This window comes from Streptomyces sp. NPDC046349 (genome assembly GCF_055587885.1).
In genome coordinates this window covers 1-57,168 of record NZ_JBVJFK010000007.1, presented here as the reverse complement: position 1 = coordinate 57,168, position 57,168 = coordinate 1, and the positions used below count along the sequence as shown (strand labels likewise).

Sequence of the window (57,168 nt, the reverse complement as noted above, 5' to 3'; positions counted from 1 at the left end):
GCGCTGCTCGTCCTGCACCTGGCCACCCGCTACGTGGACCGGGTGGTCGACGAGCTGCTGCCGCACTACGGGGCCGAGTGCCCGGTCGCGGTGGTGGCGATGGCCAGCCGCCCCGACGAGCTGATCCTGCGCGGCACCCTCGCCGACATCGCCGGCCAGGTGAAGGGGGCCGGGCTGGTCCGCACCGCCGTCATCGTGGTCGGACGTACGCTCGGCGCGGAGCAGTTCCGCGACAGCCACCTGTACTCCCCCGAGCGCGACCGGCATGTCTGCTGACGGGGCTGCGCCCCACGTCCTGATCCTGGGCGGCACCACGGAGGCCCGCCGCCTGGCGGAGGAGCTGGCGCGGGACCCCTCCTACCGGGTGACGACCTCCCTGGCGGGGCGGGTCACCTCGCCCGTGCTGCCGCCCGGCGAGACGCGGATCGGCGGCTTCGGCGGGCCCGGCGGACTGGCGGCATGGATCGGCGCGCACGGCGTCACCCGGGTCGTGGACGCCACCCATCCCTTCGCGGAGCGCATGAGTTTCAACGCGGCCGCGGCGGCGGCGCTTTCGGGCGTACCGCTGCTCGCGCTGCGCCGCCCCGGCTGGCAGCCCGGCCCCGGTGACGCGTGGACGTTCGCAGACTCCCTGGCCGGGGCCGCCGGCCTGCTGCCGGGCCTCGGCAGCCGGGTGTTCCTGACCACCGGCCGGATGGGCCTGCACACCTTCGCGGGTCTCGACGGCCTCTGGTTCCTGGTGCGTTCGGTGGACCCGCCGGCCGGGCCGGTCCCCACGCGACTCGAAGTCCTGCTGGCACGGGGCCCGTTCACGCTGGATGACGAACGGGAGCTGCTGGCCCGCCACCGCATCGACGTCCTGGTGACGAAGGACAGCGGCGGCTCGGCCACGGCCCCCAAACTGGCAGCCGCCCGCGAGGCCGGCATCCCGGTCCTCGTGGTGCGCCGCCCCCCGGTCCCGGAGGGCGTGGCGGAGGCGGAATCGGTGGCCGCGGTACTCGGCCTGCTGCGCCAGCAGGCGTGAAGGGGCCGGGCCCGGGGTGGGGAAAGCACCCCGGGCCGAGCCACCGGTCGGGCTGCCCGGTCACGGGTAGCGGCGCGGCGTCCACGTGATCCGCGACCCGTCGGACCGCTCGGTGACCTGCGTCTGCGAGGAGCCGATCAGCAGGATCGTGCGCATGTCGACCTCGGACGGCTGCAGTTCGGCGAGCGTGACGATCCGCACCGACTGCTCGGGGCCGCCCACGTCCCGGGCGACGACCACCGGGGTCTGCGGCGAGCGCAGTTCCAGCAGCAGTGCGCGGGCCTGGGCCACCTGCCAGGTCCGGCTGCGCGAGCCGGGGTTGTAGAGGGCGAGCACCAGGTCGGCCGCGGCGGCGGCGCGCAGCCGCTCCGCGATGACCTCCCACGGCTTGAGCCGGTCGGACAGCGAGATCGTCGCGTAGTCGTGGCCGAGGGGGGCGCCGGCCGCGGCGGCCGCCGCGTTGGCTGCGGTCACGCCCGGCAGGACCCGTACGGGCACGTCCTTGTACTCCGGCTGCCCGGCGACCTCCAGGACTGCCGTCGCCATGGCGAAGACGCCCGGGTCGCCGCCGGAGACCACGGCCACCCGCTTGCCGCGGCGGGCCAGGTCGAGGGCGAACTCGGCGCGCTCCGACTCCACCTTGTTGTCGGAACCGTGCCGGACCTGGCCCGGCTTGACGGGCACCCGGTCCAGGTACGTCGTGTACCCGACCAGCACCTCGGCGTCCGCGAGGGCACGCCGGGTCTGCGGGGTGAGCCACAGCGGTCCGGCCGGGCCGGTGCCGACGACGACGACCTCCCCGGGGCCGGACGGCACGCTGCCCGGGTTGCCGATCCGGCTGGGCACCACGGCGACGGCGAAGTACGGCACGCTGGCGGCGTCGGTGTCGGCGAGGACGCCGGTGCGCTCGCCCTCCATGGTGGCGCGTTCGACGTAGCGGGCCTCGGCGAGCCGGCCGCTGTTCTCCATCGCGCCGCGCACGGCGGGGAAGGTCCGGCCGAGCTTCATCACGACCGCCGAGTCGGTGGCGGCCAGACGGGCGGTCAGCTCCTCCTCGGGCAGTGTGCCGGGGAGGATGGTCAGGACCTCCTCGCCCTCCACGAGCGGGGTGCCGAGCCGGGCGGCGGCGGCGCTGACCGAGGTGACACCGGGAACGACCTCGGTGTCGTACCGGTCGGCGAGCCGCTTGTGCATGTGCATGTACGAGCTGTAGAAGAGCGGGTCGCCCTCCGCGAGCACGGCGACGGTGCGGCCGGCGTCCAGGTGGGCTGCCAGCCGGGCGGCGGCGGCCTCGTAGAACTCCTCCATCGCGCCCTGGTAGCCACCGGGGTGGTCGGTGGTCTCGGTGGTGACCGGGTAGACCAGCGGCTCCTCGATGTGGGTGTCACGCAGGTGCTTCGCGGCGATCGAGCGGGCGATGGACCGGCCGTGGCGGGCGCTGTGGTAGGCCACGACGTCCGCCTCGCCGATCACCTCGACGGCCCGCAGGGTCATCAGATTCGGGTCGCCGGGGCCGAGCCCGACCCCGTAGAGGCGGCCCTTGGGCTGGGCGTCGCTCATTCGGCCACGCTCGCAATGGCGTTGAGGGCGGCCGCGGCGATGGCGCTGCCGCCCCGGCGGCCGCGCACGACGAGGTGGTCGAGGCCGGACGGGTGGGCGGCGAGGGCGTCCTTGGACTCGGCGGCGCCGATGAAGCCGACGGGCACGCCGATGACGGCGGCCGGGCGCGGCGCACCCTCCTCGATCATCTCCAGCAGCCGGAACAGCGCGGTCGGCGCGTTGCCGACAGCGACCACCGAGCCCTCCAACAGGCCCCGATCGCGCCACACTTCGAGGGCGGCGGCGCTGCGCGTGGTGCCCATCCTCGCGGCGAGCTCCGGGACCGCCGGGTCGGAGAGCGTGCAGATCACGTCGTTGTCGGCGGGCAGCCGCTTGCGGGTGACACCGCTGGCGACCATCTGGACGTCGCACAGGATGGGTGCGCCCGCCTCCAGCGCGGCGCGGGCGCGCAGCACCACCTCGGGGGTGTACCCCAGGTCCTGCGGGAGGTCGGTCATCCCGCAGGCGTGAATCATGCGCACCGCGACCTGGGCGACCGAGGCGGGCAGCCCGGAGAGATCCGCCTCGGCGCGGATCGTGGCAAAGGACTGGCGGTAGATCGCGGCGCCGTCCTTCTCGTACTCAAACACGGTGTACTCGCTCATTTCTTCACTGCGTCTTCGGACTCTGGGGTGATGAGGTGGTCTCGCGTGCGGCCGTGAGGGCGGCCGCCAGGTCCGGCCGGTGCGGCAGGCTGCGTCCGCCCACGGAGAGCCGGTATCCGTCCTGGGTGGCGAGGGCGTCCACCCACTGCGTTCCCCGCGGGTGGCCGCACCGGCGCTCGCAGCCGGACCAGTGCACGGGCAGCGGCCCCCGCGCCCGTTCCACGAGGGCGCGCGCGTCGGCGCGTACGTCCGCGAGGGACTTCGCGCAACCGGGGCGCCCGGTACAGGCGGTGACGGACCGCCAGGGGCTGTCCGCGGAGACGACGAGTCCCGCGGCCGCCAGGGGGGCCGGGTCCGGGGCGCCCGGGAGGACGACGGTGCGCCACGGGGTGATCCGCATGCCGTCGCCGCTCTCCGCTGCCCGTACCAGGACCCTCCACTGGTCGCTGCTCAGCCGGCCGAACGGGGGCAGGACGCAGAGGGGATCGTGCGGGCCGGGCGGCGGCGGGGCGGTGTACGGCCAGTCCACCTCGGGGGCGCGGGCCGTGTCGATGCCCGCGGCGGCCAGGCGGACGGCGAACTCCCGCTCCTCCAGGGTGTGTCCGGGAGGCAGCTCGGCCACGCGCCAGGCTCGGGTACCGGCCGCGTCCGCGGCGTCGAGGAAGTACTCGGCGGCGAGCAGCGCGGCCCGCGGGGCGTCCCGCGCGGCGACGGCCACGGCGCCGGCGGCCGCCCCGAGGCGTACCAGTGCCCGGTCGCCGGGCCGCCCGAGCACGGTGATGTCGGGTTCCAGGGCGGCCACGTCCCCGCGCCCGTCGTCGACGGCGAACAGGAACCGGCCGGACAGTGCGGTGACGCGGGCGTTCGCGCACAGCAGCCGGTCGAGCTCGCGCACCTGGGGCAGGACGTCCTGCGATGCCGGGGTGGCCACGATGTTGCGTACGCGTTCGTGCCCGGGCGCGGGCAGCAGACCGGCGGCGTCCAGCAGCGCGGCGAGGCCGGCGCCGCAGCCGTCGGAGAGGCCTCGCAACTGCACGTTGCCGCGGGAGGTGAGTTCGAGGTGCCCGTCGCCGAACCGGTCGGCGGCCGACGCGAGGAGCGAGGCCTGGTGGGCGGTCAGCGCCCCGCCGGGGATCCGGACGCGCGCGAGGTGCCCGTCGTCCGCCGGGTGGAGCCTGAGCGCGCCGGGGCAGGCGTCACCACGGTCCCGTATGACGGGTTCGTCCCGCGATACGGCGGAGGGCGGCTGGGGCATGGCGGCGAGCATACCCACGTTTCCCCTCACCGGAACTGTGTCCGCCGCCACCCTCCGTCACGCGCCGCCCGCTCTCAACCCCATCCCCCCGCCCCGCCGCTCGGTCCACCCCCCACCGCCCGGACCCGCCCGCCGGCCACTTCGGCCCCTCCGGCCCCGTCGCCCCCTCAGCCCCCTGTGAAGCCCGCCGGCCCTGCCGGTCCCGATGGCACCTTCCCGCCGCCCCGCCCCCTTCCGGTCCCGCCGGCACCTTCCAGCCCCGCCGGCGTCTCAGGCGCGGGGGTCCGGGGGCAGAGCCCCCGCGACGGCGCCGCACCCGTCCACCGCACCCGCCCACCGCACCCCGCCCCACCGGCGGAGCCACCCCCACTCCCGACCACCACGAACGCCACCTAGGATGACCCTCCGGCGGCCCATACGGTCCGCCGTCGCCGAGGACGGCGACATGGGAGGAAGCCCGGTGCGAATCCGGCGCGGTCCCGCCACTGTGAACCCGGCAGCGCCACTGGGCCGGGTGAGTCAGGAACTCCCGCTGTCCTCACTGCCCGGGGCGCGGAAACCCCGAGGAAGGCCTGCCGCCGCATGATCCTGCTGCTGTCGACGTCCGACACCGATCTGCTCAGCGCTCGCGCAGCGAACACGGCGGACGCCCCCGTCCCGTACCGGTTCGCGAACCCCTCCCGCCTTCCCCTCGACGACCTCCCCGGCCTCCTCGAGGGTGCCGACCTGGTCGTCGTACGCCTCCTCGGCGGCCTGCGGGCCTGGCAGGACGGCCTGGACCTGCTGCTGGCCCCCGGCCAGACCCGCCCGGTCGTGGTCCTCACCGGCGAACAGGCGCCGGACGCCCAGCTGATGGAGGCCTCGACGGTTCCGATCGGCATCGCGGCAGAGGCGCACGCCTACCTCGCGCACGGCGGCCCCGCCAACCTCGAGCAGCTGGCCCGGTTCCTCTCCGACACCGTCCTGCTCACCGGCCACGGCTTCGAGCCGCCCGCCGCCGCCCCCACCTGGGGCCCGCTGGAGCGCACCGCACAGCGGACGGACGGCCCCGAGGTCGCCGTGCTCTACTACCGCGCCCACCAGATGAGCGGCAACACCGGTTTCGTGCACGCGCTCTGCGAGGCCGTCGAGGCCCACGGCGCCCGGCCGGTCCCGCTCTACGTCTCCTCCCTGCGCAGCCCGGAGCCGGAGCTCGTCGCGGCCCTGGGCTCCGCGGACGCGGTCGTCACCACCGTCCTCGCGGCCGGCGGCACCAAGCCCGCCACCGCCTCGGCGGGCGGCGACGACGAGTCCTGGGACGCGGGCGCGCTCGCCGGTCTCGGCGTGCCGATCCTGCAGGCCCTGTGCCTGACGGGCTCCCGAGCCGCCTGGGAGGAGAACGACGAGGGCCTCTCCCCGCTCGACGCGGCGACGCAGGTGGCCGTGCCCGAGTTCGACGGGCGTCTGATCACCGTCCCGTTCTCCTTCAAGGAGTTCGACGAGGACGGCCTGCCCGCGTACGTGGCAGACCCCGAGCGGGCCGCCCGGGTCGCCGGGATCGCCGTGCGCCACGCCCGGCTGCGCCACATCGAGCGCCGCGACAAGAAGATCGCCCTGGTCCTCTCCGCGTACCCGACCAAGCACTCCCGCATCGGCAACGCGGTCGGCCTGGACACCCCGGCCAGCGCGGTGGAGCTGCTGCGCACCCTCATCGCCGAGGGCTACGACTTCGGCCCGGTCACCGAGATCCCCGGTCTGGTCTCGGGCGACGGCGACGAGCTGATCCGTGCCCTGATCGAGGCCGGCGGCCACGACCAGGACTGGCTGACCGAGGAGCAGCTGGCCCGCAACCCGGTCCGCATCCCCGCCGCCGACTACAAGCGCTGGTTCGCCGAGCTCCCCGCCGAGCTGCGGGGCAGCGTGGAGGAGCACTGGGGCGAGGCCCCGGGCAGCATGTTCGTGGACCGCTCGGCGAACCCCGAGGGCGACATCGTCCTGGCCGCCCTGCGCCGCGGGAACCTCCTGATCCTCATCCAGCCGCCGCGCGGCTTCGGCGAGAACCCGATCGCGATCTACCACGACCCCGACCTGCCGCCCTCGCACCATTACCTGGCCGCGTACCGCTGGATCCAGGCGCGCGCGGAGGACGGCGGCTTCGGCGCCGACGCGATGATCCACCTGGGCAAGCACGGCAACCTGGAGTGGCTGCCGGGCAAGAACGCGGGCCTGTCCGCGGCGTGCGCACCCGACGCCGCCCTCGGCGACCTGCCGCTGGTCTACCCGTTCCTGGTCAACGACCCGGGTGAGGGCACCCAGGCCAAGCGCCGTGTGCACGCCACCCTGGTCGACCACCTGGTGCCGCCGATGGCGCGCGCGGAGTCGTACGGCGACATCGCGCGCCTGGAGCAGCACCTGGACGAGTACGCCCAGATCTCCGCGATGGACCCGGCGAAGCTGCCGGCGATCCGCGCCCAGATCTGGACGCTGATCCAGGCGGCGAAGCTCGACCACGACCTGGGTCTGGAGGAGCGGCCGGACGACGACGGCTTCGACGACTTCCTGCTGCACGTCGACGGCTGGCTGTGCGAGGTCAAGGACGCCCAGATCCGCGACGGTCTGCACGTCCTGGGCGGTGCCCCGACGGGCGAGGCCCGGGTCAACCTCGTCCTCGCGATCCTGCGCGCCCGCCAGATCTGGGGCGGTACGACGGCCCTGCCCGGGCTGCGCGAGGCCCTCGGCCTCGACGAGTCGAAGGCCACCCGTACGTCCGCGGACGACATCGAGGAGCAGGCCCGCGCCCTGGTCCAGGCGATGGAGGACGCCGACTGGGCGCCGGACGCCGTCGCCTCGGTCGCGGCGGACCAGCCGGCGGACGTCGCGGAGGTGCTGTCCTTCGCGGCCCGCGAGGTGGTCCCGCGCCTGGCCGGCACGACGGACGAGATCGCGCACGTGGTCGCGGCCCTGGACGGCCGGTTCGTCCCGGCCGGCCCCTCGGGATCGCCGCTGCGCGGCCTGGTCAACGTCCTGCCGACGGGCCGCAACTTCTACTCGGTCGACCCCAAGGCCGTCCCGTCCCGCCTGGCGTGGGAGACGGGCCAGGCCCTGGCGGACTCCCTGCTCACGCGCTACCGCACCGACAACGGCGAGTGGCCGGCCTCGGTCGGCCTGTCCCTGTGGGGCACGAGCGCGATGCGCACGGCGGGCGACGACGTCGCGGAGGCCCTGGCGCTGCTCGGCGTCCGGCCGGTCTGGGACGAGGCCTCGCGCCGCGTGACCGGGCTGGAGGCGATCCCGCTCGTGGAGCTGGGCCGGCCCCGCATCGACGTGACGCTGCGCATCTCGGGCTTCTTCCGCGACGCGTTCCCGCACGTGATCGGGCTGCTGGACGACGCGGTCCGGCTCGCCGCCTCGCTGGAGGAGCCGGAGTCCGAGAACTACGTCCGCGCGCACGCCCTGGCGGACCTGGCCCTGCACGGGGACGAGCGCCGCGCGACGACCCGCATCTTCGGCTCGCGCCCGGGCACGTACGGGGCGGGCATCCTCCAGCTGATCGACTCCCGCGACTGGCGTACGGACGCCGACCTGGCGGAGGTCTACACGGTGTGGGGCGGCTACGCCTACGGCCGAGGCCTCGAAGGACGGCCCGCCCGGGACGAGATGGAGACGGCCTACAAGCGGATCACGGTCGCGGCGAAGAACACGGACACCCGCGAGCACGACATCGCGGACTCGGACGACTACTTCCAGTACCACGGCGGCATGGTGGCCACGGTCCGCGCCCTGCGCGGCACTGCCCCCGAGGCGTACATCGGCGACTCCACCCGCCCGGAGACGGTCAAGACCCGCACCCTGGTCGAGGAGACCTCACGCGTCTTCCGCGCCCGCGTCGTGAACCCGAAGTGGATCGAGGCGATGCGCCGCCACGGCTACAAGGGCGCCTTCGAGCTCGCGGCCACGGTCGACTACCTCTTCGGATACGACGCCACGACGGGCGTGGTCGCGGACTGGATGTACGACAAGCTCACCGAGACGTACGTCCTGGACCCCGTCAACCGCGCCTTCCTGGAGGAGGCCAACCCGTGGGCCCTGCACGGCATCGCGGAGCGCCTGCTGGAGGCGGAGTCCCGCGGCATGTGGGAGAAGCCGGACCCGCAGGTCCTGGAGTCCCTGCGCCAGGTGTACCTGGACACCGAGGGCAACCTGGAGGGTGAGGCGGAGTAGCCCGCCGGCTGTCCCCGTCGACGGCGAAGGCCGTCCTTCCTCCGCTTCAGCGGGTGGGGAGGACGGCCTTCTCACGTGCGGCCTTCTCCGGTCGGATCCGCGTACCCCGAGTACCCGCACCGCCGGAGGGCGACTACACCTTGACGGTCTGGTTCAGCGCGACGAGCGCCTGCGCCCACCGTACGTACTTCAGCTGCCCGAAGTCGGCGACGGTCCTGACGCCGAACGCCTCGTGCAGCAGCTCGCCGTCCTTCTCGCTGACGCCCTTCAGCGCGGCCACGGGAGCGGCCAGCACGTCGGCCAGCGGCTTGTCGGCCCACGCCTTGTCGAGCACCTTGTCCAGATCGATCGCCATGAGTGTCCCTCCGGGAACATCGACACCACATACGCGGGCAAACCTAACCCAATCGGACAATCAGCTCGGGCTGCGGCACGCCGCCGGTGCGTCAGGAGATGTCCTCGACCCTCTTGCCGTCGACGAGGTACCTGGGCAGGTACGGCAGCCGCTCCAGGTCGAGCGGAAAGCCCTGATCGTGGGCGAGGCAGGCCATGGCGAGCGGTCCGAGCGCCACTCGGGCGCGCGGCGCCCCGGACTCCCCCCAGTAGCCGCCGTGTTCGGCGAGGGCCTCGGTGAGCGCCTCGCCGAAGGCCTGGTGGTCCCGGGTGAAGAGGCGGTGGAAGAGCGCGACGGGCTGGTAATCGACGCGGTTGACGAACTCGTCCGGAGAGTGGGTCAGCGCCTCGGGCAGGGACGCCTGCATGGTGGCGAGCAGCTTCTCGACGACCGCGTCGCCAGGGCCGCCGGAGAGGTAGGTCTGCAGGGTGTCGATCCAGTGCAGGACGTAGGCGTCGACGGTGTCGTCCTGCCGCAGCGTCTCCAGCGGGACCCTGCACAGCCGGGCCACCCGGTCGTGCGCGCGGCAGGCGAGCGCGAGGTGGAGGGCGTCGAGCCAGGCGCGGGCGTCGGCGGGCGGGGCCGCCGGCGTGGCGGGCAGCCGCAGGGTGTTCGCCTCGCCCAGGTACCACTGCTCCGGCCCGGAGCCGGTGAACAGCGCCGTGCCGAGCCGCACGGCCGTCTCCCACGCGTCCCACGTGTCGAGTTCGGACACTACGGGATCGGTGATGCAGCGCACATGGGCCAGCGCCAGGGCCGACGCGAAGGCGTCACCCAGCCCCGACGGGTCCTCCGCGAGCCGTGCCACGGACTCGATGGTCGTACGGGTCAGGTGGGCCGGATCCGGCGCGGGCCGGTCAGCGGCGATCCGGCCGGCACGGTCGAGCCGTACCAGGCCCTTCATCAGAGCGACCAGCTCCTGCGGCGGCTCGAGCGACAGCGTGCGCGTGTCCTCGTCGACGACCGTGAGCGAGGTCAGACCGCCCCGGTGCCACCAGTACACGCGCGGCGACAGGCGCCCGGGCCCGTCCTCGTAGGCACCCAGGGCGTACATCGCCAGGTCGTTGACGGCTTCCGCCACCGAGCCGTCGGCTATCGGGTGGAAGGCCAGCAGGTGCCGGGTGGGGACGACGACGAGGGCGCCGGCGGACGGCAGCGGCTCACCGGTGACCTGCCGCGCGAGTTCCCCGAGGTACAGCGCCTTGGAGGCCACGAAGTGCGAGTCGCCGTAGACGGACTGCAGCGTGGCATGTCCCTCGAGGGATATCTCCTCGTGTGTGACGGGCACCCGCATCAGGTTGTCGTACGCCGCCTGCCCCAACTCCTCGATCCCGACGCGCTCCACGTCGCCGTCGGTGAGGGAGCGCACGCTGGTGGGCCCGTCGAGGGCGTAGGCGAAGACCAGCTCGTCGGCCACGACCCGGGCGTACCGCATGCCGCCGGCGGCCTCCGGCGTGATCAGCCCCACGGGCAACAACCGCGCGTGCACCCCGCGCAGCAGCTCCTCGACGCTCTCGCCGCCGTGACCGGCGCTGGATTCGGATGAGTTGTCTCGATTCACCCCCGAACCCTATGAGAAACCCTCCACCTTCAGCCCACTGACCCCGACCCCTGCCCCACGCCGGTCCCCCTCCCGCTCGGCCGCCACGAGCACCGGATCGACCGCCTCGAACGACTCCCCCGCGTCTACGGAGGCCGTCTCCCCCACCCGGGAGGCGCCCTCCGCCGTGTTCGACTGCGGCCCGGTCCCGCGCGGCGGGCGCAATCCCTCGAAGGGGGGCATCGACACCTCCGGGTGGTTCGAACGCCCGGTCACCGCGCGGCGCCTGGGGTCGGGGCGGGCGTCGCAACTGTGTGCGGGCGTTCGTTCCCCACGGGCCGTGACGCCGCTCTGAACAGCCACGTTCTTCCGGCGTCAGTTCGCAGCCGCAGCGCCTCGGGAGGAATCTTGCGATCCGTGCACGTTCATGTGGTGTTCGACCCGGCACCGGGCGGAGGTGGCCGCGCATGAGGCTCCTCAAGCGGCCCACGGCCCTCCAGCCCGCCGTCTCGGCGAGCGAGCGGCGGCTCTTCGGCGGGCCCCTGCGCTACGACGCCGGCTGGTCCAACCACGACTACGCCCGCCTGGAAGGCCGGCTCCTGTCCACCCTGCGCTCCATGCCCCGCATGGTCGCCGGGACCCTCCGGCTGGCGTGGGACACCGACCGTCCCGCCCTGCTCACCGTCGCCGCCGCCGAGGCCGGGCAGGGCGTCACCTCCGCCGTCGGGCTGCTCGTCCTCAGCGAGGTGCTCCGTACGCTCCTCGGCGCGGGCACGCCCGCCGAGCGGCTGCACGCCGCCGCGCCGGCCCTGGCCGCGGGGGCGCTGGTCGCCGTACTGGGCGCCGTGCTGGCCTCCCGGTCCACGGCGGCCGCCGGCCGGCTGGAGCCGAAGGTCGAACGCGCGGCGCACGAGCAGTACCTGAAGGCCGCCGTCGAGGTGGAGCTCGAGGCCATCGAGGACGGCGAGTTCAGGCGGCTGCTGGACAGCGCCCAGTGGGGCCCGCCCTCGGCCCGCCGTACCGTCGGCGCCTGCGTGAGCACCCTCGGGGGGATCATCTCCCTCGTCGCCACCGCCGGGGTGCTGACCGTGCTGCACCCGCTGCTCCTGCCCATGCTGCTGCTGATCGCCGCCCCACGCGGCTGGGGCGCGATGCGCGTGGCGCAGCGCCGCTACCTGTCCGTCATCACCTGGGTCGAACACGTACGGGCCGCCCGGCTCATCGGCCAGCTTCTGATCTCCCGTACGTCGGCCCCCGAGGTACGCGTCCACGGCGTCGGCCGCTACCTGCTGGGCCACTACCGCAACATGGCCGAGGTCGCCGAGACCGAGGCCACCCGCCTGGCCAAGGACAAGGCGGCCACCGAGCTGCTCGCCGCCGCGCTGTCCGGCGCCGCGGCGCTGGTCACCTACGGGGCGATGGTCGCGCTCATCGTCACCGGTCGGATGGACCTCGCCGTCGCCGGTACCGCCGTGATCGCGGTGCGCACCGGGTCGGCGAGCCTGGGCGCGCTCGTGGCCACCACCAACACCCTGCACGAGGAGTCTCTCTACGTACGGGACCTGGAACGCTTCGTCGCCGAGGCCGCACGGCGGGCCATCCCGGACGGCGGGCTGCCGCTGCCCGAGCGGCTGGGGACGGTACGGCTGGAGGACGTCCGCTTCAGCTATCCGGACCGGGACGAGCCCGCGCTCGACGGGATCTCCCTCACCGTCGAGGCGGGCACGGTGGTGGCGCTGGTCGGCGAGAACGGCTCCGGCAAGAGCACGCTGGTCAAACTGCTCGCCGGACTGCACCTGCCCGACTCCGGTTCGCTGACCTGGGACGGGGTCGAGGTGCGGGACGCCGACCGGGAGCAGGTCTTCGACCGGGTCGCGCTCCTCACCCAGGACTTCGAGCGGTGGCCGGTGACCGCCCGTACCAACATCGCCATCGGCCGGCCCGGGGCGGAGGGGTCCGAGGAGGCGGTCGAGCGGGCGGCGGAGGTGGTCGCCGCGGCCCGGTACGCGGGGGCCGACCGGGTCGTGGAGAAGCTCCCGCACGGCTACGAGACCCTGCTGGCACGGGTGTTCAGGGGCGCCTCGGAGCTCTCCGGGGGCCAGTGGCAGAAGTTCGGGCTGGCCAGGACGCGCTTCCGGGACGCCCGCGTCATCGTCGTCGACGAGCCCACCTCGGCCCTGGACCCGGAGGCGGAGATCGCCGCCTTCGACAGCATCCGGGGGCTCACGGGGCCGCAGCGCGCCGTCGTCCTCGTCACGCACCGGATGTCCGGGGTGCGGTACGCCGACGTCATCTACGTGCTCCACGAGGGGCGGCTCGTCGAACAGGGCTGCCACGAGGAGCTGTTGGCGCTCGGCGGCCGGTACGCGTCGATGTTCCGGATGCAGGCCGAGCAGTTCGCCCAGCACCCCGTGACGGAGCGGCCGCCCCGTCCCGGGGCCGCCCCTATCCCCCGGCAGGCGGGCGCGTCGCCCAATGACACGTCCGTCACCTGATGCGGTGAACTCCGCCTTGGCCCGCGGACGCCACGGGTAGGGCACTGCTGATCTCTTGTGGGGGCCGGGCCACCGGCCCCCACACCTTTGGACGAAGGGCCCACCACGCCGTGACGCAGCCGTTCCGACTGCCGGATTTCTACGTGCCCTATCCGGCGCGACTCAACCCCCACCTGGAGGAGGCGCGGGTCCACACCAAGCAGTGGGCGCGCGACTTCGCGATGCTGGAGGGTTCCGGCGTCTGGGAGGAGAGCGACCTCGACTCGCACGACTACGCCCTGCTCTGCTCCTACACCCATCCCGACTGCGACGCCGAGGCGCTGTCGCTGGTCACCGACTGGTACGTGTGGGTCTTCTTCTTCGACGACCACTTCCTGAAGACCTTCAAACGCTCGCAGGACCGCGCCGGCGCCAAGGCGTACCTCGACCGGCTGGCCGCCTTCATGCCGATGGACCTGGCCCAGGGCTTCCCCGAGCCCACCAACCCCGTCGAGGCGGGCCTCGCCGACTTGTGGCGGCGAACCGTTCCCTCGATGTCGGCGGACTGGCGGGAACGGTTCTCCCTGTCCACGAAGAACCTCCTCGACGAGTCGATGTGGGAGCTCGCCAACATCCACATCGGGCGTGTGGCCAACCCCCTCGAATACATCGAGATGCGCCGCAAGGTGGGCGGGGCCCCCTGGTCGGCCGGCCTGGTCGAGTACGTCGCCGCCGAGGTTCCGGCGCGCGTCGCGCACTCGCGGCCGCTCGGCGTGCTGCGGGACGCCTTCTCGGACGCGGTCCACATCAGGAACGACCTCTTCTCCTACGAGCGCGAGGTCGCCGAGGAGGGCGAACTCTCCAATGCCGTCCTGGTCCTGGAGACGTTTCTCGGCTGCACCACCCAGGAGGCCGCGGAGGTCTCGGGCGACCTGCTCACCTCCCGCCTCCAGCAGTTCGAGCAGACCGCTCTGCACGAACTGCCGCAGCTTTTCGCCGACTTCGCCCTGGAACCGGCGGAGATCGCGGCCGTCCTCGCCTACACCAAGGGCCTGCAGGACTGGCAGTCCGGCGGCCACGAGTGGCACATGGTCTCCAGCCGCTACATGAACAAGGAGGCCAGGGCGTCCGCCCCGGTCGCCCTTCCCTTCATGCCGTCCGGGCTCGGCACCAGCGCCCTCGATCTGCGGTCGGTCTTCAACCGGCGCTCGATGGAGCTGCGCCGCCGCTCCTTCACCCACGTCCCCTTCGAACGTACCGGGCCCTCCGTGATCCCCGAGATCTACATGCCCCACCGGCTCAGCCTGAGCCCCCATCTGGCGCACGCGCGCGAGGAGTCGGTGGCCTGGGCGCGGCGGACGGGCCTGCTGGATCCGCAGCCGGGCGATCCCGGTTCGGTGATCTGGAGCGAGGAGAAGCTGCGCGGCTACGACTTCGCGGTCTGCTCGGCCGGACTCGACCCGGACGCCACACCGGACGAACTGGCGCTCAACGCCTGCTGGCTGACCTGGGGCACGTACGGGGACGACTACTACCCGGTGGTGTTCGCGCAGACCAGGGACCTGGCGGCGGCCAAGGCGACCACGGCCCGGCTGATCTCCATGCTCCCCGTCGACCACGCCCAGCAGCCGCAGCCGTCGACCGCGCTGGAGCGCGGACTCGCCGACCTGTGGGTGCGCACCAGCGCCGGCATGCCGGTGCGGCAGCGCGCCGAGTTCCGGGCGACGCTGGTGGAGATGCTGGAGAGCTGGCTCTGGGAGGTGGACAACACGGTCCACCACCGCATCCCGGACCCGGTGGACTACGCGGAGATGCGACGGCGCACCTTCGGCAGCCGTCTCACGATGTACCTGTGCCGGCTCGGCCACCAGGGCCGGGGCATTCCCGAGGAGATCTACGCCACGGGGACGATCCGCTCGTTGGAGAACGCCGTCGCCGACGCGGCCTGCATGATCAACGACATCTACTCCTACCAGAAGGAGGTGGAGTTCGAGGGCGAGGTGCACAACCACATCCTGGTCACACGGAACTTCTTCGACATCGGCTACCCGGAGGCCCTGCACATCTGCCACGCGCTGATGACCCAGCGCACCGAGGAGTTCGAGCACATCGTGGCCGCCCAGTTGCCGGTGCTCTACGACGACTGGCAGCTCGGCGCGGGGGCCCGGGCCGCCCTGGACGCGTACGTGCAGGAGCTCGCGGACTGGCACGCCGGCATCCTCAACTGGCATGCGACGATCCGGCGTTACCGGCCCGAGGACCTGACCCGGCCCGACTGCGGCCTGGCCGGCGCGGTCCTCGGTTCCGGCTTCGGCATGGCCGCCGCCAGGGTCTCCCTGCCCGCGTGAGTCCGGTCCGGCGGTGGGGCCGCGCCCGGCCCCACCGCCGGCGCCCTCAGAACTCGTCGCCCGTGTGCGGCAGTACGGGCGTGCGCAGGGCGTCGTCCAGCGCCGCCGCCGCTCCGGGCGTGCGCTCCTGCACCAGCCCGGCCGCCACGAGCTCGGCGACCCGGGTCCCGCCCAGGTAGCAGGCGGCCAGCTCGCGCACGTCGAGGGCCAGGTCGGCGGGGCCGTCCGCGTGGCCGTACGTCGCCCCGTGCGGCCCGGCCTTGAGCCGGTAGCGCCCGGCGTTGTCGGGCAGCCGCGCGTCGTGCACCTCCAGCACCAGCTCCACCGGCGCGGCCCAGGACCGCGCGGTCAGCGCGGCGCGTACGTCGAGCAGGCGCAGCCAGAGCGCCGGGAACTGGGCGGTGACCCTCACCTGGTCCCGGTCTGCGGCGAAGTGCAGCAGGGGGTCGTCGGCCGGGCGGCCCCACGCGCAGACCTTGCCCGTGAGGTCCAGGGCGGCCACGCACTCCCAGAGGGCGGCGGCCACCGCCGGGGTGTCCGCCTCCAGCTCGTCGACGCGTACCAGGCCGGGGGTGCGGGCCGCACCACCGTCGGCCTCCGGCTTGGTGCGGTAGATCACGTAACCGGCGATGGGCTCGCCCGGGTCGCCCAGGACGATGATCCGGGGCGGGCTCAGCTCCTCGTCCTCCTCGTCCTGTTCGGTGAGCCACTCGTCGCGCCAGCGCTCGGGGCTGCGGGCGGGGCGGCCGGGCCGGCCGGCGCGGGCGGCCTCGTGGAAGGGGCCGATCACGTCGACGGCGTCCTCGGGGTCGACGAGGCGCAGCGGGCGCCGGTCCGGGTCGATGCGCAGGGCGAGCGGCCGGGTGGAGTCGATCTCGACGGTGGCGCCGGTGGTGGCCCCGCCGTAGCCGAAGCGGCCGTAGATCGCGGCCTCGGAGGCCCAGAGGGCGGCGATCGGGCGGCCGGCGTCGGCGGCGCGCCGCATCATCCGCGTCATCAGCCCGGTGAGCACACCGCGGCGCCGGTGAGTGGGGGCGACGCAGACGAAGGTGAGCCCGGGGCAGGGCAGGTCCGCCCCGGGCACCGAGAGCCGGAAGTCGTGCGCGGCCATGAAGCCGACCAGGACGTCCCCGTCGTAGGCACCGATCCGGTCGCAGCGTGCGAGCAGCGCGTGGTGCCGCTCGCGGGCCTCCTTCTCGGGCCGGTCGTGGAAGACCAGGTAGGCGAGCTCCAGGGCCCGGTCGATGTCGGCCTCGGGTACCTCACGGATGTCCACCATGATCGCGAGACTAATCGGTCATCGAGGACCAGTCATGCCATAGTGGCTTGATCTGCGGGTTCGGCCGGTTCCTGCCCCTTCGTCCGCCGGTCCGGACGTCCCGCTCAGCGGCCGGCCGGACCGGTCCAGGCGGCCGGGACACGCCCGAGGCGGATGCGCTGGGGGTGGTCGCCCACGGGGACGGAGACCCGCTTGGCGCCGGTGGCGAAGTCGATGGCCGTCACCTGGTCGGTGCCGCTCTCGGATATCACGCAGGCCGTCCCGTCACCGGAGACCGTGGCCCAGTACGGCTTGGAGGCGGGCACGAGCGGCCCCTCGGCGAGGGTGGCGCGGTCCACGACGGTCGCGTAGTCGTCCATCGTGCCCGCGATGCAGAGCTTCGTCCCGTCGGGGCTCATCGACATGCCGTGGTGGCGGGAGTCGTTGACCCAGCCGGTGCGGTCGGTGCTGGTGGCCGGGCCGGCGGGGAGGTCCTTGAGGCGGGTGATCCGGTCGGTGGCCACGTCGTACTCCAGGAAGCCGCCGAAGAACGAGACCTGGAAGTAGAGCTTCGACTCGTCGGGGCTGAAGGACACGGGGCGCACGGAGTCGGACAGGTCCCTGCGGCCGAAGGCGTCCAGCCGCTCCCGCATGTCGATCACCCGGACGGTGCGGAAGGTCTGCGCGTCGACCACGGTGATCTTCCGGTCGCCCTTCGTCCAGTCCAGCCAGGGCGCGTCGAGGGCCGTGTTCACCTCCCCGATGGAACTGTTCCACAGGTGGCGGCCGTCGCGGGTGAAGGTGTTCTCGTGGGGCTTGTCACCGGTGCGGAAGGAGCCTGTCTCGCGCCCGGTGGCGATGTCCAGGACGTGCACGGTGTTGGAGGTGGAGGCCGAGACGGCGATGCGGGTCCCGTCCGGGGAGACCGCCATGTGGTCGGAGCGGTAACCGGAGACCGGGAAGCGCCAGTTGATCCGACCGGAGGCCAGGTCGATGGAGACGACGTCGGCGAAGCTCGGGCGGGAGGCGACGACCGCTGATCCGTCCGGGGTGGTGAACATGTCGTCGACGAACTGGTCGTGGCCCTCGCCGGCGCTCTCGCGGATGCCGAGGAAGAAGGCGAGCTTCACGGGATTGAGGTAGATCTCGCGGAGCCGCTCCGACTTGTCGGGGATCATGTTGATGCGGCCGACCTTGGCGAGATCGCCGGTGGAGGCGAGGACGTCGGCCGTCCCCTCCCAGTTGTTCCCCACGAAGAGCACCTCGCGCAGGCCGCCGGCCGGAGCGGGCGGGGCCGCCGGGGCGGGCGTGAAGGCGGTCAGCAGGGTGGCCGCGGCCAGCACGCCAAGGGTTCGCACGGTACGCAACATCCGCTCAACTCCGTTGTGAGGAAGGGCAGGAGAGGGATCCTCCGATTACCGGCGGGTAAAATAGGGGGAACACCGGAAGGGCGCAACCCCCACGGGGTGCGCCCTTTCCTCACCTTTCGCCGTCACCTCTTCAAGCGACGGAGCCGATCCTGTCGATCACGGTGTTCGCGACGTCCGGGTGGATCGGGATGTGCGCGCCGGTCAGGGCCGCGCCGCTGCCGCCGCGGCGGTTCGCGACGATCTCCGCGGCGATGGACAGCGCGGTCTCCTCCGGGGAGCGGGCACCGAGGTCCAGCCCGATCGGGGAGCGCAGCCTGGCCAGCTCGAGCTCGGTGACGCCGACGTCGCGCAGCCGCTTGTTGCGATCCTCGTGGGTGCGGCGGGAGCCCATGGCGCCGACGTAGGCGACGGGCAGCTTGAGGGCCAGCTCCAGCAGCGGGACGTCGAACTTGGCATCGTGGGTGAGCACGCACAGGACGGTCCGGCCGTCCACCTCGGTCCTCTCCAGGTAGCGGTGCGGCCAGTCCACGACGATCTCGTCGGCCTCGGGGAAGCGGTTCTCCGTCGCGAAGACGGGCCGCGCGTCGCAGACGGTCACCCGGTAGCCGAGGAACTTGCCGATCCGCACGAGTGCGGAGGCGAAGTCGATGGCGCCGAAGACGATCATCCGCGGCGGCGGGACGCTGGACTCGACGAGCACCTTCAGCGGCTCTCCGCAGAGCCTGCCGTCGACGCCGATCTCCACCACGCCGGTCCGGCCGGCGTCCAGCATGGCGCGGGCCTCCTCGGCGATGGTGCGGTCCAGCTCCGGATGTCCGCCGAGGCCGCCCTGGAAGGGCCCCTCGGTACCGACGAGGACGGCGCGGCCCATCAGCTCGGCCGGCCCCTCGGCGATCCGGGCCAGCGCGGCGGCCTCGCCGCGGGAAGCGGCGGCCAGCGCGGCCTCGAACACCGCTCGTGCGGGCGAGCCCACGGGAACCGGGGTGACGAGGATGTCGATGATCCCGCCGCAGGTCAGACCCACCGCGAAGGCATCGTCGTCGCTGTAGCCGAAGCGCTCCTGCACGGTCTCGCCGTCCTCCAGCGCCTGCTGGCACAGCTCGTAGACCGCACCCTCCACGCATCCGCCGGAGACCGAGCCGATGGCCGTGCCCTCGCCGTCGACGGCGAGGGCCGCGCCGGGCTGCCGGGGTGCGCTGCCGCCCACCGCCACGACCGTGGCGACGGCGAAGTCACGTCCCTGCTGTACCCACCGGTTCAGCTCTTCGGCGATGTCCAGCATGTGCGGCCTCCTCGGAGGATTCGGTTCCAGTATCGGGTACGCGCAGGTGCGGTTCGGGTGCTGGCCGGCCGGTCCGGGTCGGGCGACCCGGACCGGCCGTGCTCCGGGTCAGCCGACCCCGAGCCAGCCCTCGATCGGGTGCAGGGCGAAGAAGACCACGAAGATCCCGGCCAGTGCCCACATGAAGGCGCCGATCTCCCGGGCCTTGCCCTGAGCGATCTTGATGGCGACGTAGGAGAGCACGCCGGCGGCGACGCCTGCCGTGATCGAGTACGTGAACGGCATGATCACGACGGTCAGGAAGACCGGGATGGCCGTCGCGCTGTCGGCCCAGTCCACGTGGCGGGCGTTCTGCATCATCATCGCGCCGATGACCACCAGGGCCGCGGAGGCGACCTCACCCGGGACGATCTGGGTGATCGGGGTGAAGAAGAGGCAGGCCGCGAAGAACAGGCCGGTCACGACGGATGCGAGGCCCGTGCGGGCACCCTCGCCGACGCCGGTCGCGGACTCGACGAACACGGTCTGGCCGGAACCGCCCGAGATGCCGCCGATGGCGCCGCCGGCGCCGTCGATGAAGAGCGCCTTGGACAGGCCCGGCATGCGGCCCTTGTCGTCGGCCAGCTTGGCCTCGGTGCCGACACCGATGATGGTGGCCATGGCGTCGAAGAAGCCGGCCAGCACCAGGGTGAAGACGATCATGCCGACCGTCATGTAGCCGACGTCGCCCCAGCCGCCGAACGAGACGTCGCCGAAGAGCGAGAAGTCGGGCATCGAGACCGCGGAGCCGGAGAGCTCCGGCGGGCCGCTGCGCCAGGCCTTGGGGTCGATGTTCGCGACGGCGTTCACGATGGCCGCGACGACGGTGCCGCCGACGATGCCGATCAGGATGGCGCCGGGGACCTTGCGGGCCTGCAGCATGAAGATCGCGAGCAGGGTGAGGCAGAAGATCAGGACGGGCCAGCCGGCGAGCTCACCGACGGAGCCGAGCTGGAGCGGCGGCCCCTGCTCGGGGCCGCGGCCGACGAAGCCGGCCTTCACGAGACCGATGAGGGCGACGAACATGCCGATGCCCATGGTGATCGCGTGCTTGAGCGCGAGGGGGATCGCGTTCATGATCATCTCTCGGAGGCCGGTGACGACCAGGAGACAGATCACGACGCCGTAGACCACGCACATGCCCATGGCCTGCGGCCAGGTCATCTGGGGCGCCACCTGCGAGGCGAGCACACCGGAAACGGAGAGTCCGGCGGCCAGAGCCAGCGGTACCTTGCCGACGAAGCCCATGAGGAGCGTCGTGACGGCTGCCGCGAACGCCGTGGCGGTGATGATGGCCGAGGCCTCCATCGTCGTGCCGGCGACGTCCTTGCCCGAGAGGAGCAGCGGGTTGAGCAGGAGGATGTAGGCCATGGCCATGAAGGTCGTGATACCGCCACGAACCTCGTTGCCGACCTTGGATCCTCTATGGGTTATATGAAAGTAGCGGTCGAGCCAAGAGCTGGCCGGCGGAGTGGGAGAGCCGTCTCCGGCCTCCTCCGCGGTGGTCTTGGACTCCACTGACGACTGGGTCATGGTGCCTAACTCCCAAGGTTCAAAGGGGCACCCGCTTGGGGATTGGAGATTGCGGGATTTGGGATGCTGCGTTTGGCTGCACGACCCGGGGTGACGGCCCGAGGCGACGCGAATGTTCACTGCGTGTACTGCGGGTAGTGCGGGGTGACCGCTGGTACTACGTGGGGGTTTTCGCAGGGGTACTGCCGGCTGAAGGGACCGCGAGCGGTGCGGTGCTTCGTATGTGCTCCGGGCGGTGCGGCGGTGAAGTGTGACGTTCCCGAGTCACACCGCCCGGAGAGTCCGAGGGGGTCCGGGGGCCGCGAGGCCCCCGGACCGGGTCCGTCCTAGAGGGTCCCGGTGAGGGCTTCCGGACGGATCGGGGTCTTGTTGAGCTCCAGCCCGGTCGCCTGGCGGATCGCCGCGAGGACGGCGGGGGTGGACGACAGGGTCGGGGCCTCGCCCAGACCGCGAAGGCCGTACGGCGCGTTCGGGTCGGCGAGCTCCAGGACGTCGACCGGGATGGTCGGGGTGTCGAGGATGGTCGGGATCAGGTAGTCCGTGAAGGAGGGGTTGCGCACCTTCGCGGTCTTCGGGTCCACGATGATCTCCTCCATGACCGCCACGCCGAGGCCCTGGGTGGTACCACCCTGGATCTGGCCGACCACGGAGAGCATGTTGAGGGCCTTGCCCACGTCCTGGGCGGTCGCGAGCTCGACGACCTTGACCAGGCCGAGCTCGGTGTCCACCTCGACGACCGCGCGGTGCGCGGCGAAGGTGTACTGGACGTGGCCGTCGCCCTGGCCGGTCTTCAGGTCGAAGGCGACCGTCGGACGGTGGCGGAACTCGAGCTCGAGGTCGATCGCCTCGTTCTCCAGGATGTCGGCGATGTCCGCGAGGACCTCGCCGCCGTCGGTGACGACCTTGCCGCCCTCCAGGAGGAGCTCGGCGTTCGCCCAGGCCGGGTGGTAGGAGCCGTTCTTACGGCGGCCCATCTCCAGCAGCGCCTCGCGGACGTGCTCACAGGTGTTCTTCACGGCGCCACCGGTCATGTACGTCTGCCGGGAGGCGGACGTGGAACCGGCGGAGCCGACCTGCGTGTCGGCCGGGTGGATGGTCACCTGCGTGACGCCGAGCTCGGTACGGGCGATCTGGGCGTGGACGGTGACACCGCCCTGGCCGACCTCCGCCATGGCCGTGTGGACCATCGCGACGGCCTCGCCGTTGATGACCTCCAGCCGCACGCGGGCGGTGGAGTAGTCGTCGAAGCCCTCGGAGAAGCCGACGTTCTTGATGCCGACCGCGTAGCCGACGCCGCGGACGACGCCCTCGCCGTGGGTGGTGTTCGACAGACCGCCCGGCAGCGCGCGGACGTCCGCGCCCTCGCCGGCCGTCTCCCACTGGCGCTCCGGCGGCAGCGGGCGGGCCTTGACCCGGCGCAGCAGCTCGGCGACCGGCGCCGGGGAGTCCACGACCTGGCCGGTGGGCATGATCGTGCCCATCTCCATGGCGTTCAGCTGGCGGAACTCCACCGGGTCCATGCCCAGCTTCGCCGCGAGCTTGTCCATCTGGGCCTCGTACGCGAAGCAGGCCTGGACGGCGCCGAAGCCGCGCATCGCGCCGCAGGGCGGGTTGTTCGTGTAGAGCGCGATCGCCTCGATGTCGACGTCGTCGACGACGTACGGGCCGACGGAGAGGGAGGACGCGTTGCCGACGACGGCCGGGGAGGCCGAGGCGTAGGCACCGCCGTCGAGCACGATCCTGCACTTCATGTGCGTGATCTTGCCGTCCTTGGTGGCGCCGTGCTCGTACCAGAGCTTCGCCGGGTGGCGGTGCACGTGGCCGAAGAAGGACTCGAAGCGGTTGTAGACGATCTTGACCGGCTTGTTGGTCGCGAGGGCCAGCAGGCAGGCGTGGATCTGCATCGAGATGTCCTCGCGGCCGCCGAAGGCACCGCCGACGCCGGAGAGCGTCATGCGCACCTTCTCCGGGGGCAGGCCCAGGACCGGGGCGATCTGCTGGAGGTCCGAGTGCAGCCACTGGGTGGCGACGTAGAGGTCGACGCCGCCGTCCTCGGAGGGTACGGCCAGACCGGACTCCGGGCCGAGGAAGGCCTGGTCCTGCATGCCGAAGGTGTATTCGCCCTCGACGATGACGTCGGCGCGCTTGCGGGCCTCCTCCACGTTGCCGCGGATGATCGGCTGGCGGTGCACGATGTTCGGGTGCGGGACGTGGCCGGCGTGGTGGTCGTCGCGGCCCTCGTGGATCAGCGGCGCGTCGGCGGCCAGGGCGGAGGCCTCGTCCGTGACGAGCGGCAGCTCCCGGTAGTCGATCTTGATCTTGGCGGCGGCGCGGCGGGCGGTCTCCGGGTGGTCGGCGGCCACGAGGGCGACCGGCTCACCGTGGTGGCGCACCCGGCCGTTGGCGAGGACCGGGGTGTCCTGGATCTCCAGGCCGTAGTTCTTCATCTCGGCCGGCAGGTCGTCGTACGTCAGGACCGAGTAGACGCCCGGCATGGCCAGCGCCTCGGAGATGTCGATGGAGACGATCTCGGCGTGGGCGACGGTGCTGCGCAGGGTCTGGCCCCACAGCATGTCCTCGTGCCACATGTCCGAGGAGTACGCGAACTCGCCGGTGACCTTGAGGGTGCCGTCCGGGCGGAGCGTGGACTCGCCGATGCCGCCCTTGGTGTGCTTCTGGGTGACGTTCGTCGGCGTGCCGACGGTGCGGGTGTTCTGGGCCATGGTCAGACCGCCTCTCCCTGACGGGCGGCCGCGAGGCGGACCGCGTCGAGGATCTTCTCGTAGCCCGTGCAGCGGCACAGGTTGCCGGAAAGGGCCTCACGGATGTCCTGGTCGGACGGGTCCGCGTTGCGCTCCAGGAGCTCGTCGGCCTGGACCAGCAGACCCGGGGTGCAGAAACCGCACTGGACGGCGCCGGCGTCGATGAACGCCTGCTGGATGTTGGAGAGCTCGATGCCCTCACCGGTCTGCGAGTCACCGGGCTTGGCGGCCCACTTCTTCGCCTCGTCGGTGGACACGCCCTTGCTGCCGCAGCCGCCGCCGGTGCCGCAGGCACCACCGTGGCCGTGCTGCTGACGCTGCTTGGCGAAGTCGGCCAGGCCCTCGACGGTCACGACGTCGCGGCCCTCGACCTGGCCGGCGGCCACCAGACAGGAACAGACCGGCACGCCGTCGAGGCGGACGGTGCAGGAACCGCACTCACCCTGCTCGCACGCGTTCTTGGAGCCGGGCAGACCCAGGCGCTCACGCAGCACGTAGAGGAGGGACTCGCCCTCCCAGACGTCGTCGGCTTCCTGCGGACGACCGTTGACGGTGAAATTGACGCGCATGATTACGCAGCCCCTTCAAGCGAGCGGCCGTTCGTGCCGCGGTACTGCTCCCAGGTCCAGACGAGCTGGCGGCGAGCGAGGATGCCAACCGCGTGACGGCGGTACTTCGCCGTGCCACGGACGTCGTCGATCGGGTTGCACGCGCCGGAGGCGAGCTCACCGAACTGCTTGGCGATCGACGGGGTGATGACCTTGCCGTTGTCCCAGAAACCGCCCTCTTCGAGCGCGGCGTTCAGGAACTCCTCGGCGGCCTTGGCCCGGATGGGGGTCGGGGCGGCCGAGGCGATGCCCGTCCGCACGGAGCGGGTGTCGGGGTGCAGGGCGAGGCCGAAGCCGCACACCGCGATGACCATGGCGTTGCGGGTGCCGACCTTCGAGTACTGCTGGGGGCCCGTGGCGTTCTTGATGTGGACCGACTTGATGAGCTCGTCGGCGGCCAGCGCGTTGCGCTTCACCCCGGTGTAGAACTCGTCGATCGGGATCATGCGCGAGCCGCGTACGGACTCGACCTCGACCTCGCAGCCGGCGGCCAGCAGGGCGGGGTGGGAGTCACCGGCGGGCGAGGCGCAACCGAGGTTGCCGCCGACACCGCCGCGGTTGCGGATCTGCGGGGACGCGACCGTGTGCGAGGCGAGCGCGAGACCCGGCAGGGTGGTCCGCAGGTTCTCCATGATCTGGGTGTACGGGACGGAGGCGCCGAGCTTGGTGACCTCCTCGCCTACCTCCCACTCCCGCAGCAGCTCGATGCGGTTGAGGTCGAGGAGGTACTCCGGACGGCGGTGGTCGAAGTTGATCTCGACCATGATGTCGGTGCCACCCGCAATCGGCACAGCTGTGGGGAACTCGGCCTTAGCGGCGAGCGCCTCCTCCCAGCTGGCGGGGCGAAGGAAGTCCATGTCGGCTCTCTTCTTCTTAATCGGGTCGTTCACTTCAAGCCAGGAGGCCTAAGGGCCCTCGACTGGTCGTTCACGTGCTGTTAACGCGGTGTGGACTCAGTACACAAGCCGCGCGTCCCCCGGGTGCAGTCACCGAAACCATGAAGGAGTTGGCTGACGGCCTCCCTCGTCTTGTAGATTCGTATGAAAGGCAGGATGCGACGACCTGCCCGATTTCCAACGGCAACATTCGAGACAGATCGGCGGCGACATCATGCGGCTGCGCGCACTGCTGGAGACCGAGGCGCTGGGGCTGCGGCTGCTCGGCGGCGAGGACGAACTCGACCGTACGGTCCGCGGGGTCATGACGACCGACCTGCGCGATCCCAGCCGGTACCTGTCCGGGGGCGAACTCGTCCTCACTGGCCTGGCATGGAGGCGAAATTCAGCCGACTCCGAGCCGTTCGTACGAATCCTCGCGAGCGCCGGTGTCGCGGGACTGGCGGCGGGCGAGGCGGAGCTGGGTGACATCCCGGACGATCTCGTTTCGGCCTGTGTGCGCAACCGGCTGCCGCTGTTCGCCGTGAACGAGGACGTTGCATTCGCCACGATCACGGAGTACGTCGTGCGGCAGGTCTCGGGCGAGCGCGCCGGGGACCTGGCGGCCGTCGTGGACCGGCACCGCCGCCTGATGACGTCGGGTCCGGCTGGGGGCGGCCCCGACGTGGTGCTGGATCTCCTCACCACCGACCTCGACCTCCGGGCCTGGGTGCTGTCCCCCACCGGCCGGCAGATCGCCGGAGCGGGTGAGCCGCTGGCACCGGGCATCTGCGCAGCGCTGGCGGGCGAGCACCTCGCGGCGGTCCGGACGGGCCGCAGGGGACCGCACCGGATCTCCATCCAGGGTATTGCCTACTCGCTCTTCCCGATCAGGGGACACGGCCGCGGTGCCGCCGGACCGGCCGCCCGCGACGTGCGCGAGACCGTGCTGTCCGACTGGCTCCTGGCCGTCGAGGCGGACGCCGGCGACTGGCCGGCCGAGCGCCTGGACCTGCTCCAGGGGGTCACCCAGCTGATCGCCGTGGAGCGCGACCGGCGCGACGCCGCCCGCACCGTGCGCCGCCGCCTCGCGCAGGAGGTCCTGGAGCTGGTCCAGTCGGGCGCCGCGCCCGCCGAGATCGCCGCCCGCCTGCGGGTCGCGGCCCCGGTGCTGCTGCCCGGGCTGGGCGCCGCCCCGCACTGGCAGGTCGTGGTGGCCCGGGTGGACTGGGACAGCGGGGACATCCCCGGCGGCCCGGTCGCCCAGTCACTGCTGGAGGAGATCCTCGTCGACCCGTCGGTCTCGGGCCCCGAGCCGTCCGACCGGATCGCGGTGGCCCATGCGGGTGACGAGGCCATCGCGCTGGTGCCGCTGCCCTCGCTGTCCGGGGACGCCGGCGAGGACAAGGGCCCGGACTCGGCCCTGCACGCGGACGAGCTGCTGGCGACCGTACGGGAACCCCTGGCGGCCGGCCTGGCCGACGACGGCCGGCTCACGCTGGGCGTCAGCGCGGCCGTGCACTCCGCCGAGGGGCTGCGCGGGGCGCTGGAGGAGGCCCGGCACGCCCGCCGGGTCGCGGCGGCCCGCCCGGGCCGGGTCTGCGCGGCGGGGCATCACGAGCTGGCCTCGCACGTGCTGCTGCTGCCGTTCGTCCCGGACGACGTGCGCCGCGCCTTCACCGCCCGGCTGCTGGACCCCCTGCGGGACTACGACCGGCGCCACCGGGCGGAGCTGATCCCCACCCTGGAGGCCTTCCTGGACTGCGACGGGTCCTGGACCCGCTGCGCGACCCGCCTGCACCTGCACGTCAACACGCTGCGCTACCGGGTCGGGCGAATCGAGCAGTTGACGGCGCGAGACCTTTCCCGGCTGGAGGACAAGCTCGATTTCTTCCTGGCACTGCGCATGAGCTGAGGAGATCCTCTCCCCCGCCGGCCGCGGGTCGGCCGGCGCCCCTGATGATCCGTCCGGACTTTGTGAAAGAGTTCACCCGACCCCTTGGCCGGAGCCCGCGATCCGTGCTCTCATTTCGCCCCAGGGCTCAACCATGTGCTGCTTGATTGCTTCGGGGAGGGCAATGTGGCGGATACCGCCATGTCGGGTGCCGGTTCCACCGGGGGGGACGACCCCCTCCAGCGTGCGATATGGCGGCTGCGCTCGCGCGGCTGTTGGACCGACGCGGCGGCCCTGCTGACGCCTCATGTCGGCAAGGCCGGCCAGGCGGCCGCCGCCGTGCAGCGCACCGCGCTGCTCGTCGAGCGGTGTCTGTTCACGGGCCAGGGCTGGTCCGAGGCCGAGGACGCGCTGCGGGTCGCCGAGGCGGTCGCCCAGGACGACGACGACCGGGGCGCGGCCGCGTGCGAGCGGGGCCAGCTTGCCTACGCCGCGACCGTGCTGGGCGTACGCGACCGGGCCGACGAGGCCCGCTCCGCGCTGGGCCGGGCCGCGGCCCTGCTGTCACCGGGCTCCCGGACCCGCCCGCTGCTGGACTTCCGCCGCGGCCTGGTGGCCGAGCACCTCGCGGACGCCCCCCAGTCCGCCCGGCCCGCCTACCGCCGCGCCCACGCGGGGGCCGAGGCGCACGGGGACACCCTGCTGCTGTCGTTCACGTTCCGGCACCTGGCCGCCCTGGCCCTGCGCGACGGCGAGGTGGCCGAGGCCCGCAAGGGGTTCGCGGAGTCGCTGCGCATCCGGGAGGACCTGGGCTTCCTGATCGGCACCGCCCCGGCGCTGGCGGCGCTCGCCGAGGCCGAGCCGGAGCCCGAGGCCGCCCGGCTGCGCGCGGAGGCCCGCCGGCTGTTCCACCTCCTGGGCGGCATCCCCACGTGGCTGGCGGACCAGCTCCATCCGGCCCCCTCGCCCGCCCCCTCGCCGGCGGCGTAGCCCGGCCGACTCCGCTCCCGCGCCTCGACGGCCGGCCGACATCCGGGCCGCGGCCCGCACGACCGGCCCCGCCAGGGGCGCCTCCCCGGGGCAGGGCGAGGCGCGGGGTCCGGGGACGAGTCCCCGGGGCAGCCCGTCCGGCGTTCGCGGGCCGCGTCCGGCGGGTCCGCGTCCTGGAGCCGCCGGGCCCCGCAGGGGTCAGGCCCCGGCGAAGTGCTCCCGCACCAGGGATTCCACCACCGGGAGGTCACGGGCGATCAGGGCCTCCAGCAGGGCCGAGTGCTCGGCCGCGTCGGCGACGAGATCGGCCCGCCGAACCCGCGGAGCGCCCGGCAGGGGCCACTGGGCGCGGCGGTGGAGTTCCTCCGCCACCTGCACCAGCTGGTCGTTGCCGGCCAGCCGCAGCACCGCCCGGTGGAAGGCCCGGTCCGCCTCCGCGTAGCCGGGCAGGTCGCCCGCGGCGGCCGCCTCGGCCGTGGCGGCCGCGGCCGGACGCAGGGCCTGCCAGGCGGCTCCGGGCACGGTGCGGGCCAGTCGCAGCATGACGGGGACTTCGAGCAGCGCGCGGACCTCGGCCAGCTCGGCGAGCTCCCGCGGGGTGCGGGACAGGACACGGAAGCCCCGGTTCGGGAGGCATTCCACCGCTCCCTCGACGGCCAGCTGCTGCATCGCCTCGCGCACGGGGGTCGCCGAAACCCCGAAGCGCTCGCCCAGCGCCGGGCCGGAGTAGATCTCCCCGGGTACGAGCTCCCCGTCGACCAGGGCCGCGCGCAGGGCGTCGAGGACCTGACCGCGCACGGAATGGCGCATGACCTTGCGTTTTTGCGCCGGTACCCGGGCGTGGGCCGTTTCGTGCACTCGGTCCTCCTCCGGGCCTCGACCTGTCCAGAGAATAGGTGACGCGGCGCGCAGCGGGTGGGTGCGGATCCGCCAGATTCAGATAAGGTAAGGCTAACCTGTTAATGATCGTGTGATCGGTGGTCCGTCATGACCGTCTCGACCCTCCCGGCGCTCGCCCCCGCCCCGCCCGGCTCTGCGGTGGCGCAGGCGTACGCCCGGCTGGCCGACGTGTACGGCGGACTGCGGGTCGTCGAGCGGGCCGCGCACGAACCCTCCCCTCGCGGTGCGGGGTGGGTCGGCGCGGACGAGCTGGCGGCCGGCGGGGCCGCGCTGGACGCCTTCCTCGCCTGGGACAACGCCCAGGTCCTGAGGGACTACGGGACCCAGGCGCGGCCCGATGTGATCGCGAGCTTCGGGCTGCACAGGTACGCGTGGCCCGCCTGCCTGCTGATCACGCTCCCGTGGCTCCTCCACCGGCGGGTCCCCCGGCTCCCGGTCGCCGAGGTCGCCTTCCACCGGGCCCTCGGCCGGATGAGCGTGCACGTCGAGGGCTTCGCCTGCCTGCCGGACGACCCGGCGGCCGAACTCCCCGGGGCCCGGGTCGTGCCCGACGAGGAGGCGCTGCGCGAAGAGGTGCGGGCTGCGGTGGCCGAGCATCTCGAACCCGTACTGGAAGGTTTCGGCCCGCGCATGCGGCGCGGTCGCCGCGCCCTGTGGGGCATGGTGACCGACGAGGTCGTCGAAAGCCTCTGGTACGTGGGCGACCTGCTCGGCGAGGAGCAGCGGACGATGGCCGAACTGGAGGCGCTCCTGCCGGGGTCCACGGCCCCGTACACCGGAGCCGCCGGGTTCCGTACGCTCCCGGGCCCCGGCGGCCGCGAACTCCCCACCCGGGACCGGGCCAGCTGCTGCTTCTTCTACACGATCCGCCCGGAGGACACCTGCGTCACCTGTCCCCGCACCTGCGACGCGGACCGCATCACCCGCCTCACGGCGGAGGCCGCCTGACGCTTCGGCAGGGGCACTGCTCGAGGAGGCCGAAGCCGGCCGCTCCCGCGGGGGCCGGCCCGCACGATGCACCGGATGCGGGCCGGCCGGCCCGCCGCCTTCGGCGCGACCGTCGCGGCGGCGCCGTCCCGGTGGGACCTCGGCGTGACCGAAGCCGTACCCACCCGGTCGGTCGGGGCCGGCGTGATGGAGCCGCCGCCGGCGGTCCCGGAAAGCGCCGGCCTCGCCGACGCTGCGCACCTCGCAGAGGTGGCCGCAATCGAACACAACTCGGTCAGCCCGGGCGTCAGTTCGAGGTACAACACCCTATCCGGCGGGCCCCGCCCCCCGATGGCGTCCACTTGCCCCGAAACCCGCGTGCACCACGCACCCGCTGCGCCACTATGGCGCCCGGAAAGCCGCACAGCCGCATACGCGAGGCAAGGGACATCCGCATGAGACTGACCGACATATCGCTGGACTGGCTGCTGCCCGGCAGTCTGCTGATCCTGGGCGTACTTGCGGCGGTTGCGGTACTGGCACGTGGCAAGCGCGAGAGCGAGAAGGCCGCGGCCGAGGACAGCTGGGAGCGCAGCGAGGAGCGGCGCCGGCGCAAGGAGGCCGTCTACGGGACGGCCTCCTACGTCCTGCTCTTCTGCTGCGCGGCGGTGGCCGCCGCGCTGTCGTTCCACGGGCTGGTCGGCTTCGGCCGGCAGAACCTCAGCCTCTCCGGAGGCTGGGAGTACCTGGTCCCCTTCGGCCTCGACGGCGCCGCCATGTTCTGCTCGGTGCTCGCCGTCCGCGAGGCCAGCCACGGTGACGCGGCCCTCGGTTCGCGCATGCTGGTCTGGCTGTTCGCGGGGGCGGCCGCCTGGTTCAACTGGGTGCACGCCCCGCGCGGTCTGGGTCACGACGGCGCTCCGCAGTTCTTCGCGGGGATGTCCCTCTCGGCGGCCGTCCTCTTCGACCGCGCGCTCAAGCAGACCCGCCGGGCCGCGCTGCGCGAACAGGGTCTGATCCCGCGGCCGTTGCCGCAGATCCGGATGGTGCGCTGGCTGCGGGCCCCCCGGGAGACCTTCGGCGCGTGGTCCCTCATGCTGCTGGAAGGGGTGCGCACCCTCGACGAGGCCGTGGACGAGGTGCGCGAGGACAAGAAGGAGCGGGAGCAGGACCGGCACCGCAGGCGCGACCAGAACCGGCTCGACCGGGCGCGCATCAAGGCGCTGGGCCGACAGAACCGGGCGTTCGGGCGGTCCCGCGGCCGCCAGGTCGAACTCCCGGAGCTGACGCAGGGAGCGGGCTCCGCGCCGGTCGGCGCGGAGCCGGCCATACCGGAATCGGGACAGCTGCCGCTACGCCTCCGGCCCTCCCTGCAGGCCGTGGGCCGCACCGAATCCACTGACGTGACCGGCACCCGGACGGTGGACCTCACCGCCGAGGACGACACCCAGACCATTCCCCGGCTGGACTCGCTGGAGCGCAAACTGAAGGACCTGGAACAACAGTTCGGCTGACAGGTCCGGATCAGGGGACACCCCGCAGGGCCCGCCGTTCAGGCGGGCCCTGCGGCGTACGGTGCCTCGCGGCGCCCGTCGAGCTCGAACCACACCACCTTGCCGCCGCCCAGGGCGAGCGCGTCCACACCCCAGTCGTCGGCCAGCGCCTCCACCAGCACCAGTCCCCGGCCGTGCGTACCGTCGTCGGCGGTCGGTACGTACGGCCTGGGCCGGCGTACGGCGTGGTCGCGGACCTCCACCCGTAACCGTGCGGCCGTCAGGCTCGCGGACACCTCCGCGCCCCGGTCGGTGTGGACGAGGGCGTTCGTGACGAGTTCCGTGATCAGCAGTTCGGCCACGTCCGCGGCCTCGGTCCTGCACCGGTGGCGCATCAGCTCCCTGAGTGCCCGGCGGACCTCCCCCACCGCCTTCAGGTCCGCGCGGCGCACGCTGCGGCTGATGCGCAGCGTGTCCACCGCTTCCCCGTCCTCGGCGGTGGACGGTTCGCGCGGTACCGGCGCCCCTCTCTTCCACAGCTTCCCCGTCTTCGCCCCCACCCGCACGGCGGTGTCCCTCCCGTGTCCGTTGCTCTCGAACAGGCCTACGGGATGCATGCCCCCCGGGGGAACCGCCACTCCTGCGGGCTTACGGGCGGGGTACGTTGCGCAGGTTGGATCGAGCCATCTGGATCATCCGTCCCACCCCTCCGTCGAGCACGATCTTGCTGGCGGAGAGTGCGAATCCGGTCACCATCTCGGCCCTGATCTTCGGAGGAATCGACAGGGCGTTGGGGTCCGTCACCACGTCCACGAGAGCGGGTCCACGATGCCGGAAGGCATCCTTCAAAGCGCCGCTGAGCTGCTTGGGCTTCTCCACGCGCACCCCGTGGGCGCCCGCCGCGCGGGCGATCGCGGCGAAGTCCGGGTTCTTGTTCTGCGTCCCGTAGGAGGGGAGGCCGGAAACCAGCATCTCCAATTCGACCATGCCGAGGGATGAGTTGTTGAAGAGCACCACTTTGACGGGCAGGTCGTACTGCACCAGGGTGAGGAAATCTCCCATCAGCATGGAGAAACCGCCGTCGCCGGACATCGACACCACTTGACGGCCGCGATCGGTGAACTGGGCGCCGATGGCCTGCGGCAGGGCGTTGGCCATCGAGCCGTGGCTGAAGGAGCCGATGATGCGCCGCTTGCCGTTCGGGGAAAGATAGCGCGCCGCCCACACGTTGCACATGCCCGTGTCGACCGTGAACACCGCGTCCTCGTCGGCCAGTTCGTCGAGCACCGAGGCCACGTACTCGGGATGGATCGGCGTGTGCTTCTCCACCTTGCGGGTGTATGCCTTCACCACCCCCTCCAGGGCGTCCGCGTGCTTCTTCAGCATCCGGTCCAGGAAACGGCGGTCCGTCTTGGCCTTCACCCGTGTGTTCAAGGCGCGCAGGGTCTCCCGTACGTCTCCCCACACGGCGAGTTCCAGCTGGGAGCGGCGTCCGAGGTGTTCGGGGCGGATGTCCACCTGGACGATCTTCACGTCGTCGGGCAGGAAGGCGTTGTACGGGAAGTCCGTGCCGAGCAGGATCAGCAGGTCGCACTCATGGGTGGCCTCGTACGCCGCGCCGTAGCCGAGCAGCCCGCTCATGCCGACGTCGTGGGGGTTGTCGTACTGGATCCATTCCTTGCCGCGCAGGGCGTGCCCGACGGGAGCCTTCACCCGGCCGGCGAACTCCATCACCTCGGCATGCGCCCCGGCGGTGCCGCTGCCGCAGAAGAGCGTGACGCGTTCGGCTTCGTCGACGAGCCGGACCAGCTTCTCGATCTCGCCGTCGCCGGGTCGCACGGTGGGCCGGGCGGTGACGAGGGCGTGCTCCACGGCCTTCTCCGGGGCCGGCTGGGCAGCGATGTCCCCGGGCAGCGCCACCACGCTGACGCCGCTGCGCCCGATGGCGTGCTGCACGGCGCTCTGGAGCAGCCGGGGCATCTGCTGCGGGTTGGAGATCAGCTCGCTGTAGTGGCTGCACTCGCGGAACAGCTGGTCGGGGTGGGTCTCCTGGAAGTAGCCCAGGCCGATCTCGCCGGAGGGGATGTGCGAGGCCAGCGCGAGGACCGGGGCCATCGAGCGCTGCGCGTCGTACAGCCCGTTGATCAGGTGCAGGTTCCCCGGGCCGCAGGAGCCCGCGCAGGCGGCGAGGCGGCCGGTGATCTGGGCCTCGGCGCCCGCCGCGAAGGCCGCGGTCTCCTCATGCCGGACCTGGATCCACTCGATGCCCTCCGTCCGGCGGATCGCGTCCACCACCGGATTGAGGCTGTCACCGACCACTCCGTACATCCGCCGCACGCCGGCGCGCACGAGGATGTCGACGAACTGCTCCGCCACGTTCTGCTTGGCCATGCCTCCCATCCAGCCATGCCCGCGCCGGTTACGCCTCCCAGACGGCGGCGGCCGTGCGGTCGTCGGCGTACCCCTTGAGGCGGAGCTGGGTGTCCGCGAGGAACGCGGCGAGGCCGGGCGGGTCCGGCTCGGCCCAGCGGGCGGCGAGCTCCGCCTGCAGGGCGGCCTCCTCCCGCATCGGCTCCGCCAGGCCGCCCGAGCACAGGAGCAGGGTGTCCCCCGGTCTGGCCACGGAGGCCCGGAACCGGAAGACGCTGCCGGGGTCGCCGACCGCGTCGGCCGGCTCGGCGGCGTCTTGCGCCGCGGCCTGCGCGGGTGCGGCCGGGCCGGTGGGCTCCAGGTCCTGCCATTGACCCGAACGGAGTCGGAACAGCCCGCCGGCGCCGGCGCCGAAGCACACCCGGATACGGCATTCCGGGTCCACCGGGAGCAGCAGCCCGCGCAGTCCCGCCGTGTACTCCTCCTCCTCGAGGCCCAGCTCGGCGGCGCGGGCCCGCAGGCGTCCGTAGCCGCGGTCGGTGAGGCGCTGGAGGCCGGAGCGCAAGGCGTCGCGGCGGCCGGCCCGGATGTCGTCGGCGAGACTGCCCTGGCTGCGGCCGACGGCCGCGGCCACCGTGCGGCACAGTTCGGCGGCGGCCTCGGCGGCGCCGGGGGCGGCCCGGTCCCCGCCGGCGAGGGCCACCAGAACGAGGGCGTCGTCGCCGCTGCCGAAACGGGCGGTGAGCAGGAAGTCCCGGCGGGTCTCGCCGCGGTAGCGGGCGGAGTCGCCGCGCAGCGAGGCGGCCCGCAGGGTGTAGGCGCCGTAGCGGGCGCCCTCCAGGACGGTGTCCGGGACCAGCGCGTCGAGGGCGGCCGGGTCCGCGGGCGGGAGCGGGCCCGGTTCGGCGGCGTAGGTGGGGGCGCGGTCGCCGAGGTGCCGTACTTCGGGCCGCTGCTGCGGGGCATCGGCCTCCGGGGCGGGCCCGCCGAGCGGTGCTCGTTGCGGTTCCGGGGCGGGTGCGGCCTGCGCCACCTCCTCGGTGCGGTCCTCCCCCCGCGGTCCCCGGGCGCGCCGGGTGGGCAGCTCCGGGCCGGGTGCCGGGGGTACCTGGACGCCGCCGAGGGCGTAGCCGGTGGCGCCACCGGTGCGCGGGTCTCGCGGCTGGGCGCCGTGCCAGGGCGGGGCCGGGGGCGGCGGCGGGCCGTACCGCTCGCCGGGCGGAGCGGCGGCCTCGGCGGCGGTCGGCGCGTACGGAGGCGGGGCGGGCGCGCCGGTAGCGGCCCCCTGAGCAGGCGGCGGTGCGAGCGGCCCGAACCCCGGGCCGGTCGTGGCTCCTTCTGCGGCGGGCGGTGCGGCCCGCGGCGCGGGCGGCGGCGCGGGCGGCGGACCGCTTTGTCCGGCGGGCGACGGCGCCCGCGGTGGCCCTGCCGGTACGTGGGGAGCTGCTCCCGGAGCCGGTTCCGCCGCGGCCGTCCCACCCGGGAGAGGCGGGCGGGCGGGCGGGGGCCCGGCCGGGGCGCCGGGCGCCGCGGCCGCAGCCGTCGGCGGGCCGTACGTCTCGCCGGGCAACGGCACCTGGACCGCCGGCTGGTCGAGCGCAGGGCCCGGTGGCTGCGCCGGGGGCCCGCCGGGCGGAGCGTCCGGAGCGGGTCCCGGCGGCGGAACGCTCCGCGTGTCGGGCGCGGCCCACTCCCTGGTGGGCGGCACGGCCGGTGGCGCCGATGGTCCGGCCGTGGCGTCACCTGCCACGCGCGCAGCAGGCATCGCCGGCGGAGTGCTGCGTGTACCGGGCGCGGCCCCGGCCGCGGTGGGCGGCACGGCCGGTGGTGCGGCCGGAGCAGGCGGCGGAACGTGCCGCTCGCCGGGCGACGCGGGGAGGGTGTCGGGGGCCGGTCGCGGTGGCGGTACCGGCCCCGCCCCCGGGGGCCGGGCGGGCTCCCGCCGGACCGCGTCCGGCAGCGGCGGCCGCCCGGGCAGGCCGGCATCCGGCTCCGTGCGCGGGGCCGGCAGCGGCCCGCGTCCCGGCCCGGGGCCGGGCTCGGCCTCCCGTACCGGCTCCGGCGGCGCGGGAGGCGGCGCCCCGGCCCGGTCCCCCGTCACTCCGGCCGCCGAACGGAACCGGTTGTCGAGGGTGTCCCCGGGGTCGGGTGCCGGTCCCGCGTCCGGGTCGGGGTCCTCGTAGAGCTTCTGCCACCAGTCGTCCGCGCCCTGCTGACTCATGCCCCCATTCTCGGCCCCCGGTGGGGGCCGAAAACGCCGAATGCGTGAAAAGGGTCCACCGGACCGCCGCCCCGCGGACCCTTTCCGTCCTGCCCGTACGGCTCGGCGAACGTCGTACGTCCGCGCGACCGTCCGGGTGACCGTGGCGCCCTTCGCGTCGGTATCGGGCGCATCGCTCGCCCCAGGTGAATCCCGGCCAACTGCTGCATTGCACGGCAAAGCGTCCGCGTAAATGGCCTCCGGCCGAGGGATGTTGGTGCTGCGGAGGCGCAACCTGGCAGAGGGACGGGGGATGCGGCGATGATGTCGGCGGCGGGTTTGCGCCGTGGCCGCTTCCCGCCACGAGCGCGTCGAAAGGTGGTGGACGGGTTGCTGGGTGCCATAGGCCTGGACGAGGGTCAGGAGTCCGCGTACCGCGCGCTGGTGGCGCTGGGCGCGGCCGAGGTCCCCGACCTCGCGCACCGGCTGACCCTGCCGGTGCCGCAGACCGAACGGGCCCTGCGCCACCTGGAGCGGCACGGGCTGGCGGCGCGGTCCTCGGCCCGGCCCGGCCGCTGGGTGGCGGCCCCGCCGGGGGTCGCACTCGGGGCCCTGCTGACCCGGCAGCGGCACGAACTGGAGCAGGCGGAGTGCGCGGCGGCCCTGCTGGCGGAGGAGTACCGGGCGGAGGCGGCCGAACCGGCGGTGCACGACCTGGTGGAGGTGGTGCAGGGCGCGAGTGCGGTGGCGCACCGCTTCCACCAGCTCCAGCTGGGCGCGGAGAAGGAGGTGTGCGCGCTGATCGACGGCCGCCCCCAGCTGGTGGCGGGGACGGACAACGAGGCGGAGGACCGGGCCCCGGTGCGCGGGGTCGACGTCCGGGTGGTGATCGAGCGGGAGGTGCTGACCCTGCCGGGCGGGATCCGGGAGGCGTCCACGGCCCTGGCCCGGGGTGAGCAGGTGCGGGTGACGTCCCAGGTCCCGGCGAGGCTGGTGATCGCGGACCGGGCCCTCGCCATGGTCGTGCTGACGGCCCGCGGCGCGGAGCCGGCGGCGCTGGTGGTGCACGCGTCCGGGCTGCTGGAGTCCCTGACGGGCCTGTTCGAGGCGGTGTGGCGGGAGTCGCTGCCACTGCGGCTGGGCGCGGGCGGTTCGCCGGAGGAGTCCGGGGCCGTCCCGGACGCCACGGATCTGGAGATCCTCTCGCTGCTGTTGGCGGGCATGACCGACGCGAGCGTCGCCAAGCACCTGGAACTCGGTCTGCGGACGGTACAGCGGCGGGTCAAGGGGTTGATGGAGACGGCCGGGGTGACGACCCGGCTGCAGCTGGGCTGGCACGCGTACGAGCGCGGCTGGGTGGCCCGGTAGCCGGCCGTCGGGCACGCTGGGCGGGTGGACGTGCCGCAGCTGCTCCTGGTGGGTCTGGTGCTGCTGTTCGGGCTGGTCGGGGTGATGGTTCCGGGTGTGCCGGGGACCTGGCTGGTGTGGGCGGGGCTGCTGTGGTGGGCCCTGCACGAGCGGTCGGCGCTGTCGTGGTCCTTGCTGGTCGCGGCGACGGCCCTGCTGCTGGTGGTGCAGGCGGTGAAGTGGCAGCTGCCGCCCCGCCGGCCGCACGGGCTGCCGGCCACCCCCCGGACGGCGGTCTTCGCGGGCGCGGGCGCCCTGCTGGGCTTCGTACTGGTCCCCGTGGTGGGGGCGGTCCCGGGCTTCGTGGGCGGCGTCTACCTCTGCGAACGGCTGCGCCTGGGCGGGCACGGCGATGCCTGGGCGTCGACGCGGGCGGTGATGCGGGCGGTGGGCACGAGCGTGCTGGTGGAGCTGTTCGGGTGCCTGCTGGTGGTGGGGGCGTGGGTGGGCGCCGTGGCCGCGCAGTAGCCCCTGCCGCGGGACCCGGTCAGGGCCCGGCCCGTTGCCCCGGTCGGGGTCTCGCCACGCAGGAACGGGCGCAGGGCGCCGACGAGGGGCCCCCTCACAAGTCAAGATCATCAAGGGTGCAGAATGACCCGTATGCCCCTAACGAACGCTCCGAAGACGGCAACGATCGACGATGCCCGCATGGTCGGCCGCACCCTGGCCGCCGCCTTCGACGACGACCCGATGATGCGCTGGTTCTTCCCCGACGACGCTTCCCGCGAGGCCGGGCTGAACCGCTACTTCACCACGCTGTTCACCCGGCAGTACGTCCACCACGGCGTGTGCGAGCGCACCGACGCCGCGGCCTCCTTCTGGGTGGCGCCCGAGGGGCAGGCGAAGGCCGTGCCCGACGCGGAGACCGTCCAGGAACTCCAGGACATCCTCGGCGACCGGGCCGCGCTGTTCCGGGAAGCCGTCGAGGAGGCCGCGAAGCACGCCCCGACCGAGCCGCACTGGTACCTGGCGGTGGTCGGCGCCGACCCGGCCGCCCGCGGCCAGGGCCACGGCGCGGCCCTGCTGCGCTCTGGCCTGGCCCAGGCGGATGCGGCGGGCCTGCCGGTCTATCTGGAGTCCTCCAAGCCCGACAACCTGCCCTTCTACGAGCACTTCGGCTTCACCGTGCTCGGGGAGGCCCGGCTGCCCGGAGGCGGCCCGGTCCTGTGGGCGATGCGCCGAGCCCCGCGCACCGCGGCCGACGCCTGACGCCTGACGCCCGACGCCGACGGGCCGCAGGGGCTCCGGCGCCGGAGCCCCTGCGGCCCGCGGCGGACCGAGTCCGCGGACGGTGCCCGGCGCGGCGCCCCGTTCCCCGATCGGCACACCTGAGGGCTGTTCCCTTGCGGGACAGCCCTGGGCCTCTCCTCGGCTGCGGCGGGTGACGGGCGGCGTCCCGGGCGGACCGGTGGGGTCCGCCCGGGGCGCCGTGGCGTGCGGGTTCTGCGGGTGGGTCAGTTCGTCTGGTAGACGCCGAAGATGTCGACCACGAGGTCGATGTCGTCCCAGCCCCGGTTCCAGAAGTCGACGATGCCGTTGTTCCCCATACCGGCCTGGACCAGGTTCGGGACGGTGTCGTTCCGCTTCCAGTTCAGGTTGGAGGAGTTCGGCGGGGTGGGCCAGGTGTCCCAGCCGCCCTTGTAGGCGCTCAGCGAGTTCGGGTCCGGGGAGACGGTCAGGTACCCCTCGCCCCGGGTGTTGGTGACCGTGGTGTTCAGCACGTAGGCCGTGTTGGCCGGGTACTGCGTGGACAGCGGCATGTAGATGTAGCCCTGGCCCCCCAGCGGGCCCCAAGCCCAGTCCGAGCTGTCACGGGTGTCGAGCAGACGCTCCGGGACGAAGGGCAGGTAGGCGCCCTGGCTGTCGGCGTGGTAGTAGCCGACGACGTCGACGATGACGTCGGTGCCGTTCCAGGCGCCGTTGCGGAAGTTGACGGTGCCGTCGGGGCCGACGGGCACGATCACCGAGTTGGCGACCGTCTGGCCGGCGCGGAAGTTCACGTTGGACGTGGTCGGGGCGGTGCTCCCGCCGGGGAAGACCGTCAGGTGGCCGTCCTCGCGCGGATTCGTGACGGTCACGTTCAGCGCGACCGCCGTGGTGCCGTACGGGATGCCGTCCCTGCCGGTGAACTTGACGTTGAAGGTGCTCTGCCCGCGGACCTGGCCCTGGGCGGTGCCGGTGCCGTTGCGGGTGTCGACGAACCGCGTCGGGTCCAGCGGGGTGTAGCCGCTGGAAGAGGTCCGGGTGAAGTAGCCGGTGACGTCGGCGATCAGGTCGACCGACTCCCAGCCGCCGTTGTAGAGGTTGACGAAGCCGTTCTTGTCGACCGGCACGATCACCAGGTTCGGGACTGTCTGCCCCTTGGTGAAGTTGACGTTCGAGGTGATCGGACGCTCGCTGCCCGCCGGCCAGACCGTGACGTGGCCGCCGCTGGTGGTGTTGGTGGCGGTGACGTTGAGCACCACGGCCGTGACCCCCGAGGGGATGTTGCCGTTGCCGGAGATCTGCACCCGGGTGGTGCCGTACGCCGGGACCTTGGCCTTCGGCCCGCCCGTGCCGTTGCGGGTGTCCAGGAGGCGGGTGGGCGTGTACGGCGTGAAGTCGGAACCCGGCGTGACGACGGCGAGCGTGTTGGTGCCCCGGTCGCCCGTGGCGTCCTTCAGGGTGACCTTGATCGTGTAGGCGCCGATCTCCGCGTAGGAGTGCGGCGCGGTCAGGTTGATCGGCCCGTACGTCTCCAGCAGGTCGCTGCTGCCGTCGCCCCAATCGACGACGGCGGACATCTGCGCGTCCGGGTCGATGTCGATGGTGAGCCCCAGGCTTATCCCGCGGGCGCTGGTGCCTTTGGCGGTCAGGGCGACCGTCGGCTCTGTGGCGGCGGCCCCCTGCGCCTGAGCCGTGCCCTTGCCGGCGGGCCGGACCGTGCGCTCGGCGGCGCTGGTGAAGGTGTCGAAGTTCGACGCCGCGGCCTTGCCGAGGGCCGCGTCCGGAGCGCTCACCCCGTGGGCTCCGGACTTGGCCGGCTCGTCGGCCTGGGCCGTGCCCGGCACGAGACCCGCACTGGCCACGATGACGGCGGCGGAAACTATGAGTCGGCGATTGCGCACCGGCCCCCCCATTTTTCAGTTAATGCTTGAACAGGTTCGAAAGCTCGCCCAGAGTACACAGGCGGCGGTCGGCCGATCACCCGGGTATTCGCCGCCGGGCAGCGCCCCTCTCCGCAGGCGGAGCATCCGGTCGTGGCGCGTGCGCCGCACGGCGATCCCCGCCCCGGGCCGGTCGGCCCGGGGCGGGGAGGGGAGGGTCAGACCCGGCCGCCGCGCTTGGCGGAGTAGTTCGCCCGGCCCTCGGCGGACTTCAGCCGCCAGTCGCGGCGGATCTCCGATCGCAGCCGGGCGTCCGTCTTGGCCACGATGCGCTGGTTCTCCCGCAGGAGCTTGCGGTAACTCTCCAGGCGCCGTTCCGGCAGGGCCCCCGATTCCAGCGCGGCGAGCACCGCGCACCCCGGCTCCGCCTCGTGGGCGCAGTCGTGGAAGCGGCATTCGGCGGCGTAGTCCTCGATCTCGGAGAAGACCTGCCCGACGCCCGCCTCCGCGTCGAAGAGCCCGACTCCGCGCAGGCCCGGGGTGTCGATGAGGGTCCCTCCGCCCGGCAGGACGAGGAGGTTGCGGGTGGTCGTGGTGTGGCGGCCCTTGCCGTCGACGTCGCGGATGGCCTGGACCTCCATGGCGTCCGTGCCGAGCAGCGCGTTCGCCAGGGTGGACTTGCCCGCGCCGGAGACGCCCAGCAGGACGCTCGTACCGTCGGCGACGATCGCGCCGAGGACGTCGGTGCCCTCCCCGGTGTGGGACGAGACCGTGAGGACCTGGACGCCCGGGGCGGTGGTCTCCACGTCCTGGACGAGGTGGCCGAGGGTGACGGGGTCCGGGACCAGATCCGCCTTGGTGAGGACGACCAGCGGCTGCGCCCCCGACTCCCAGGCCAGGGCCAGGAAGCGCTCGATGCGCCCCAGGTCGAGCTCGACGGCGAGCGAGACGGCGATGATCGCGTGGTCGACGTTCGCGGCGAGGACCTGCCCCTCGGACCGCTGCGAGGAGGTGGAGCGCACGAAGGCGGTCCGGCGCGGCAGGTACGCCTTCACGTACCGCGGGTTGCCCACCGTCTCCACGGCGGCCCAGTCCCCGGTGCAGATGACGCGCAGGGGGTCGTGGGGGGTGACGAAGGCGGTGTCGGCGCGGACGATGCCGTCGGCGGTCAGCACGTCGCACTGACCGCGGTCGACGCGTACGACACGGCCGGGCACGAGGCCCTGCTCGGCGTACGGGGTGAATTCGGCCGCCCACGCGTCGTCCCAGCCGAGGGTGGTCAGGGTGTGCGCGAGCGAGGCCTGCGGGAAAGCGTTGAAAGACAAGGGGAACCCTTCACAGGGTGGCCCCGGCCGCACGCGCCCGCACTGCGGCGGCGCGTGGAGGAAATGGTGAGGTCAGCCGGAGACCACGGGGGTGGCATCGATGGTCTTCTGGATGCGGGCAGCGCCCTGCGCAACGACAGTCATCAATGAACTCACCTCCGCGTCATGCACGTCACCGTGGTTCCTCACCGCTCGGCGGGAACGACCCGACCTTAACAAGCCCGCTCGCGTCGCGGCCACTTCTTTTCCGGGTCGCTCTTCTGGCCCTTCCGGCGCCCTCGCGCGACGTCAGTCGAGCGCCGGACCGACCCGCCGGGCCAGCACCTGTCCCGGCCAGTCGCCGGACAGGAAGCGCTCGGTGGGGGTGAAGCCGCTGCGCTCGTAGAACGCGACCAGTTCGCCGCCGCCACCGGCCCAGCAGTCGACCCGCAGGAGGGCGACGCCGGCCCGCCGGGTCTGCTCGGCGGCGTGGGCAAGCAGTGCCGCACCGATGCCCCGGCCCGCGTACCGCCGGTCGGAGACCAGCAGCCGCACGTACCGCTCGGGTTCCCCGGCCGGCGCGATCGGCAGCTGCGGGCTGGGGCCGTGGTCCAGCACCAGGCCGCCGACGGGCACCCCGTCCAGCTCCGCGACGTACGGGGTGTTCTCGGTCGTGTACCGCGCGACCCGTGCCGGCCCGTCCGGGCGCTGCGAGTAGGGCGTCGTGCCCCACTGCTCGGTGTTGCCGCGGGCGTTCATCCAGGCCACGGCGGAATCGAGCATGTCCAGCAGGGCCGGTGCGTCCGCCGGGCCGCCCGGCCGGATCCGTATCGCATGTGCGGTGTCGTTCACGGCGGAAGCTTAGGCGGAGGCGGTCCCGTGTCGCCTCATCCGTAGCGGACCGGCAGGGGCTTGACGCCTTTGGTGGGTCCGGACGCAGCCGCCGGACCTCGCCGGTGAGCCCGAAGTCGGGGTGACGGCGCGCGATTTCACGGATCAGCGCCGTGATCCGGCTGGGCCGGCCATGCGCCGAGGCAGCAGTGGGGTCCGCCGCCGGCCGAAGGCGAGGTGCCCGTCGGGGGTGCGGCTGCCGCGTGCAGTCGAACCTTGCATCCGACCGACCCGGTGACCTGCGAGACGAAGAGTCAGTCTGCACAGCGCACAGAATGTCGGGCACCGGTGGCCCGCTCCGTGGTCACGCTGACCTGCGCGCGCAGCGACGTACGGACCGCCGGCCCGGCCCGGGCACCCCCACGAGCCTCAGGGCCCACAGGGCCGGTCCGGAGGTCCGTTCCCCCGGTGGGGGCGGTCAGTGCTTGCGCAGGCGCGAGGAGTAGTCCTCGGGCGGCAGGAACTTCGACCAGCGTTCCGGGAACTCCGACGGCATGCCCTCGTCCTCGTCGTCCTCCGACTCGCCCTCCGCCATCGCGCGCCAGGCGGCGGCCCGCGCGATCAGCTGCGCGGCCTCCGCCTCACGGGCCCGTTCGTTCACCTCGCGCGCCGCCGCCGTGGCCACCGAGGGCCAGACGCGGTCGATGGCGGCGTTGACGGCGGCGCCGACGAGCACCGCGAAGGCCGAGATGCCGATCCAGAGCAGGACGGCGACGGGCGCCGCGAGGGAGCCGTAGATCGTCGGCCCCTCCACGGTGTTGGTGAGGTAGATCCGCAGCAGGAACGAGCCCAGCACCCACATGGCCAGGGCCACCAGCGCGCCCGGCACGTCCTCGATCCACGGCGAGCGCACGGGCACCGACACGTGGTAGAGCGTGGTCAGGAAGGCGATGGACAGCAGGGTCACGGTCGGCCAGTACAGGACGGCGATCACCTCGGTGCCCCACGGCACCAGCCGGACCACGGCGTCCGGCCCCACCACCATCAGCGGCAGCACGATCGCGCCGATCAGCAGGGCGATGATGTAGAGCAGGAAGGCCAGCAGCCGGGTCTTGACGATGCCGCGGTGGCCGTCGAGCCCGTACATCACGGTGATGGTGTCGATGAAGACGTTGACGGCCCGGGATCCCGACCACAGGGCGAAGGCGAAACCGAGGGAGATCAGGTCGGGTCTGCCGCTGCGGGTGACGTCGTCCAGCAGGGGCCGGGCGATGTCGTTGACGCCGCGGTCGGACAGGACCGTGCCGACCGCACGCAGGATGTTCTCCTCGATGCTCTCGACCGTACGGGTGTCCGTCCACCCGTCCACGTAGCCGAGCAGGCCCAGCAGGCCCAGGAACAGCGGGGGCAGGGAGAGCAGTGTGAAGAACGCCGCTTCGGCCGCGAGTCCGAGGATGCGGTACTCGATGCACGAGTTGACGGTGTCCTTCAGCAGCAGCCAGCCCATCTTGCGCTTCGAGACGTTGCGGTAGAGGGCGCGGGCCCGGTGGAGCCGTCCTGCGATCCGCTCGGGTGTTTCTTTTGCTGGCTGCACGTCCTTACGGTATCCGCATGGCAGCCACCACCCACACAGTCAGCAACCAGGCCCCGCCCCTGGTGGGCCACGACGTCTACACCGGCGATCGGGCCCTGACCGAGGGCGTCGAGCGTCACCTGGCGACCGCGGATCCCGAACTCCTCGGCGAGGTACGGCAGGAGCTCACGGACCTCGGGCGCGCGGCCGGTTCCGCACAGGCCCAGGAATGGGGCGCGCAGGCGAACGACAACCCTCCGAAACTGCGCACTCACGATCGGTACGGGAACCGTATCGACGAGGTGGAATTCCACCCTGCGTGGCACCGGCTGCTCGGGCACGCGGTGGGCGCCGGGCTCACCGACGCCTGGGGGCGGCCCGCGGGGCACCTGCGCCGGGCCGCCGGGTTCTTCCTGTGGTCGCAGGCCGAGGCGGGCCACGGCTGCCCGGTCTCGATGACGCACGCGGCCGTGCCGGCCCTGCGGGCCGATCCGTCGATCGCGGCCGAGTGGGAGCCCCGGCTGACCTCCCACGTGTACGAGGAGGGGCTGCGGCCGGCCGCGCAGAAGGCCGGGGTGCTCTTCGGCATGGGGATGACCGAGAAGCAGGGCGGCAGCGACGTACGCGCCAACACGACGGCCGCCGTGCCGCTGGACGCGTCCGGCGAATACCTGCTGACCGGGCACAAGTGGTTCTGCTCGGCGCCGATGTGCGACGGGTTCCTGGTGCTGGCGCAGGCACCGGGCGGACTGACCTGCTTCCTGGTGCCGCGGGTGCTGGAGGACGGCACGCGCAACGTCTTCGCGATCCAGCGGCTGAAGGACAAGCTGGGCAACCGGTCGAACGCGTCCAGCGAGGTCGAGTTCGACGGGACCTGGGCTCGGCGGGTCGGCGAGGAGGGCCGCGGGGTGCGGACCATCATCGAGATGGTCGCGGCGACCCGGTTGGACTGCGTCATCGGCTCGGCAGCGCTGATGCGGCAGGCGCTGACCCAGGCCATACATCACGCGGAGCACCGCTCTGCTTTCGGAGCGCTGCTCATCGACCAGCCGCTGATGCGCAACGTGCTCGCGGACCTCGCCCTGGAGTCGGAGGCCGCCACCGCCCTGACGCTGCGCCTGGCCGCCGCCAACGACGCCGGGACCGAGCAGGAGAAGGCCTTCCTGCGCCTGGCCGTGCCCGCCGCGAAGTACTGGGTGACCAAGCGCTGTACGCCGATGGTGGCCGAGGCGCTGGAGTGTCTGGGCGGCAACGGCTACGTCGAGGAGTCCGGGCTGCCGAGACTGCTGCGCGAATCCCCGCTGAACTCCATCTGGGAGGGTTCGGGCAACGTCCAGGCCCTGGACGTACTGCGCGCCCTCCAGCGGGAGCCGCAGGCACTGAACGCCTTCCTCCAGGAGGTGGGGCTCGCCCGGGGCGCCGACCACCGGCTGGATTCGGCCATCAAGGACCTGCTGACGGATCTCGCCGATCTGGAGGGGATCGAGGCGCGGGCCCGCCGGGTCGTGGAGCGCATGGCCCTGGTGCTCCAGGGATCGTTGCTGGTCCGGTGGGCTCCCCCGGAGGTGGCGGACGCCTTCTGCGCCTCGCGGCTGGGCGGTGACTGGGGTACGGCCTTCGGCACGCTGCCCCACAGCCTGGATCTGCGTGCGGTCGTGGAACGGGCGCGGATCACGGGCTAGGGAGGAGCCCCCGTCGGGCTCCCCTGCGGTCCCCAAACCGCTCCGAGCCGGGATCCGGGCCCGTCGACCGGCACAGAGGTGGCGCCGCGCCGACTCGGCACCACCTCTGAACCGAAGCCCCGAGGAGGAGCTGTCACGCCGCTCGGGCGACGTCCGGACATTTTCGGTCGGACGTCCGGGACTTGGCGAGAGTTGCATAGCGTTGCAACCCTTGGGTCGGCAGCCGCCCGTCGGGCGCCCCCGGGGAAGCGGCCCCCGGGGCACCTGCGGACCGCCGGGCGGCCGGCGTCGTACGTCCTGTTCGCACGGGGAGGTTCCGGTGGCCGACACCACAGGCATGACGGTCGATGTGGCACGCATCTCGGCCATGCACCCTCGGGAGGCCACGCGTCTGCTCAAGGGGGTGCGCGCGGCCGCGCTGGCGGGCGACCGCCCGCCGGCCGCGCCCCGGCCGGAGATCGCGGAGTCCTGGCGCCGGATGCTGGCCGGCGGCGTGCACCCGGACCGGGACGCGCGCTCGCGGATGCTGTCGGCCGCCGAGACGGAGGAGCGGCGCCACGTCTCCCCGCTGCGGGAGGTGCTTCCCGTGCTGCGCGAGGGCCTGCTGCCCGCGCTCGACGGGGCGCTCCACATCATGGTCGTCGCGGACGCGGACGGGCGGCTGCTGTGGCGGGAGGGCCACAGCTCCATCCTGCGCAAGGCGGACCGGCTCGGCTTCGCGGTCGGCGCGGACTGGGACGAGGCCGTGGTCGGCACGAACGGTGTGGGAACGGCCCTGGTGGCCCGGCGGCCGGTGCAGGTGTTCTCGGCGGAGCACTTCGTCTCCAGCCACCACGACTGGACCTGTGCGGGGGCGCCGGTGCGGGACCCGCGCGACGGCCGGCTGCTGGGCGTGGTCGACGTCAGCGGGCCGCTGGCCACCATGCACCCTGCGACGCTGGCCTGGGTGAGTGCGGTGGCCCGGCTCGCGGAACGGGAGCTGCGTATCCGGCACCTGGAGTCGTTGGAGCGGCTGCGGGCGGTGGCGGCCCCGCTGATGGCCCGGCTGCCGGGGCCGGCGCTGGCCGTCGACCCGCACGGCTGGACGGCCGCGGTGACGGGGCTGGCCCCGTCGGAGCGGATCCCGCTGCCGAAGGACTTCGCACCGGGCCGGGTGTGGATGCCGCAGCTCGGCGACTGCGTGGCGGAGCCGCTGCCCGGCGGCTGGCTGCTGCGGATCGCGCAGGACCGTGCGGGCACGGCGGCGACCCGGGTCGTCCTGGACCTCAGCCGGGCGGGGTCGTGGTCGGCGACGGTGTACGGGTCGTCCGGGAGCTGGTCGCAGGAGCTGAGCCCGCGCCACGCGGAGCTGCTGTTCCTGCTCGCGGAGAGCCCGCGGGGGCGCTCGGCCGCGGAGCTGTCCGCGGAGGTGTTCGGCGACCCGACCCGCACCGTGACGGTCCGGGCGGAGCTGTCCCGCGTCCGCCGCCACCTGGGGGGCGTCCTGGCCCACCGGCCGTACCGTTTCGCGGAGGACGTGGAGGTGGAGCTGATCCGCCCGCAGGACCCGGCCGCGCTGCTCCCGCACTCCACGGCGCCCGCGGTGGTCCGGGCCCGCCTGGGCCGGACCGGACCCGGCATGATTCCCTGAGCTGCATGAGCACCATCACACTCACCACCTGGTCGCTGGAGATGACCTCTCCGGCGGACCTCGTCCCGGCGGCTCCGGCGGGCCAGGAGATATCCATCGTGCGGTCGGAGGTCCCCTCCCCCGAGTTCAGCCGCTTCCTCTACGCGTCGGTGGGCGGCGACATCCACTGGACGGACCGGCTGTCCCTGACCCGGGCGCAGTGGGTTGAGCAGCTCGACCGGCCCGGTGTGGAGACGTGGGTGGCGTACGACCGGGGCACGCCGGCGGGATACGTGGAGCTCGACCCGCAGGACGACGGCGTGGTGGAGATCATGTACTTCGGCCTGCTGCCCGACTTCCGCGGCCGCCGCATCGGCGGGCACCTGCTGACCGTCGGCGTGGAACGGGCCTGGGACCTCGCGTCGCGCTGGCCGGACCGCGAGCCCACCCGCCGGGTGTGGGTCCACACCTGCAGCCAGGACGGCCCGACGGCGATGGCGAACTACCAGCGGCGCGGCTTCAAGGTCTTCAGGACGGAGACGGAAGAGAAGGAGGAAGTCCCGACGCCGGGCCCCTGGCCCGGAGCGTGACGCCTTCGGCGGGGTCCGCCGAGTGCTGGGGCGGGCCGTTCTCCGGCTGCGGCCGGTGGCCGCGCCTCAACCCCCGGCGCGGCCGGGTGTGGTGTCCCTGGTCGGGGTCGGGGGTGGGGACACCCCGGGGGCTCCCCGCAGGACGGGGCGCAACCACCGGGTACGAGCGAGACACGCCTGCACGCGCCGAGCCGGGGAGAGCCCCCGCACGGGCAGCACCCCCACCCGAAGCCACCGTTCCCGGCTGCCGCCCCGGTCAGGAACACCACCCCAGCCCCGACGGCGCTTGAGGCGCGGCTGCCGGGCCGGAACAGCGGCCGGATCGGCGTGGCAACGGGACGGAGCGGAGGCGCCCGCGCATTCTGGAGGTCCGTCGAAACCAGGCGAGGACCATGAGCGCCGAAGGCCCCCCGGATCCGACCGACGAGCCGGGCATCCCGCAGACCGGACGCCAGGGCCGCCGGCTGGCCGGACCACACCGCTGGCAAAGCCTGATCGCGGCCCTCGTGGCTGCCGGGGCGGCGGTCGTCGTGGCGATCATCTCCAAGCCACCAGCTCCTACGCCGCCTACGCCGACGACCCCGCCCACAGTCGCCGACGCCACCGCCGGGACCCGCGTCACCACCCTGGTCGCCCGGCAGTACGCGGATCCCTCCGCGACCCCGGCAGGGGTCGCGGTCTACTTCGAGGGGACCGTGAGCGGGCTGGACCCCCGCTGGACCGTCGTCGCCTTCGTCCGCCGGGCCAACGAGCGCTCCGGCTGGCCCGTCGCCTTCGCCGAGGTCGACCGCCACCGCGGCACCTGGAAGGCGACCGTCCAGGTGCCCCGGCCGCGCCTCCCTCTGGAGATGGCGGCCGGAGTGGCCCCGTTCCCTGGCGATCGCGTCGAAGCGACTCCGGAGGGCGCGACCCCCTCGGCATCGCCTCACCCGACGGACACGGCGACGCTGCACGGCCTGCTGGAGGAGGAGATCCGGCGGGACGGCCCGGAGGCCCACGGGGTGGAGATTCTCACGCCCTTCCGCCCTGTACCCACGGCGACGCCGTAGCCGGGCGCCCGGTCTCGACCCAGCCGCCCAACCCGGCGCTTCCGCACGTGACCCCCGTCACTTCGTCCCACAATGCGGGACTACTTCGTCCGTATCGTGGACAGTAGTGGACTCCTCCAATCGGCCCATGACACGCTTCCGCCATGAATGGAGCTGGAATTGCCTTGGTGAGTCGGCGGCACGTCGACCTCGGCCGCATGTCCAGCGCCATCTGTCCGGCGTGCTGACGGAACCAGCAACCGCCGCACATCGCCGCAATCCCGGCATCGCCGCCGTGGAAGTGTCGATCATCGCAGTCCCCTGAAGGCCGAATTCCGCCCTGTCCGCCGGTCACCCCGGCAAGGCGCGGGCAATCAGCCGCACCCGCTCAGCGTCCAGGGGTCACGCCACCCCGCTCGCTTCACATGCCCCTGCCCTGAGCCGCCCAAGAAGGACGTACCGCCATGGCCGCCACCCCCGAAACGCCCGCGCCCGCCGCCGCAGCCGCCGCGCGCCGCAAGACCGGCCGTCACCGCGGCGAGGGACAGTGGGCCGTCGGACACCACACGCCCCTCAACGGCAACGAGCAGTTCAAGAAGGACGACGACGGTCTCAATGTGCGGACACGCATTGAGACGATCTACGCCCACCGGGGCTTCGACTCCATCGACCCCAACGACCTGCGCGGCCGCATGCGCTGGTGGGGCCTCTACACCCAGCGCAAGCCCGGGATCGACGGCGGCAAGACCGCGATCCTGGAGCCGGAGGAGCTGGACGACAAGTACTTCATGCTGCGCGTGCGCATCGACGGCGGCCGGCTGACCACCGAGCAGCTGCGCGTCATCGGCGAGATCTCCGAGGAGTTCGCGCGGGGCACCGCCGACCTCACCGACCGCCAGAACGTGCAGTACCACTGGATCCGGATCGAGGACGTCCCGGAGATCTGGCGCCGCCTGGAGGCCGTGGGCCTGTCCACCACCGAGGCCTGCGGCGACACGCCCCGCGTCATCCTCGGCTCGCCCGTCGCCGGCATCGCCCAGGACGAGATCATCGACGGCACGCCCGCCATCGACGAGATCTACCGCCGCATCGTGGGCAACAAGGACTTCTCCAACCTGCCCCGCAAGTTCAAGTCCGCGATCTCCGGCTCGCCGCTCCTCGACGTGGCGCACGAGATCAACGACGTCGCCTTCGTGGGCGTGAACCACCCCGAGCACGGTCCCGGCTTCGACGTCTGGGTCGGCGGCGGCCTGTCCACCAACCCCAAGCTCGGTGTGCGCCTGGGTACCTGGGTCTCGCTCGACGAGGTCCCGGACGTGTACGAGGGCGTCATCTCGATCTTCCGTGACTACGGCTACCGCCGGCTGCGCACCCGCGCCCGCCTGAAGTTCCTCGTCGCCGACTGGGGCGCGGCCAAGTTCCGCCAGGTCCTGGAGGACGAGTACCTGAAGCGGAAGCTGACCGACGGCCCCGCTCCCGAGCAGCCCTCCGGCCAGTGGCGCGACCACGTCGGCGTCCACCAGCAGCAGGACGGCAAGTTCTACGTCGGCTTCGCCCCCCGCGTGGGCCGCGTGGACGGCGCCACCCTGACCAAGATCGCGGACATCGCGGAGCAGCACGGCTCAGGCCGCCTGCGCACCACCGCCGAGCAGAAGATGATCGTGCTCGACATCGAGGCCGACAGGGTCGACTCGGTCGTCGAGGCACTGGAGGCGCTGGACCTGCGGGTCAAGCCGTCCCCGTTCCGCCGCGGCACGATGGCCTGCACCGGCATCGAGTTCTGCAAGCTGGCCATCGTCGAGACCAAGGCGCGCGGCGCCTCGCTCATCGACGAACTGGAGCGCCGCCTGCCGGACTTCGCCGAGCCGCTCACCATCAACATCAACGGCTGCCCGAACGCCTGCGCCCGTATCCAGGTGGCGGACATCGGTCTCAAGGGGCAGCTGGTCCTGGACGAAGACGGCAACCAGGTGGAGGGCTACCAGGTCCACCTGGGCGGCGCACTCGGCCTGGAGGCCGGCTTCGGACGCAAGGTCCGCGGCCTCAAGGTCACCTCGGCCGGTCTACCCGACTACGTCGAGCGGGTCGTCAAGAGCTACGAGGAGCAGCGCGAGGACGGCGAGCGCTTCGCGGCCTGGGTCGCCCGCGCGGACGAGAAGAGCCTCTCGTGAGCGAGCGAGCCGCACCGTTCTACTGCCCCTACTGCGGTGACGAGGACCTGTTCCCCCACGAGACGGGCCACGGCGCGTGGGAATGCAGGGCCTGCAACCGGGCCTTCCAGCTGAAGTACCTCGGGCTGCTGGCCCGGGGCGTTCGGTCCGATGCAGCGGGATCCGCGGAAGGCGACGAGATATGACCACCACTCAAGACGCCCGTCTCGAGAACGCGACGCTCAAGAACGCGACGCTCAAGGAGCTGGCCGAGCAGGCGGGCCGCGACCTGGAGGACGCCTCCGCGCCGGACATCCTGCGCTGGGCGGCCGACACCTTCGGCGGGAAGTTCGCCGTGACCTCCTCCATGGAGGACGCGGTCGTCGCCCACCTTGCCTCGCGGGTCCTCCCCGGTGTGGACGTGGTCTTCCTCGACACGGGCTACCACTTCGAGGAGACCATCGGCACCCGGGACGCGGTCGAAGCGGTGATGGACGTCAACGTCATCACGCTGACCCCGCGTCAGACCGTGGCCGAGCAGGACGCCGAGTACGGCCCGAGGCTGCACGACCGGGACCCGGACCTGTGCTGCGCGCTGCGCAAGGTCAAGCCGCTGGAAGAGGGCCTGACGGCATACGACGCGTGGGCGACGGGCCTGCGCCGCGACGAGTCCCCGACCCGGGCGAACACCCCCGTGGTCGGCTGGGACGAGAAGCGGCGGAAGGTCAAGATCTCGCCGATCGCCCGCTGGACGCAGGACGACGTGGACGCGTACGTCGCCGAGCACGGCGTGCTCACCAACCCGCTGCTGACCGACGGCTACGCCTCCGTCGGCTGCGCCCCCTGCACCCGCCGCGTGGCGGAGGGCGAGGACGCGCGGTCCGGCCGCTGGGCCGGGCGGGGCAAGACCGAGTGCGGACTGCACGGCTGATGACGACCAGCGAAGAACTTACGGAGACAGAGCAGATGAGCGTGAGCGACCAGGGCGCCACCGTGTGGCTGACCGGGCTGCCGAGCGCGGGCAAGACCACCATCGCCTACGCGCTGGCCGAGCGGCTGCGCGCCGAGGGCCACCGCGTGGAGGTGCTCGACGGGGACGAGATCCGCGAGTTCCTCTCCGCCGGCCTCGGTTTCGGCCGCGAGGACCGGCACACCAACGTGCAGCGGATCGGCTTCGTCGCCGAACTCCTCGCGAGCAACGGCGTCAAGGCGCTGGTGCCGGTGATCGCGCCGTTCGCCGACAGCCGCGAGGCCGTCCGAAAGCGGCACGCCGCCGCGGCGACGGACTACCTCGAGGTGCACGTGGCCACCCCGGTCGAGGTGTGCTCCGAGCGTGACGTGAAGGGTCTGTACGCCAAGCAGGCGGCGGGCGAGATCTCCGGTCTGACCGGGGTCGACGACCCGTACGAGGCGCCGGAGTCCCCGGACCTCCGTATCGAGTCGCACACGCAGACCGTGCAGGAGTCGGCCTCGGCCCTGCACGCGCTGCTCACCGAGAGGGGTCTGGCATGACGACGACCGTCGCACACGTCCACGAAGAGACGGACGCGCCCTACGCACTGTCGCACCTCGACGCCCTCGAGTCCGAGGCCGTGCACATCTTCCGCGAGGTGGCGGGCGAGTTCGAGAAGCCGGTGATCCTCTTCTCCGGCGGCAAGGACTCCATCGTCATGCTGCACCTGGCTCTGAAGGCGTTCGCGCCGGCGCCGGTGCCCTTCGCGCTGCTGCACGTCGACACGGGCCACAACTTCCCCGAGGTGCTGGAGTACCGCGACCGCACCGTGGCCGAGCACGGGCTGCGCCTGCACGTGGCGTCCGTCCAGGACTACATCGACGCCGGCAAGCTGCGCGAGCGCCCCGACGGCACCCGCAACCCGCTGCAGACCGTCCCGCTGACGGAGGCGATCCAGCAACTGAAGTTCGACGCCGTCTTCGGCGGCGGCCGCCGCGACGAGGAGAAGGCCCGCGCCAAGGAGCGGGTGTTCTCCCTGCGCGACGAGTTCTCCCAGTGGGACCCGCGCCGCCAGCGGCCCGAGCTGTGGCAGCTCTACAACGGCCGCCACGCGCCCGGCGAGCACGTGCGCGTCTTCCCGCTCTCCAACTGGACCGAGCTGGACGTGTGGCAGTACATCGCCCGCGAGGGCATCGAGCTGCCGGAGATCTACTTCGCCCACGAGCGCGAGGTCTTCAAGCGCAACGGCATGTGGCTGACGGCCGGCGAGTGGGGCGGCCCCAAGGAGGGCGAGACGCCCGAGACGCGGCTCATCCGCTACCGCACCGTCGGTGACATGTCCTGCACCGGCGCCGTCGACTCCGACGCCGTCACGCTCGACGCCGTGATCGCCGAGATCGCCGTCTCCCGCCTCACCGAGCGGGGCGCGACCCGCGCCGACGACAAGATGTCCGAGGCCGCGATGGAAGACCGCAAGCGCGAAGGGTACTTCTAGAAATGACCAGCACCACCGATCAGGTCGCCGGGCTCGACGACCTCGCGGCCACCACCCTGCTGCGCTTCGCGACCGCCGGTTCCGTCGACGACGGCAAGTCCACCCTGGTGGGCCGGCTGCTGCACGACTCCAAGTCGGTGCTGACCGACCAGATGGAGGCCGTCGAGGCCGTCTCCGCCCAGCGCGGCCAGGAGGCCCCGGACCTGGCGCTGCTCACCGACGGCCTGCGGGCCGAGCGCGAGCAGGGCATCACCATCGACGTCGCCTACCGCTACTTCGCCACCGCGCGTCGCCGGTTCATCCTCGCGGACACCCCCGGGCACGTGCAGTACACCCGCAACATGGTGACCGGGGCCTCCACCGCCGACCTGGCCGTGGTCCTGGTCGACGCCCGCAACGGCGTGATCGAGCAGACCCGCCGGCACGCGGCCGTGGCGGCGCTGCTGCGCGTCCCGCACGTGGTCCTCGCCGTGAACAAGATGGACCTCGTCGGCTACCAGGAGTCGGTCTTCGCGGCGATCGCGGAGGAGTTCACCGCCTACGCCTCGGACCTGGGCGTCCCGGAGATCACCACGATCCCGATCTCGGCCCTGGCCGGCGACAACGTGGTGGAGCCGTCCGCGAACATGGACTGGTACGGCGGCCCGACGGTGCTGGAGCACCTGGAGACCGTCCCGGTCAGCCATGACCTCACCGCCTGCCCGGCGCGTTTCCCGGTGCAGTACGTGATCCGCCCGCAGTCCGCGGAGCACCCCGACTACCGGGGCTACGCGGGCCAGATCGCCTCCGGCGTGCTGCGCGTAGGCGAGGCCGTCACGGTCCTGCCGTCGGGCCGTACCTCGGTCATCGAGGGCATCGACGCGCTGGGCGAGTCGGTGGACATCGCCTGGGCGCCGCAGTCGGTGACGGTGCGTCTGAAGGACGACATCGACATCTCGCGCGGCGACCTGATCGCACCGTCCGCGAAGGCCCCGGCCACCACTCAGGACGTCGTCGCGACCGTCTGCCACGTGGCGGACCAGCCGCTCTCCGTCGGCGCGCGGGTGCTGCTCAAGCACACGACCCGCACGGTCAAGGCGATCGTCAAGGAGATCCCGTCGCGGCTGACCCTGGACGACCTGTCCCAGCACCCGGAGCCCGGGCAGCTGGTGGCCAACGACATCGGCCTCGTCGTCGTCCGCACCGCCGAGCCCCTCGCGCTCGACGCCTACGCCGATTCCCGCCGTACCGGATCGTTCCTGCTCATCGACCCGGCCGACGGCACCACGCTGGCGGCGGGCATGGCGGGCGAGTCCTTCGCCTCCCAGGCCGAGACGGCCGTCCAGCCGGACGACGAGGGCTGGGACTTCTAGGCGTGTTCACCGATCTCTATGCGACGTTCGCGAAGGAGGGCGGCCGCGTCGGCAGCGGCGCCCTCGGCAGCGGCCAGGGAGGGGTGGCGCGATGTGCGCGATGACCGCCACCGTCCCCGACGAGCCGTTCCCGTCCCCGTTCCACAGACGAAGACCCGCGCCGTAGACCACGGCGCGCCGAGAGGAAGTCCTCGCGTGCCTGTTACCCGTGCCACCCTGCGCCGCGGCCTCGCCGCTGCCGCCGCCCTGCCTGTGCTGCTCGGCGCCCTCGCCTCCTGCGGCTACGGCTCCCAGGCGGAGGACAGGGGCGACGCGAAGGCGAACGCCGCTGCCGCCGGCGGCAAGAAGCTGTCGGCGCCGGAGGTCCGCATCGGGTACTTCCCGAACCTGACGCACGCCACCGCCCTGGTCGGCATCCAGGAAGGCCTGATCCAGGAGGAACTCGGGGGAACGGCCGTCAAGCCGCAGGCCTTCAACGCCGGTCCGTCCGAGATCGAGGCCCTCAACGGCGGCTCCCTCGACATCGGTTTCATCGGCCCGTCGCCGTCGGTCAACGGCTACGTGAAGTCGAAGGGCTCGAACCTGCGGATCATCTCCGGCTCCGCCTCGGGCGGTGTGAAGCTGGTCGTGAACCCGGACCGGATCAAGACCCTGGACGACCTCAAGGGCAAGAAGATCGCCACCCCGCAGAAGGGGAACACGCAGGACGTCGCGTTCCTCAACTGGATCTCCGAGAAGGGCTGGAAGGTCGACCCGGAGTCCGGCAAGGGTGACGTCTCCGTCGTCCGCACCGACAACAAGGTGACCCCGGACGCCTTCAAGCAGGGCTCCGTCGACGGCGCCTGGGTGCCGGAGCCCACAGCCTCCAAGCTCGTCTCCGACGGCGGGTCCGTCCTCCTCGACGAGACCGCGTTGTGGCCCGAGAAGAAGTTCGTGATCACGAACATCATCGTGTCGCAGAAGTTCCTCAAGGCCCACCCGGACGTCGTCGAGGCCGTCCTCCGGGGCACCGTGAAGACCAACGAGTGGATCCACGCCAACCCGGAGAAGGCAAAGGCCTCCGCCAACGCCCGGCTTGCGGCGGACAGCGGGAAGCCGCTCGACGCGAAGGTCATCGACCCGGCGTGGCCGAGCATCCAGATCACCGACGACCCGCTGGCCTCGACGCTGAAGACCCAGGCGGACTGGGCGGTCAAGGCCGAGCTGATCGAGCAGCCCGACCTCGCCGGCATCTACGACCTGACGCTGCTGAACAAGGTCCTGAAGGCCGCCGGCAAGCCCGAGGTCTCCGACGCCGGCCTCGGCGCCGAGTAACCCGTAATCCAGCAATCCCAGGAGGTGACGACCATGGCCACGACGCTCGCCAAGGCTGCCGAGGACGCGGTGGCGCAGCACACGCACGCCGCCCGTATCGAGCACGTCTCGAAGTCCTTCTCCGGCCCGGCCGGATCGCAGCTCGTCCTGGACGACATCAGCCTCGATGTCGCTCCCGGAGAGTTCGTCACCATCCTGGGGGCCTCCGGCTGCGGAAAGTCCACCCTGCTCAACCTGGTCGCCGGCCTCGACAAGCCGTCCGCGGGATCCATCCAGACCCCCGGCGGCCGCCCCGCGCTCATGTTCCAGGAACACGCCCTCTTCCCGTGGCTGACCGCCGGCAAGAACATCGAACTCGCCCTGCGCCTGCGCGGAGTCGCCAAGACCGACCGCAGGACCGAGGCCGAACGCCTGCTCGAACTCGTCCGCCTCGGCGGCGCCCACGGCAAACGCGTCCACGAACTGTCCGGCGGCATGCGCCAGCGCGTCGCCCTCGCCCGCGCCCTCGCCCAGGACAGCCGCCTGCTGCTGATGGACGAACCCTTCGCCGCCCTCGACGCCATCACCCGCGACGTCCTGCACGGCGAACTCACCCGCATCTGGGCAGAGACGGGCCTGTCGGTCCTCTTCGTCACCCACAACGTCCGCGAGGCCGTCCGCCTCGCCCAACGCGTCGTCCTGCTCTCCTCCCGACCCGGACGGGTCGCCCGGCAATGGACCGTCGACATCCCGCAACCCCGCCGCATCGAGGACGCGGACGTCGCGGAACTGTCCCTCGAGATCACCGAACACCTGCGTGGGGAGATCCGCCGCCATGGCCAGCACTGAAACGAAGGCGACAACGGACGACCTCGC

45 protein-coding genes and 1 riboswitch (1 of these 46 only partly in view) are annotated in these 57,168 nt (G+C 72.7%); of the genes, 25 read left to right on the top strand and 20 right to left on the bottom strand.

The features are described 5' to 3' along the window. Both cobM and ACZ6JS_RS17685 read left to right on the top strand, forming a co-directional pair. A protein-coding gene (gene cobM / locus ACZ6JS_RS17690) for a precorrin-4 C(11)-methyltransferase (RefSeq protein ID WP_469298877.1) crosses the window boundary here: on the top strand, positions 1-276 show its end. It extends 474 nt beyond the left edge of the window; the window shows 276 of its 750 coding nt (coding positions 475-750); its start codon lies beyond the left edge, outside the window; it ends in the stop codon at positions 274-276. Next, the gene (locus tag ACZ6JS_RS17685) at positions 266-1,024 is read left to right on the top strand and encodes a cobalt-precorrin-6A reductase (RefSeq protein ID WP_469298876.1); all 759 of its coding nucleotides are present in this window, start codon (positions 266-268) and stop codon (positions 1,022-1,024) included. Before cobM ends, ACZ6JS_RS17685 begins: the two co-directional genes overlap by 11 nt. A 60-nt stretch (positions 1,025-1,084) precedes the next feature. Here ACZ6JS_RS17685 and ACZ6JS_RS17680 read toward each other — a convergent pair whose 3' ends face one another. From ACZ6JS_RS17680 to ACZ6JS_RS17670, 3 genes are read right to left on the bottom strand one after another with little or no spacing between them, the layout of a single operon-like run. After that, the gene (locus tag ACZ6JS_RS17680; protein WP_469298874.1) at positions 1,085-2,584 is read right to left on the bottom strand and encodes a precorrin-2 C(20)-methyltransferase; all 1,500 of its coding nucleotides are present in this window, start codon (positions 2,582-2,584) and stop codon (positions 1,085-1,087) included. Continuing rightward, on the bottom strand, positions 2,581-3,228 hold the full coding sequence (locus ACZ6JS_RS17675) for a precorrin-8X methylmutase (protein ID WP_183069263.1): 648 nt from the start codon (positions 3,226-3,228) through the stop codon (positions 2,581-2,583). Before ACZ6JS_RS17675 ends, ACZ6JS_RS17680 begins: the two co-directional genes overlap by 4 nt. Positions 3,229-3,232: 4 nt before the next feature. Then, complete coding sequence (locus tag ACZ6JS_RS17670) at positions 3,233-4,483, bottom strand: cobalamin biosynthesis protein CobG (protein WP_469298873.1); 1,251 nt, start codon at positions 4,481-4,483, stop codon at positions 3,233-3,235. Positions 4,484-4,897: 414 nt separating this feature from the next. Continuing rightward, a riboswitch (cobalamin riboswitch) is annotated at positions 4,898-5,025 on the top strand. Positions 5,026-5,065: 40 nt separating this feature from the next. Between ACZ6JS_RS17670 and cobN the strand changes: the two genes are divergently transcribed. Beyond that, positions 5,066-8,683: a cobaltochelatase subunit CobN gene (cobN, locus tag ACZ6JS_RS17665; protein WP_469298871.1), complete on the top strand. Its 3,618-nt coding sequence runs from the start codon at positions 5,066-5,068 to the stop codon at positions 8,681-8,683. Between the two features lie 133 nt (positions 8,684-8,816). Here cobN and ACZ6JS_RS17660 read toward each other — a convergent pair whose 3' ends face one another. Beyond that, positions 8,817-9,038, bottom strand: coding sequence for a hypothetical protein (locus ACZ6JS_RS17660; RefSeq protein WP_030853833.1), 222 nt, complete (start codon positions 9,036-9,038; stop codon positions 8,817-8,819). A gap of 91 nt (positions 9,039-9,129) precedes the next feature. Then, positions 9,130-10,638 (bottom strand): immunity 49 family protein, encoded by a 1,509-nt coding sequence (locus tag ACZ6JS_RS17655; RefSeq protein ID WP_469298869.1) that lies wholly within the window; start codon positions 10,636-10,638, stop codon positions 9,130-9,132. A gap of 446 nt (positions 10,639-11,084) precedes the next feature. On the opposite strand from ACZ6JS_RS17655, the gene ACZ6JS_RS17650 reads away from it, so the two are divergent. Together ACZ6JS_RS17650 and ACZ6JS_RS17645 are read left to right on the top strand one after the other, a co-directional pair. Further along, entirely contained in the window at positions 11,085-13,112 is a 2,028-nt protein-coding gene (locus ACZ6JS_RS17650; protein ID WP_469298867.1) for an ATP-binding cassette domain-containing protein, read from the top strand. 110 nt (positions 13,113-13,222) lie between these two features. After that, complete coding sequence (locus ACZ6JS_RS17645; protein ID WP_469298865.1) at positions 13,223-15,439, top strand: terpene synthase family protein; 2,217 nt, start codon at positions 13,223-13,225, stop codon at positions 15,437-15,439. A gap of 46 nt (positions 15,440-15,485) precedes the next feature. Here the strand turns inward: ACZ6JS_RS17645 and ACZ6JS_RS17640 are convergent, their stop codons facing one another. From ACZ6JS_RS17640 to ACZ6JS_RS17610, 7 genes are all read right to left on the bottom strand, one after another. Next, positions 15,486-16,718: a GNAT family N-acetyltransferase gene (locus tag ACZ6JS_RS17640; protein ID WP_469298864.1), complete on the bottom strand. Its 1,233-nt coding sequence runs from the start codon at positions 16,716-16,718 to the stop codon at positions 15,486-15,488. 104 nt (positions 16,719-16,822) lie between these two features. After that, complete coding sequence (locus tag ACZ6JS_RS17635; RefSeq protein WP_469298862.1) at positions 16,823-18,067, bottom strand: YncE family protein; 1,245 nt, start codon at positions 18,065-18,067, stop codon at positions 16,823-16,825. Positions 18,068-18,197: 130 nt separating this feature from the next. Beyond that, positions 18,198-19,349: an XdhC family protein gene (locus tag ACZ6JS_RS17630; protein WP_469298860.1), complete on the bottom strand. Its 1,152-nt coding sequence runs from the start codon at positions 19,347-19,349 to the stop codon at positions 18,198-18,200. A gap of 108 nt (positions 19,350-19,457) precedes the next feature. Beyond that, positions 19,458-20,921, bottom strand: coding sequence for an NCS2 family permease (locus ACZ6JS_RS17625; RefSeq protein ID WP_469298858.1), 1,464 nt, complete (start codon positions 20,919-20,921; stop codon positions 19,458-19,460). A gap of 326 nt (positions 20,922-21,247) precedes the next feature. After that, on the bottom strand, positions 21,248-23,644 hold the full coding sequence (gene pucD, locus ACZ6JS_RS17620; RefSeq protein WP_469298856.1) for a xanthine dehydrogenase subunit D: 2,397 nt from the start codon (positions 23,642-23,644) through the stop codon (positions 21,248-21,250). A gap of 2 nt (positions 23,645-23,646) precedes the next feature. Next, positions 23,647-24,252 carry a (2Fe-2S)-binding protein gene (locus tag ACZ6JS_RS17615; protein ID WP_469298854.1) on the bottom strand — a complete coding sequence of 202 codons (606 nt, stop codon included), beginning with the start codon at positions 24,250-24,252 and terminating at the stop codon, positions 23,647-23,649. Between the two features lie 2 nt (positions 24,253-24,254). After that, positions 24,255-25,148, bottom strand: a complete 894-nt coding sequence (locus ACZ6JS_RS17610; protein ID WP_469298852.1) for an FAD binding domain-containing protein — start codon at positions 25,146-25,148, stop codon at positions 24,255-24,257. A 253-nt stretch (positions 25,149-25,401) separates the two neighbouring features. Between ACZ6JS_RS17610 and ACZ6JS_RS17605 the strand changes: the two genes are divergently transcribed. Together ACZ6JS_RS17605 and ACZ6JS_RS17600 are read left to right on the top strand one after the other, a co-directional pair. Next, complete coding sequence (locus tag ACZ6JS_RS17605; protein WP_469298850.1) at positions 25,402-27,081, top strand: PucR family transcriptional regulator; 1,680 nt, start codon at positions 25,402-25,404, stop codon at positions 27,079-27,081. Positions 27,082-27,246: 165 nt separating this feature from the next. Next, a complete protein-coding gene (locus ACZ6JS_RS17600) occupies positions 27,247-28,050 on the top strand; it encodes a hypothetical protein (RefSeq protein WP_381753143.1) in 804 nt (267 codons plus the stop codon). 198 nt (positions 28,051-28,248) lie between these two features. Here ACZ6JS_RS17600 and ACZ6JS_RS17595 read toward each other — a convergent pair whose 3' ends face one another. Continuing rightward, positions 28,249-28,908, bottom strand: a complete 660-nt coding sequence (locus tag ACZ6JS_RS17595) for a GntR family transcriptional regulator (protein ID WP_469298848.1) — start codon at positions 28,906-28,908, stop codon at positions 28,249-28,251. Between the two features lie 129 nt (positions 28,909-29,037). Here ACZ6JS_RS17595 and ACZ6JS_RS17590 point away from each other — a divergent pair, with 129 nt between their 5' ends. Both ACZ6JS_RS17590 and ACZ6JS_RS17585 read left to right on the top strand, forming a co-directional pair. Further along, positions 29,038-29,898 (top strand): (2Fe-2S)-binding protein, encoded by an 861-nt coding sequence (locus ACZ6JS_RS17590; RefSeq protein ID WP_469298846.1) that lies wholly within the window; start codon positions 29,038-29,040, stop codon positions 29,896-29,898. Positions 29,899-30,332: 434 nt separating this feature from the next. After that, positions 30,333-31,391, top strand: a complete 1,059-nt coding sequence (locus ACZ6JS_RS17585) for a DUF2637 domain-containing protein (RefSeq protein ID WP_469298844.1) — start codon at positions 30,333-30,335, stop codon at positions 31,389-31,391. 38 nt (positions 31,392-31,429) lie between these two features. Here ACZ6JS_RS17585 and ACZ6JS_RS17580 read toward each other — a convergent pair whose 3' ends face one another. The 3 genes from ACZ6JS_RS17580 to ACZ6JS_RS17570 all read right to left on the bottom strand — a co-directional run bounded on the left by ACZ6JS_RS17580 (position 31,430) and on the right by ACZ6JS_RS17570 (position 34,773). After that, positions 31,430-31,822 carry an ATP-binding protein gene (locus ACZ6JS_RS17580; RefSeq protein ID WP_469299394.1) on the bottom strand — a complete coding sequence of 131 codons (393 nt, stop codon included), beginning with the start codon at positions 31,820-31,822 and terminating at the stop codon, positions 31,430-31,432. Positions 31,823-32,018: 196 nt separating this feature from the next. Beyond that, positions 32,019-33,761 (bottom strand): pyruvate dehydrogenase, encoded by a 1,743-nt coding sequence (locus tag ACZ6JS_RS17575; protein WP_469298843.1) that lies wholly within the window; start codon positions 33,759-33,761, stop codon positions 32,019-32,021. A gap of 28 nt (positions 33,762-33,789) precedes the next feature. Continuing rightward, positions 33,790-34,773, bottom strand: a complete 984-nt coding sequence (locus tag ACZ6JS_RS17570) for a protein phosphatase 2C domain-containing protein (RefSeq protein WP_469298842.1) — start codon at positions 34,771-34,773, stop codon at positions 33,790-33,792. 1,557 nt (positions 34,774-36,330) lie between these two features. On the opposite strand from ACZ6JS_RS17570, the gene ACZ6JS_RS17565 reads away from it, so the two are divergent. From ACZ6JS_RS17565 to ACZ6JS_RS17555, 3 genes are all read left to right on the top strand, one after another. Next, positions 36,331-37,308: a helix-turn-helix domain-containing protein gene (locus ACZ6JS_RS17565; protein WP_469298840.1), complete on the top strand. Its 978-nt coding sequence runs from the start codon at positions 36,331-36,333 to the stop codon at positions 37,306-37,308. Between the two features lie 24 nt (positions 37,309-37,332). Beyond that, positions 37,333-37,815: a DUF456 domain-containing protein gene (locus ACZ6JS_RS17560; RefSeq protein WP_469298839.1), complete on the top strand. Its 483-nt coding sequence runs from the start codon at positions 37,333-37,335 to the stop codon at positions 37,813-37,815. Positions 37,816-37,938: 123 nt separating this feature from the next. Next, positions 37,939-38,556, top strand: a complete 618-nt coding sequence (locus ACZ6JS_RS17555; protein WP_469298837.1) for a GNAT family N-acetyltransferase — start codon at positions 37,939-37,941, stop codon at positions 38,554-38,556. A 245-nt stretch (positions 38,557-38,801) separates the two neighbouring features. Here ACZ6JS_RS17555 and ACZ6JS_RS17550 read toward each other — a convergent pair whose 3' ends face one another. From ACZ6JS_RS17550 to ACZ6JS_RS17535, 4 genes are all read right to left on the bottom strand, one after another. Next, complete coding sequence (locus tag ACZ6JS_RS17550; protein WP_469298836.1) at positions 38,802-40,454, bottom strand: hypothetical protein; 1,653 nt, start codon at positions 40,452-40,454, stop codon at positions 38,802-38,804. A gap of 197 nt (positions 40,455-40,651) precedes the next feature. Further along, positions 40,652-41,758, bottom strand: a complete 1,107-nt coding sequence (gene rsgA, locus ACZ6JS_RS17545) for a ribosome small subunit-dependent GTPase A (protein ID WP_469298834.1) — start codon at positions 41,756-41,758, stop codon at positions 40,652-40,654. Between the two features lie 288 nt (positions 41,759-42,046). Next, positions 42,047-42,589 carry a GNAT family N-acetyltransferase gene (locus ACZ6JS_RS17540; protein WP_469298832.1) on the bottom strand — a complete coding sequence of 181 codons (543 nt, stop codon included), beginning with the start codon at positions 42,587-42,589 and terminating at the stop codon, positions 42,047-42,049. Between the two features lie 457 nt (positions 42,590-43,046). Continuing rightward, entirely contained in the window at positions 43,047-44,162 is a 1,116-nt protein-coding gene (locus ACZ6JS_RS17535) for a YihY/virulence factor BrkB family protein (RefSeq protein ID WP_469298830.1), read from the bottom strand. A gap of 17 nt (positions 44,163-44,179) precedes the next feature. Between ACZ6JS_RS17535 and ACZ6JS_RS17530 the strand changes: the two genes are divergently transcribed. The 13 genes from ACZ6JS_RS17530 (at position 44,180) to ACZ6JS_RS17470 (ending at position 57,141) form a co-directional block, all read left to right on the top strand. Further along, positions 44,180-45,823, top strand: a complete 1,644-nt coding sequence (locus ACZ6JS_RS17530; protein ID WP_469298828.1) for an acyl-CoA dehydrogenase family protein — start codon at positions 44,180-44,182, stop codon at positions 45,821-45,823. A gap of 337 nt (positions 45,824-46,160) precedes the next feature. Then, positions 46,161-47,453: a GAF domain-containing protein gene (locus tag ACZ6JS_RS17525; RefSeq protein WP_469299393.1), complete on the top strand. Its 1,293-nt coding sequence runs from the start codon at positions 46,161-46,163 to the stop codon at positions 47,451-47,453. 5 nt (positions 47,454-47,458) lie between these two features. Then, positions 47,459-48,022, top strand: a complete 564-nt coding sequence (locus ACZ6JS_RS17520) for a GNAT family N-acetyltransferase (protein ID WP_469298826.1) — start codon at positions 47,459-47,461, stop codon at positions 48,020-48,022. A 392-nt stretch (positions 48,023-48,414) separates the two neighbouring features. Beyond that, a complete protein-coding gene (locus ACZ6JS_RS17515) occupies positions 48,415-49,071 on the top strand; it encodes a hypothetical protein (protein WP_469298824.1) in 657 nt (218 codons plus the stop codon). 127 nt (positions 49,072-49,198) lie between these two features. After that, positions 49,199-49,375, top strand: a complete 177-nt coding sequence (locus ACZ6JS_RS17510; protein ID WP_158076142.1) for a hypothetical protein — start codon at positions 49,199-49,201, stop codon at positions 49,373-49,375. 139 nt (positions 49,376-49,514) lie between these two features. Continuing rightward, a complete protein-coding gene (locus ACZ6JS_RS17505; RefSeq protein WP_469298822.1) occupies positions 49,515-51,221 on the top strand; it encodes a nitrite/sulfite reductase in 1,707 nt (568 codons plus the stop codon). Continuing rightward, the gene (locus ACZ6JS_RS17500; protein WP_469298820.1) at positions 51,218-51,406 is read left to right on the top strand and encodes a hypothetical protein; all 189 of its coding nucleotides are present in this window, start codon (positions 51,218-51,220) and stop codon (positions 51,404-51,406) included. The genes ACZ6JS_RS17505 and ACZ6JS_RS17500 overlap by 4 nt, the downstream gene beginning before the upstream one ends. Further along, positions 51,403-52,131 carry a phosphoadenylyl-sulfate reductase gene (locus tag ACZ6JS_RS17495; RefSeq protein WP_469298818.1) on the top strand — a complete coding sequence of 243 codons (729 nt, stop codon included), beginning with the start codon at positions 51,403-51,405 and terminating at the stop codon, positions 52,129-52,131. Before ACZ6JS_RS17500 ends, ACZ6JS_RS17495 begins: the two co-directional genes overlap by 4 nt. Before the next feature lie 35 nt (positions 52,132-52,166). Further along, complete coding sequence (gene cysC, locus ACZ6JS_RS17490) at positions 52,167-52,712, top strand: adenylyl-sulfate kinase (RefSeq protein ID WP_469298817.1); 546 nt, start codon at positions 52,167-52,169, stop codon at positions 52,710-52,712. Beyond that, positions 52,709-53,647 carry a sulfate adenylyltransferase subunit CysD gene (cysD, locus tag ACZ6JS_RS17485; protein WP_469298816.1) on the top strand — a complete coding sequence of 313 codons (939 nt, stop codon included), beginning with the start codon at positions 52,709-52,711 and terminating at the stop codon, positions 53,645-53,647. The genes cysC and cysD overlap by 4 nt, the downstream gene beginning before the upstream one ends. A 2-nt stretch (positions 53,648-53,649) precedes the next feature. Further along, positions 53,650-54,999, top strand: coding sequence for a sulfate adenylyltransferase subunit 1 (locus ACZ6JS_RS17480; RefSeq protein ID WP_469298814.1), 1,350 nt, complete (start codon positions 53,650-53,652; stop codon positions 54,997-54,999). 195 nt (positions 55,000-55,194) lie between these two features. Then, positions 55,195-56,313 carry an aliphatic sulfonate ABC transporter substrate-binding protein gene (locus ACZ6JS_RS17475; protein ID WP_469298812.1) on the top strand — a complete coding sequence of 373 codons (1,119 nt, stop codon included), beginning with the start codon at positions 55,195-55,197 and terminating at the stop codon, positions 56,311-56,313. Between the two features lie 33 nt (positions 56,314-56,346). Continuing rightward, complete coding sequence (locus tag ACZ6JS_RS17470) at positions 56,347-57,141, top strand: ABC transporter ATP-binding protein (protein WP_469298810.1); 795 nt, start codon at positions 56,347-56,349, stop codon at positions 57,139-57,141. The last annotated feature ends 27 nt before the right edge of the window (positions 57,142-57,168 follow it).

What these genes read in the sequence shown, in the direction of transcription:
- ACZ6JS_RS17675 (WP_183069263.1), bottom strand. Translation starts at nt 3,228, where the DNA reads ATGAGCGAGTACACCGTGTTTGAGTACGAGAAGGACGGCGCCGCGATC.
- cobN (WP_469298871.1), top strand. Translation starts at nt 5,066, where the DNA reads ATGATCCTGCTGCTGTCGACGTCCGACACCGATCTGCTCAGCGCTCGC.
- ACZ6JS_RS17605 (WP_469298850.1), top strand. Translation starts at nt 25,402, where the DNA reads ATGCGGCTGCGCGCACTGCTGGAGACCGAGGCGCTGGGGCTGCGGCTG.
- ACZ6JS_RS17630 (WP_469298860.1), bottom strand. Translation starts at nt 19,349, where the DNA reads ATGCTGGACATCGCCGAAGAGCTGAACCGGTGGGTACAGCAGGGACGT.
- ACZ6JS_RS17510 (WP_158076142.1), top strand. Translation starts at nt 49,199, where the DNA reads ATGACACGCTTCCGCCATGAATGGAGCTGGAATTGCCTTGGTGAGTCG.
- ACZ6JS_RS17530 (WP_469298828.1), top strand. Translation starts at nt 44,180, where the DNA reads ATGGCAGCCACCACCCACACAGTCAGCAACCAGGCCCCGCCCCTGGTG.
- ACZ6JS_RS17505 (WP_469298822.1), top strand. Translation starts at nt 49,515, where the DNA reads ATGGCCGCCACCCCCGAAACGCCCGCGCCCGCCGCCGCAGCCGCCGCG.
- ACZ6JS_RS17615 (WP_469298854.1), bottom strand. Translation starts at nt 24,252, where the DNA reads ATGCGCGTCAATTTCACCGTCAACGGTCGTCCGCAGGAAGCCGACGAC.
- ACZ6JS_RS17650 (WP_469298867.1), top strand. Translation starts at nt 11,085, where the DNA reads ATGAGGCTCCTCAAGCGGCCCACGGCCCTCCAGCCCGCCGTCTCGGCG.
- ACZ6JS_RS17680 (WP_469298874.1), bottom strand. Translation starts at nt 2,584, where the DNA reads ATGAGCGACGCCCAGCCCAAGGGCCGCCTCTACGGGGTCGGGCTCGGC.
- ACZ6JS_RS17640 (WP_469298864.1), bottom strand. Translation starts at nt 16,718, where the DNA reads ATGGTGGACATCCGTGAGGTACCCGAGGCCGACATCGACCGGGCCCTG.
- pucD (WP_469298856.1), bottom strand. Translation starts at nt 23,644, where the DNA reads ATGGCCCAGAACACCCGCACCGTCGGCACGCCGACGAACGTCACCCAG.
- ACZ6JS_RS17660 (WP_030853833.1), bottom strand. Translation starts at nt 9,038, where the DNA reads ATGGCGATCGATCTGGACAAGGTGCTCGACAAGGCGTGGGCCGACAAG.
- cysC (WP_469298817.1), top strand. Translation starts at nt 52,167, where the DNA reads ATGAGCGTGAGCGACCAGGGCGCCACCGTGTGGCTGACCGGGCTGCCG.
- ACZ6JS_RS17515 (WP_469298824.1), top strand. Translation starts at nt 48,415, where the DNA reads ATGAGCGCCGAAGGCCCCCCGGATCCGACCGACGAGCCGGGCATCCCG.
- ACZ6JS_RS17555 (WP_469298837.1), top strand. Translation starts at nt 37,939, where the DNA reads ATGACCCGTATGCCCCTAACGAACGCTCCGAAGACGGCAACGATCGAC.
- cysD (WP_469298816.1), top strand. Translation starts at nt 52,709, where the DNA reads ATGACGACGACCGTCGCACACGTCCACGAAGAGACGGACGCGCCCTAC.
- ACZ6JS_RS17495 (WP_469298818.1), top strand. Translation starts at nt 51,403, where the DNA reads ATGACCACCACTCAAGACGCCCGTCTCGAGAACGCGACGCTCAAGAAC.
- ACZ6JS_RS17635 (WP_469298862.1), bottom strand. Translation starts at nt 18,067, where the DNA reads ATGTTGCGTACCGTGCGAACCCTTGGCGTGCTGGCCGCGGCCACCCTG.
- ACZ6JS_RS17685 (WP_469298876.1), top strand. Translation starts at nt 266, where the DNA reads ATGTCTGCTGACGGGGCTGCGCCCCACGTCCTGATCCTGGGCGGCACC.
- ACZ6JS_RS17480 (WP_469298814.1), top strand. Translation starts at nt 53,650, where the DNA reads ATGACCAGCACCACCGATCAGGTCGCCGGGCTCGACGACCTCGCGGCC.
- ACZ6JS_RS17590 (WP_469298846.1), top strand. Translation starts at nt 29,038, where the DNA reads ATGACCGTCTCGACCCTCCCGGCGCTCGCCCCCGCCCCGCCCGGCTCT.
- ACZ6JS_RS17585 (WP_469298844.1), top strand. Translation starts at nt 30,333, where the DNA reads ATGAGACTGACCGACATATCGCTGGACTGGCTGCTGCCCGGCAGTCTG.
- ACZ6JS_RS17525 (WP_469299393.1), top strand. Translation starts at nt 46,161, where the DNA reads ATGACGGTCGATGTGGCACGCATCTCGGCCATGCACCCTCGGGAGGCC.
- ACZ6JS_RS17575 (WP_469298843.1), bottom strand. Translation starts at nt 33,761, where the DNA reads ATGGCCAAGCAGAACGTGGCGGAGCAGTTCGTCGACATCCTCGTGCGC.
- ACZ6JS_RS17520 (WP_469298826.1), top strand. Translation starts at nt 47,459, where the DNA reads ATGAGCACCATCACACTCACCACCTGGTCGCTGGAGATGACCTCTCCG.
- ACZ6JS_RS17470 (WP_469298810.1), top strand. Translation starts at nt 56,347, where the DNA reads ATGGCCACGACGCTCGCCAAGGCTGCCGAGGACGCGGTGGCGCAGCAC.
- ACZ6JS_RS17610 (WP_469298852.1), bottom strand. Translation starts at nt 25,148, where the DNA reads ATGGACTTCCTTCGCCCCGCCAGCTGGGAGGAGGCGCTCGCCGCTAAG.
- ACZ6JS_RS17670 (WP_469298873.1), bottom strand. Translation starts at nt 4,483, where the DNA reads ATGCCCCAGCCGCCCTCCGCCGTATCGCGGGACGAACCCGTCATACGG.
- ACZ6JS_RS17625 (WP_469298858.1), bottom strand. Translation starts at nt 20,921, where the DNA reads ATGACCCAGTCGTCAGTGGAGTCCAAGACCACCGCGGAGGAGGCCGGA.